Here is a 55167-nt window from a genome sequence, read left to right on the forward strand (position 1 = left end):
TGGGGCGCAGGTAGGTCTTGACGGTGGTGACGGGTTCGAGGGTGTCGGTGGTCATGGGGACTCCAGGGTTTGAAAAAGAGAGAGAAAGAAAGAGGGATTCAGAAAACGGTGCTCAGGCGGCCAGCGCCAGCTGCGGGGCGTTGGCCACGGTGGGCAGCCCGGTCTCGATCGGCAGGCTCGGGTCGCGCGACCATTCGTTCCACGAGCCGAAGTACATGCGCACGTCGGTAAAGCCCGCCTGCTTGAGCGCCAGGAAGGTGTTGGACGCGCGCGCGCCCTTGAAGCAGTACAGGTACACCGTGTCGGCCGGGCTGATGCCTGCGGTGGCGCATTCGGCGCGCACCTCGTCGGGCGACTTGAACACCGGGCCCTGGGCCGACGGCTTCATGAAGCGGTACCACTCCACCCACTTGGCGCCGGGCAGGCGGCCCTTGCGCGGCGCGAAGTCCCGGCCGTAGGGGCTGGAGCTTTCGCCGATCCACTCGTCCACGTCGCGCACGTCCAGCAGCACGGTGCCGGTGCCCAGCGCGGCCTTCACGTCGGCCTGGGTCAGCATCACGTCGGCCGGCGCCAGGTCGGTGGGGAAGATGGCGGGGGCGGGCACCACGGCGTCGGTGGAGACGGGCAGGCCTGCGGCCTTCCAGGCCGAGTAGCCGCCGTTCAAGACCTTGACCTTGGGGTAGCCCAGCCAGGTCAGCAGGTAGTAGCCCCGGCACGACTGGCCGTAGCCGCTGTTGAGTGCGTCTTCATAAAACACGGCGGTCTCGGCGCCCGAAAGGCCGATGGCGCCCAGGTGCGCGGCAAAGGTGTCTTTGAGCTCCTGCAGCCCTTCGGGCGTGGAGGTGGCGAGGTAGGTGAAGGTCTCGCGCAGGTTCACGGCGCCGGGGATGTGGCCCTGCGCATAGGTGTCGGCGTCGCGGGTGTCGATCAGCACCACGGGCTCTGCGGCTTGCAGGGCCTGCAGCTGGGTGGGCGTGATGAGAACGGTGTCGGTGGCGGAAGCGGTGGGGGTGCTCATGGAAGACCTTTCGCTGCGGTGGAGGGGCCAGGCGGGTGTGCCTGCCTCCCTTATCGCAACAGGTGTGCCAGAGCCTGCTGGGCGTTCAACTTTTGAAGAAAATCGGCCTCTGGCGCTTGTCTGCTAAGCGCTGGCAGCTATCAATTTTGATGTTCTGCCGGCCCATCCCGGCCTGCGGGTGGCGTGGCGCTGCGGGGGGGCTGAACACTGTGTCGACAAATTGTTGACACAGTGCCAGGTGGGGGTGGACGGGAGTCGAATCGCCCTCAGCGCAGGCCCGCCTTGCGCAGCCGGTAGCTGAACTGGCGCAAGGTGAGGCCCATGGCCTGGGCCGCGCGCGTCTGGTTGCCCTGGTGTTCGGCCAGGGCGGCCTCTAGCGCCTGAATGCTGTGCGATTGGGCGGGCTGGTAGTCGCGCACCAGCGGGGCGGCGGGCCTCTCCCCGGGCGCGGAAGGCGGTGGTGGCGCAGGCGCCGGCGCTGTGGCCGTCGGCAGAAAGCGCTCCAGCGCCTCGGCCGTGACCAGCGTGCCGTGGGCCAGCAGCACCAGCCGCTCAATCACATTGCCCAGCTCGCGGATGTTGCCGGGCCAGGGGTGTTGCTCCAGCCGCGCCAGGGCGTCGGGCGCCAGGTTCACGTTGCGCTGGTGCGCCTGGTTGGCCCGGCTCACAAAGTGCAGGGCCAGTGCGCGGATGTCCTCGCGCCGCTCGGCCAGCGAGGGCAGGCGGATGGGAATGACGTTCAGGCGGTAGTACAGGTCCTGGCGGAAGCGGCCGGTCTCCACGTCGGCGGCCAGGTCGCGGTGGGTGGCGGCCACCAGGCGCACGTTCACCTTCACCTCGCGCTGCCCGCCCAGGCGCACCAGCGTGCCCTCTTGCAGCGTGCGCAGCAGCTTGGACTGCAGGGCCAGGGGCAGCTCGCCGATCTCGTCCAGAAAGATGGTGCCCGTGTCGGCCTGCTCGAACCAGCCGGGCCGCGCTGCGCTGGCGCCGGTGAAGGCGCCTTTTTCGTGGCCGAAGAGTTCCGATTCGAACAGCGTCTCCGGAATGGCCGAGCAGTTGACCTTGATGAAGGGCCGGTCGCGCCGCCCGCTGGCCAGGTGCACGGCGCGCGCAAACAGCTCCTTGCCCGTGCCGGACTGGCCCAGCAGCAGCACGGTGGCCTGCGTTTGCGACACGCGCTCCAGCTCGCCCAGCGCCTGCAGCAGCGGCGGCGAGCTGCCGATCAGCCCGTAACGCGCGCTTTTGGTGTTGAGCGCATTGGCCAGCACCGCGTTGCGCGCCTCCAGTTGGCGCGTCTGGTCGGCCACCAGGGCTTCGAGCTGCAGCAGCTGCCCCACCAGCGTGGCCAGCACGCGCAGCACGGCCAGGTCGTCGTTCAGGTGGCGCTGGCGGCTGCGGATGCGGTGGCAGGCCAGCACGCCGATGGGCACGTTGTTGACCTCGATGGGCAGCGCCAGAAAGGCCACCGTCTCGGGCGGCAGGTCGCGGCGCTGCACGGCGCGCGCCAGAAAGAGCGGCTCGGCGTCGATGTCCTGCACGATCACCGGCTGCCCCGTGGCCAGCACGCGGCCGGTGATGCCCTCGCCCCACGCATAGCGCCCGCGCGCCACCTCGGCCTGCGTGAGGCCGTAGGCGTGCTGGATGGACGCCGTGCGCGGTGCCCCCGCGGAGGCGGGCTCGCCATCCACCAGCACCACGCGGCCGCGGTTCAGGCCGAGCAGCTCGCTCATCAGGTGCAGCATCTCGCGCAGCACCAGGCCCGGCGCCAGGCTGCGGCCGATGAGGCGCATCACCTCGCGCATCAGCAGCAGCTCCTGCCGGTGCCAGTCGGCAGCGGGGCTGTGCGGGGCGGGCGGGGGCGGCAGGGCGGTCATGGCAGCGGTGTTGCAAGTTCTGCGCCCGGCTGGTTTACATTCGCGGGCGTTCGATTCCTCTCTCTTTTCATCACCCCGAAAGCACGCCATGACCACCCTTGGAACCCCCCTGTCCCCCCACGCCACCAAAGTCATGCTCCTGGGCTCGGGCGAGCTGGGCAAGGAAGTGCTGATGGCGCTGCAGCGCCTGGGCGTGGAAACCATCGCCGTGGACCGCTACGACCACGCCCCCGGCCAGCAGGTGGCGCACCACGCCCGCACCATCACCATGAGCGACCCGGCGCAGCTCAAGGCGCTGATCGAGGCCGAGCGCCCGCACCTGGTGGTGCCCGAGATCGAAGCCATCGCCACGCCCATGCTGGAGGAGCTGGAGGCCGCCGGCACCGTGCGCGTGATCCCCACCGCCCGCGCCGCGCGCCTGACCATGGACCGCGAAGGCATCCGCGTGCTGGCCGCCGAGACGCTGGGGCTGCCCACTAGCCCGTACAAGTTTTGCAACTCCCTGGAGGAACTGCAGGCGGCCATCGATGGAGGGATCGGCTACCCCTGCATCGTCAAGCCCGTGATGAGCAGCTCCGGCAAGGGCCAGAGCAAGATCGACGGCCCGGCTGACGTCAAAAAGGCTTGGGACTACGCCATGGCCGGCGGCCGTGTGAGCCACGGGCGCGTGATCGCCGAGGGCTTCATCGACTTCGACTACGAAATCACCCAGCTCACCGTGCGGTCGGTGGGCGCGGACGGGCAGGTCATCACCAGCTTCTGCGACCCCATCGGCCATGTGCAGGTGAGTGGCGACTACGTGGAAAGCTGGCAGCCCCACCCCATGCACCCGGCCGCGCTGCAGAAAGCCCGCCAGATTGCCCAGGCCGTCACGGACAACCTGGGAGGCCAGGGATTGTTCGGCGTGGAGCTGTTCGTGAAGGGGCAGGACGTGTGGTTCAGCGAAGTCAGCCCGCGCCCGCACGACACCGGCCTGGTCACGCTGTGCACCCAGCACCAGAGCGAGTTCGAGCTGCATGCCCGCGCCATTCTGGGCCTGCCGGTGGACACCAGCCTGCGCAACCCGGGCGCCAGTGCCGTCATCTATGGTGGCGTGGAAGCCCAGGGCATCGTGTTCGACGGTGTGGACGAAGCCCTGCAGGTGCCCGGCACCGACCTGCGCCTGTTCGGCAAGCCCGAGAGCTTTGTGAAGCGCCGCATGGGCGTGGCGCTGGCGCGCGCGGCCGATGTGGAGGCGGCGCGCAGCAACGCCAAGCTGGCGGCCAGCAAGGTCAGGCCACGCCGGGTGTGAGGCTCAGAAATCTGAAGCCAAATCGGCCGCTAGCGCTTATCCAGCAAGCGCGGGCAGCTATTGTTTTTGGTAGGTCGGGTTAGCGCAGCGTCACCCGATGAAGCCTCAACCATCCTCGCGGATCTGCCGCCCCGTGAGCTTGAGGAACAGGTCCTCCAGGTTGGCCGGCCGGTGCAGCGTGCGCAGATGGGCGTGCTGCCCCAGCGCCTGCAGCAGCGGCTGCGCACCGTGGGTGTAGAAGAACACCGTCTCGCCGCTGACCTCCACGCGGGCGGCCAGCGTGCGCACGGCGGCGTCCTGCGCCAGCGCCACTGCCCCCGTGCCAAAGACCTCCACCACGTCGGGCTCCAGGTGCTGGGCAATCAGCTCGCGCGGGCGGCCCTCGGCGATCTTCCTGCCATGGTCCAGCACCAGCAGGCGAGAGCACAGGCGCTCGGCCTCGTCCATGAAGTGCGTGGTCAGCAGGATGGACTTGCCCTGCTGCAGCAGCAGCTGCAGCCGCTCCCACATCAGGTGGCGGGCCTGCGGGTCCAGGCCCGTGGTGGGCTCGTCCAGCAGCAAGAGGCGCGGGTTGTTGACCAGGGCGCGGGCCAGCGACAGGCGCCGCTTCATGCCGCCGGACAGTTCGCCGGGCTTGGCGTCGGCCTTGTGGGTGAGGGCCGCGAACTCCAGCAACGGCGCGACGCGCTCGTCCATCACCGCGCCCTTGAGGCCGAAATAGCGGCCGAACACGCGCAGGTTTTCGGCGCAGGTGAAGTCCGGGTCCAGGGTGTCGAACTGCGTGACCACGCCCAGCTGCGCCTTGATGGCCAGTGCGTCGCGCGGCATGTGCAAGGGCGCGGCGCCTGGCTGGGGGGTGAAGCGCACGGTCCCGCCATCCGGTGCGGCCAGCCCCAGGCACATGCGGATGGTGGTGGTCTTGCCCGCGCCGTTGGGGCCGATGACGCCCAGGCATTCGCCCGGGGCGATGGCAAACGACACATCGTCCACCACGGTGGTCTCGCCATAGCGCTTGCGCAGGTTCAGGGCTTCGAAGAGTGCGGTCATGGGCCGATTGTGTGCGAAGCGGGGTGCCCCGCAGGCCTGGCCCGCTATTGGATGATCAATTCGGCCAGAAGCGGCAGCCAGTCTGCGCAAGACGCTATGCAATGCATAGCATATCGCCGCCGCTGCACGTCAAGGCGCGGCCACCAGGCGGCCCCGCCCTTCGGTCTTGGCGTTGTACAGCGCCTCGTCGGCCCGGCCCATCAGCGCGGCCAGCGACGACTCGCCGGGCCGCAGCTGCGCCATGCCGGCGCTGTAGTCCAGCACGAAGCCCAGCTCGGCGGCACTGGCGTCCTGCAGGCGCTGGCGCAGGCGCTTGTCCAGGGCGCTGCCCACGGGCGTGGCGTTGTGCATCAGCAGCACGCCGAACTCCTCGCCCCCCAGGCGCGCGATGAGGTCGCCGGTGCGGCAGGTGTCGGTGAGCAGCCGCGCAAACAGCTGCAGGGCCCGGTCGCCCATCTCGTGGCCGTGGGTGTCGTTGATCTGCTTGAAGTGGTCCAGGTCCAGCATCAGGGCCGTCACCGGCAGGCGGTGGCGCCAGGCGTGCGACAGCAGGGTTTCGCCCTGGGCGTCAAAGCCGCGGCGGTTGAGCAGGCCGGTGAGGCCATCGGTCATGGCCAGCGCGCGCAGCTTCTGCTCGGCTTCCGCGCGCCAGGCCACCAGCACGGCCACGGTGCCCAGCACCAGGCTCACGTTGGTGACCACGGCCGCCGCCAGGTTGACGGGGTGCGGCGTGCGAAAGCTGGGGTATTGGTCGGTAAAGGCCCCCAGCAGCCCCCGCGCCAGGGTGAAAAAGGCGGAGGTGAGCAGGCACCCCAGCAGCAGCGTGCGCCAGCGGCCCTCCGACGGGGTGGCCGGGTACAGCGTGGCGCGGGCCACGGTGCACAGGATGGCGGCCAGCAGCCCGTTGGCCCAGCCCACGCGCCAGGCGTAGTGGTCGAACCCCAGCGTGTAGCCCAGCGGCATCGCGACCACCAGCACCAGCAGCGTGCGCCGCAGCGGCCGCGGGCCCAGCCACTCCTCCAGCGCGCGGTACAGGGCCCATTGCGCGGTGGCCTGGCAGACCATTGCGACGGTCGACAGCGCCTGGTCCCACAGTGAGGAGGACGCGATGATCGCCGACCAGCCCACCGCCTGCAGCAGCAGGCTGGCCTGCACGTTGCGGGCGGCGCGGCTCACGTCCCGGCCCATGATCAGCGGCAGCGCGGCCGAGATCATGAACAGGTTCGCGGCCATGACGGCCATCAGCGTGAAGAAGTCCAGGGGCATGGTCGCAGGGGCAGGGCGGCGAGGCCTTGGGGGGCAGGCAGGGCCGCTGCGTTACTGGAACGCCACTTCGGCAAAGCTGCGCAGCTTGCGGCTGTGCAGCCGCTCCACGCCGCCCTTGCGCAGGATCTCGATGGCCCGCATGCCGATGCGCAGGTGCTGGTCCACGCGCTCGCGGTAGAAGTGGTTGGCCATGCCGGGCAGCTTGATCTCGCCATGCAGGGGCTTGTCGCTCACGCACAGCAGGGTGCCGTAGGGCACGCGGAAGCGGAAGCCGTTGGCGGCGATGGTGGCGCTTTCCATGTCCAGCGCCACGGCGCGGCTCTGGCTGAAGCGGCGCTGGGGCATGTTGTCGGGCAGCAGCTCCCAATTGCGGTTGTCGGTGCTGGCCACGGTGCCGGTGCGCATGAAGCGCTTGAGGTCGGCCTCGGGCACCTGGGTCACGTCGGCCACGGCCTGCTGCAGCGCGAGCTGGATCTCGGCCAGTGCCGGGATGGGCACCCACAGCGGCAGCTCTTCGTCCAGCACATGGTCCTCGCGCACGTAGGCGTGGGCCAGCACGTAGTCGCCCAGCTGCTGGCTGTTGCGCAGGCCCGCGCAGTGGCCCAGCATCATCCAGGCGTGCGGACGCAGCACGGCGATGTGGTCGGTGATGGTCTTGGCGTTGGACGGGCCCACGCCGATGTTCACCATGCTGATGCCGCTGTGGTCCTTGCGCACCAGGTGGTAGGCCGGCATCTGGGGCAGGCGCGGCGGCGCCACGCCCAGCTCGTCGCCGGCCTCTGTCGGCAGGCCGGCGCGGCGGGTGACCACATTGCCTGGCTCGATGAAGGCGACGTACTCGCTGTCCTCGCGCGCCATCTCGGCGTGGCCCAGGCGCACGAATTCGTCGATGTAGAACTGGTAGTTGGTGAACAGCACGAAGTTCTGGAACCACTCCGGCGCCGTGCCGGTGTAGTGCCGCAGGCGGTGCAGCGAGTAGTCCACGCGCGGGGCGGTGAACAGCGACAGCGGCTGCGCATCGCCGGGCCGTGCCTGCCAGGTGCCGTTGGCAATGCCGTCGTCCATGGCGGCCAGGTCGGGCAGGTCAAACACGTCGCGCATCAGCATGCGGCGCTGCGGGCTCAGCGTGCCTTCGATGTGGTCGTGCTCCGCAAAGGAGAAATGGATGGGGATGGGGTGGGTGCTGGTGCCCACCTCCAGTTCCACGTTGTGGCTGGCGCGCAGCAGGCGGAACTGCTCCAGGTAGTAGCTGGCAAACAGGTCGGGCCGCGTGAGCGTGGTTTCGTACCGGCCCGGCCCTTCCACAAACCCGTAGGCGAGCTTGGAATCGGCGCGGGCCACGGTGGTGGTGTGCACGCGCACGAAGGGGTAGAAAGCGCGCACCGGGCTGGTGGGCGTCTCGCCGGCCACGAACCGGTGCATGGCGTCGCGCAGGTGGCCGATCTGTTGCTGGTAGATGCGCTGCACCTGGGCCAGGGCATCGGCCGGGTCGGTGTGGCGGGTGGGGGCGATGAAGTCGGGGATCAGGGGCATGGCCCCTATTGTCCACAAGCCGGCGGGGGCCGGCAGTCAGAGCCCGCCGCGCGCGGGCGCCGGCAGAGCACGCACCCAGCGCAGGATGCCGTCCGCGTCCAGCGGGCGCGAGACGGCGTGGCCCTGCACCAGGTCGCAGCCCAGGCGCGCCAGCAGCTCCATCTGGGCCGGCGTCTCCACCCCTTCGGCCACCGTGCGGATCTGCAGCGTGCGCGCCAACTGGATGATGGCCGTGACGATCGCCACGTCGTCAGCGCTGCCCGGGGTGTCCGCCACGAAGGAGCGATCGATCTTGAGCTTGTCGATGGGGTAGCGCTTGAGGTAGGCGAGCGACGAATAGCCGGTGCCGAAGTCGTCGATGGCAATGCCGATGCCCAGCGCCTTCAGGGCGTTGAGCCGCTCCAGGGCCTCGCCCGTCTGGTGCAGCAGCACCGACTCGGTCAGCTCGATCTCCAGGCAGTGCGGCGCCAGCCCGGTTTCGCTCAGCACGGCGGCGATCTCGCCGGCCACGTCGCGCTGGCGGAATTCGAGGGCTGACAGATTGACGGCCACCGGCACCTGGGGCAGCCCCTGGGCCTGCCAGGCCTTGAGCTGGCGGCAGGCCTCGCGCAGCACCCAGCGGCCAATGGGGGTGATGAGCCCGCGCGACTCCGAGAAGGTGATGAATTCGTCCGGCCCCACCAGGCCGCGCTGCGGGTGGCGCCAGCGCACCAGCGCCTCGAAACCGCGCAGCGCGCCGTCCGCCAGCCGCATCTGGGGCTGGTAGTGCAGCACGAAGGCGTTGTCGGCAATGGCCTGGCGCAGCAGCCGCTCGTGCTGCAGCACGTCGATGGCGCTGCCGTCCATGCGGGGGGCGTAGAACTGCCGGTTGCCGCGCCCGCTCTCCTTGGCATGGTGCATGGCTGCGTCCGCGCAGCGCAGCAGCGCATCGGCCTGGTCGGCGTGCTCGGGAAACAGGGCGATGCCGATGGAAGGCGACACCGTCAGCGGCAGTTCGTTCACGGTGAACACGCGCTGCAGGGAGGCGAGCAGCTGGTCGGCCACGCGGGCGGCGTCGTCCGGGCTGCGCACGTCGGTCAGCACCACCACGAACTCGTCGCCGCCCAGCCGCGCCACCACGTCGGCATCCCGCACGTCCTGGCGCAGCCGCTCGGCCACGCCGCACAGCAGCTGGTCCCCCGCGTGGTGGCCCAGCGAATCGTTCACCGTCTTGAAGTGGTCCAGGTTGATGAACAGGACGGCTGCGCCGCCGCGGCGCCGGCGGGCCAGGGCCAGCACCTGCGCGAGCTGCTCCATCAGGAAGTGGCGGTTGGGCAGCTGCGTGAGCGGGTCGTGCAGCGCAATGAAGGCCTCGCGCTGCTGCGCCTGCTTGCGCGCGGTGATGTCGCGCACCACCACGATGCGGTAGTCGGCGTGCTGCAGGGGCATGGTCTTGCCCACCACCTCCACGGGAATGGTGTGGCCGTCCTTGTGGCAGATGGTCACCTCGTAGGGGTCTTCGCGCCCGTTGCGCGTGTAGTCCAGCGCCACCGCCCGCCATTCGGGGCTGATGAAGTTGAAGATCGACAGGCCGATCACCTCCTGCAGCGCATAGCCCGTCAGGCGGGTGAGCGCCTCGTTGCCGTCGGTGATGAGGCCGTCGCGGTGGAACACGATGGCCTCGTCCGTGGCCTCGGTGAACTTGCGCATGCGCTCTTCGCTCTGGCGCACCGTGCGCTCGGCCCGCCAGCGTTCGGTGATGTCGGTGATGAGCACAAAGGCGCCCAGCTGCTCCCCACCGCCGGGGGCAAAGTGCGGGATGAGATTCACCTCGATCATGCGCAGCTCGCCGTTGGGCAGGGTCTGCTCGCGCGTGTACTTCACATGCTCGCGGCGGATGCAGCGCTCCACATGGGGCTGGATCGCCTCCCAGGCCTTGTCGCCAATGGCCTCCCGCACGGTGAGGCCCAGGATGGAGCTGGCGGTGTGGCCGTTGTAGGCCGCATAGGCCTGGTTGGCGAACTGGCAGTGCAGGCCGGGCAGGTCGTAGTACGCCATCAGCGCCGGCACGGAGTCCGCAATCAGCCGCAGCAGCGCATCGCTGGAGCCGCGGGATCCGGGGACGAGGGTTGCGGGCACGGCGTCTTGCATGGGGTGGCGCGGGGGGTGGCCTCGTTATAGCCGATCCACGGCAGGGCAGGCCAGGGAGTCTTCCTGGGGCAGGGACCCTGGACCAGACCGTCGCCGGGCGGTGGAACGCCCGGTGTGCACCGCCGCCCGGGCGGGTGCAAGGCCCGCCGTCAGCGGGCTGCAGATTCCAGGGGTGCGGCCTTGGCGGCCGGGGCCTGCAGGGCCGCGGGGCGTCCGGGTGCTCGGGCCGGGGTCGCCGCCGGGCGCCTTGCCGCCACCGGCGCCGGCCGGGTGGCCCAGGCGGCGGCCGACGGCTGAGCGTCTGCGAGCCGGAACACGGCCACTGCCTCCACCAGCTGCTGGGCCTGGCCCTTCATGCTGTCGGCCGCGGCGGCGCTTTGCTCCACCAGCGCGGCGTTCTCCTGGGTGGCGCGGTCCATCTGGGTCACGGCTTCGCCCACCTGGGCGACCCCCGCGCTCTGCTCGGCGCTGGCCGCGCTGATCTCGCCCATGATGTCCGTCACGCGCTGGATGGCGCTCACCACTTCGGTCATCGTGGCGCCCGCTTGGTCCACCAGGGCAGAACCTTGCTCCACGCGCTCCACGCTGGCGCCGATGAGGTCCTTGATCTCCTTGGCCGCCTCGGCCGACCGGCCGGCCAGGCTGCGCACCTCCGACGCCACCACGGCAAAGCCGCGGCCCTGCTCGCCGGCCCGGGCGGCTTCCACGGCGGCGTTGAGCGCCAGGATGTTGGTCTGGAAGGCGATGCCGTCGATCACGCTGATGATGTCGGCGATCTTTTTGCTGCTGTCGTTGATGCCCTTCATCGTGGCCACCACTTCGCCGACGACGTCGCCGCCCTTGACGGCCACGGCTGTCGCGCCCTGGGCCAACTGGTTGGCCTGGCGGGCGTTGTCGGCGTTCTGCCGCACGGTGGAACTGAGTTCTTCCATGGAGGCGGCGGTTTCTTCCAGGGCCGAGGCCTGCTCTTCGGTCCGCGCCGAGAGGTCGTTGTTGCCCTGGGCGATTTCCGCGCTGGCGGTGGCAATGCTGTCGGCGGAGCTGCGCACCTGGCCGATCAGCCGCGTCAGCTGCTGCTGCATCGTGCCCATGGACGCGAGCACGCTGCTGGCGGGGGCGCTCTCGGCGCCGCGCACCGGGCCGAGGTCGCCCTGGGCGATGCGCTGGGCAATACCGCCCAGCTCCACCGGTTCCGAGCCCAGGGACGCCAGCAGGCGGCGGGTGATCAGAAAGCCCAGCACGGCAGCGATCAGGACGGCCGCAGTGCTGATGGCCACCAGCAGGTTGCGCTGCGTTGCGTACTCGGCGGCCGAAGACTCGACGCTGCGCTGCGCCTGCTCCTTGCTGTAGCCGATGTAGTCGTCCACGGCCTTGAGCAGGGCGGCCAGCAGCGGGCGGCACTCGTTGTTCATCTTGTCCACCGCCTCGTCGTGCTTGCCGGACGCGGCCAGCTCGACGATCGCCACGGCCACGGGCCCGTATTGCGACTCGATCTTGTCGATGGCGGCCACCAGCGCACGGTCCCGGTCGGTCACGTCGGTGGCCTTGCCCACCTTGTCCTTGAGCGCCTGCAGGCTGGCCTGCAGCGCCTGGTGCGCCTTCACGGCCATGGCCTTGGCAGAGGCCTGGTCGGCGGGTGTCTTGACGAGCACCATGTCGCGCACGCCGATGGCGCGGCTGCCGGCGAGGTTCTGTACCTCCGAGGCCAGCCGTTCGCGCTCCGCGGCGCCGTCCACATAGCCGGCAAAGCGCACGTCTGCGCTGCCGAGCCCGCGCAGGGACAGCAGGCTGACCACCAGGACCAACACCGCCAGCGATCCGAAGGCCAGCGTCAGGAGTTGCTTGATCGTGAGGTTTTTCATGGGGGAGGGCCGGTCTGGCAAAGGGGTGGAAAAAGCCGGTGTCCGCTGCCCGGGGGCGCAGGCAAAAGCACTGGCGATGAATGTAACGTGTGTAACAAAAATCTAGTTTAGAAATATATTTGCACAAAGCAAATAAATGAGCAATCCAATTGCGTCAACACGGCCCCAGGTCGCGGCGCCGGTGTGGTTAAACTGCACGCCCCCTGGAACCCCTCTGGCCGACGCATGCTGCCCAAAACCCTGACGCTCATTGACGATGACAGGGCGTATTCCCAGGGCCTGTCGCGCTTTCTGCAGGGGCTGGGCATCGCCGTCACCACCTTCGCGGACGGCCGCGAATTTCTGGCGCACACCGACCCGTACGGCTTCGACTTCTACATTGCCGACCTGATGCTGCCGGGCATCGACGGCACGGAGCTGATCCGCGTCCTGCGCCTGCGCTCCAATGCCGGCGTGCTGGTGGTGTCGGGGCGGGCGTCCGCCGACACCTTCAAGGAGGTGGTGCGGGCCGGCGCGGACATGTACCTGACCAAGCCCGTCAAGTTCGAGCAGGTGGCCCTGGCCATCGAGGCGGTGCAGCGGCGCGTCCACCCGGCGGATCCGGTCCAGAACGCCTGGCGGCTGGACCGGCGCGCAGGCCAGCTCACGGCGCCTGACGGCGCGGTGGTCGATTTGAGCGAGACCGACCGGACCCTCATGGAGTGCTTTGCCGAGGCCGGTGGCGAGGTGGTGCCGCGCGAGACCCTGCTGCAGCGGCTGGGCCGGGCAGCGGATTTCGAGGCGTCCGGGGGGTTGAACGGCGCCGTGTTCCGCCTGCGGCGGCGCATCGAGCGGGCGACACCCGGCAACGTGCCGCTGCAGACCAAGTCGGGTGTGGGCTACGTGTTCCGCGCTCCCGTCCGGGCGCAGTGACCCACCGCGGGCTCAGGGCCCGCCATCCGTCTGACAGAGGGTCAACCGCAAGGTGACGCCGCCGGGACCGTTGCGCACCACGTCCACCGTGCCGCCGTGCAACTGCATGACCTGCCGGACGATGTAGAGCCCCACGCCGTGCCCGGCGTCCCGGACGGCACCGCGCACCCCGCGCGTGAACAGGCGGGGCAGCAGGTCGGCGGGAATGCCCGGCCCGGTGTCCTCCACGTCGATCAGCAAGGCCGGCGGGTCGTCCGAGTCTGCGATGCGCACCACCACGGACGACTCCGGGGGGCTGCACCGCAGGGCGTTGGACAACAGGTTGCGCAGCGCCAGCCGCAGCAGGCTCATGTCCATCAAGACCGTGCGGATGGATGTTTCGCGCACCCGCTGGATGCGGCCCTGCTGGGCTTCCGGCAGGTCGGCAATCACGATGCGCAGCCAGGTGTCGATGTCGGTGTCCTCCCGGTGGATGGGGTTGGGCCGCGCCAGCAGGGACGCCACTGCGATGGTGTTGTCGATGTTGCTCAGCACCTCGCCCAGCACCGCCTGGGCGTGCACCACTTCGTCGGACACCAGCGCATCGCTCGTGTCGCGCAAGGCGGCGTGGGCGCTTTGCAGTGCGGCCGAGGCGTTGTTCAGCGGCTGGCGGACCTCATGGGCCAGCACGTAGAGCATCTCCGTGCGTTCGCGCAGCAGGGCACTGACTTCCGCCGCCTGCGCCTGCAGTTCGGTGCGGTACTGCTGCTCGCGGCGCAGGGCGTCCTGGGTCTGGCGCAGTTCGGTGAACTCCGTCACCTGCACCAGGAAGCCGCGCACGGTGCCGTCCACGATGTGCGGGATGTATTCAGCCAGGCTGTTGCGCTGCACGCCCCCGGGGCCGGGAACGATCCGCTCGAACACCTGGCGTTCTCCCGCCAGGGCGGCGCGGATGTGCGGCTCGTTCTTGGCAAACAGCTCCGGGCCGAGCAGGTCGCGAAGGGAGGTGCCGATCAGGCGCTCGGGGTTCACACCGAACCACTGTTCGTAGGCCTTGTTGGCAAAGCGGCAGAGCAGGTCGTTGTCCCAATAGGCCAGCATGGAGGGCACGCGGTCGACCAGCAGCCGCACGTAGTACTGGGTGTCGGGGTCGGGGCGGTGCGTCATGGGGGCGGCTGCGGAAGACGGGGCGGCCATTGTGGCGCGGAAGCCGGCGCGGTGGGCTGGTCCCTGGCGGGTGCGGCCCGGATAATCCGCGCCATGACCACCCCTGTTCCCTCCGCCAGCGCCGGCTTCGGCGCGCTGGCTTTGTCCCCCGCCATGCAGGCCAACCTGCAGCAGCTGGGCTACACCACCATGACGCCCATCCAGGCGGCCAGCCTGCCGCCTGCACTGCTGGGCAAGGACCTGATCGCCCAGGCCAGCACCGGCAGCGGCAAGACGGCCGCGTTTGCGCTGGCCCTGCTGGCCAACCTCAATCCCCGCCGCTTCGCCGTCCAGGCGCTGGTGCTGTGCCCCACGCGCGAGCTGGCCGACCAGGTCACCACCGAGATCCGCCGCCTGGCCCGCGCCGAGGAGAACATCAAGGTTGTGACCCTGTGCGGCGGCGTGCCGCTGCGCGGCCAGATGCTCAGCTTGGAGCACGGCGCGCACATCGTGGTGGGCACGCCCGGCCGGGTGATGGACCATCTGGAGCGCGGCAACCTGACGCTGGAAGCGCTGAACACCCTGGTGCTGGACGAGGCCGACCGCATGCTCGACATGGGCTTCTTCGACGACATCGCCACCGTGGCGCGCCAGTGCCCCCCAAAGCGCCAGACGCTGCTGTTCTCGGCCACTTACCCCGAGGGCATCGCCCAGCTCAGCGCGCAGTTCATGAAGAACCCGCAGCAGATCGCCGTGCAGGCCCAGCATGCCGAGGGCAAGATCGAGCAGCGCTGGTACGAGGTGAAGAACAGCGAGCGCCTGCACGTGGTGTCGCAGTTGCTCAACCACTTCCGCCCCGACTCGTCCATCGCGTTTTGCAACACCAAGCAGCAGTGCCGCGACCTGGTGGCCGTGCTGCAGGCCCAGGGCTTCAGCGCGCTGGCGCTGTACGGCGAGCTGGAGCAGCGCGAGCGCGACCAGGTGCTGGTGCAGTTTGCCAACCGGAGCTGCTCCGTGCTGGTGGCCACTGACGTGGCCGCGCGCGGGCTGGACATCGCCAGCCTCGCTGCCGTGATCAACGTGGACGTGACGCCCGACCCCGAGGTGCACATCCACCGCATCGGCCGCACCGGCCGGGGGGATGCGGAGGGCCTGGCGCTCAACCTTGCCAGCCTGGACGAGATGGGCTCCGTGGGCAAGATCGAGCAGCTGCAGGGCCGCGAGTCGCGCTGGTTTCCGGTGGCCGAACTCACACCCACGGGCAACGGCCCGCTGGTGCCGCCCATGGTCACCCTGCAGATCATCGGCGGCCGCAAGGAGAAGATCCGTGCGGGCGACGTGCTGGGCGCCCTGACCGGCGAAATGGGCTACACCCGCGCACAGGTGGGCAAGATCAACGTCAACGATTTTTCCACCTACGTGGCCGTGGACCGCGCCATCGGCGCGCAGGCCGTGGACCGGCTCAACAACGGGCGCGTCAAGGGCAAGAGCGTGAAGGCGCGGCTGGTGACGGACTGACGCAGCGCCGGCGCCCCACCCAGGTGCCGCGGACGCTGGAGCCCCCTTTTTTCCCTTGACCCCGCCGTGGCGCCACGCCACGGGCAGCGCACGGCGGCCGGCCATTGCCGTGAGCGGCCGACCGGCGCAGGGGGATTTTTGCTTGTGCCAAGACCTATAGAGGACTATAGTTCTTGGCATGAATGCTTCTCCCAAAATCACCCGGCTTGACGCCGCCCCGGGCCTGAGCCGCTACGCCGCCCTGGCGGCGGCGCTGCGCGCGCGCGTGGTGGCGGGCGAGTGGCCGCCCGGCTCGGCCCTGCCGGCCGAAAGCCTGCTGGCCACGGAGCACCAGGTGGCGCTGGGCACCATGCGGCGGGCGCTGGAGCTGCTGGTGGCCGAAGGCTTGGTGGAGCGGGTGCACGGCCGGGGCACCTTCGTGCGCCAGGGCATCGCGGGCGCGTCCATGCTGCGGTTCTTCCGCTTTGACGGCGGCAGTGGCGAGGTGCCGCGTTCGCGCATCCTCTCCCGCCAGCGCACGGCCGCCCCCGCCGCCGTGGCCCGCCGCCTGGGCCTGGCCGCGGGCGAAATGGTGCTGCGGCTGCAGCGCCTGCGCCTGCTGGCCGATCAGCCCTGCCTGCTGGAGGACCTGTGGCTGCCGCTGGACGTGTTCGCACCGCTGGCCGAGGGCAGCACCGACACCTGGGACGACCTGCTCTACCCCCTGTTCGCCCGCCGGTGCGGCGTCCACGTCCACCGTGCGGTGGACGAGATCGGCTTTGCCTCTCTGACGGCCGCGCAGGCGCGGCACCTCGGCCTGGCGGCCGGCCATCCGGGCGTGGTGGTCCAGCGCGCCGCCTACGACCTGGGCGGGCGCTGCATCGAATGGCGCACCACCCGCGGGGATGCCAACGCCTTCCACTACACCGTGACCATCACTTGACTTGAAAACACCCACCAGGAGACAACGCATGACCTCTTTCCCCTCCACACCGCCGGGCACGGCCACCCTGTCGCGCCGCACGGCACTGGCCGCCGTGGGCGCCGCCTTGGCCGCGCCCTGGGTGCATGCGCGTGCCGCCGGCCTGGGCGGCGGACGCACCGTGACGCTGGTGGTGTCCTACCCCGCCGGCGGCGGCGCCGACCTGATGGCCCGCATCCTTGCGCCCCGCATGGCCGAGGCCCTGGGCCAGGGCGTGGTGGTGGACAACAAGCCCGGCGCCAGCGGCCAGCTGGCCGCCGCCGCGGTGGCCCGCGCCACGCCGGACGGCACCACCCTGCTGCTGGACGCGTCTTCGTTCGCGGTCAACCCTTCGCTGTACCCCAAGCTGCCTTACGACAGCAACACGGCTTTCGTGCCGCTGGCGGTGCTGGCCACGTTCCCGAACGTGCTGGTGTGCCACCCCGGGTTTGGCGCGCAGTCGGTCAAGGACGTCATCGCGCGTGCCAAGGCCAAGCCGGACGATGTGGCCTATGCCTCGTCGGGCAACGGCTCAGCGCAGCACCTGGCGGGCGCGTTGTTTGAAGACCGCGCGGGGGTGCGGCTGTCGCACATTCCCTACCGGGGCGGCGGCCCGGCCATGAACGATGTGATGGGCGGGCAGGTGCCGCTGTTCTTTGCCAACGTGGCCTCGTCGCTGGGCCACATCCAGGCGGGCAAGCTGCGGCCGCTGGCCGTGACCAGCGCGGTGCGCGCCCGGTCGCTGCCCGACGTGCCCACCATGGCCCAGGCCGGCGTGCCCGACTACGAGGTGCTGGAGTGGAACCCGGTGCTGGCCCCTGCCGGCATCGCGCCGGAGGTGCGCACCCAGCTGGTGGGCGCAATCCGCAAGGCGCTGGCCGACTCCGAAGTGCTGGGCCGCATCCGCGCGCTGGGCGGGGATGTCTTTGCAGACGCCACCCAGGCCAGCGCGGGCAAGTTCATCCAGGCGCAGCAGGCCCAGTGGGCCAAGGTCATCCGCGACCGCAAGATCACGGTGGGCTGACCGTGGAGGAACTGGCAACGCCTGGGGCGCACGGCACACCGGCACGCGGTGGGTGGGACGCGCACGTTCACGTTTTTGACGCCGCGGCACCCGTCCAGGCCGGGCACTACCGGCCCGCGCACCAGCCGCTGGAACGCATCGAGGCCGAGGCCGCCCGCCTGGGCGTGCACCACCTGGTGCTGGTGCAGCCCAGCGTCTACGGCACCGACAACCAGCTGCTGCTGCAGGCCCTGGCGCGCGAGCCCGGGCGCCACCGCGGCGTGGTCGTGGTGGATGCGGACATCACCGAAAGTGCCTTGGAGGCCCTCCACGCCGCCGGGGTGCGCGGGGTGCGGTTCAACCTGGTGTCGCCCGTGGGCAATGGCGCGCAGGCGATGCGGGCGCTGTCGCCTGCGCTGAAGGCGCTGGGCTGGCACGTGCAGTGGTACGCCGCCGCAGGTCAGATGGCGCAGATCGCCGAGCTGCACGCGGGCACGGGCCTGCCCTGCGTGCTGGACCACCTTGCGGGCCTGCACGCCGCGCTGGCGCCGGACGACGCGGCCTGGCAGGCGCTGGCGCGCCTGGCCGACCAGGGGGCCTGGGTCAAGCTCTCGGGCTGGTACCGCCTGCAGGCGCAAGCGCCGTACAGCACCCTGCTGGGCAACGTGCGCCGCGTGGCGGCGCTGGTGGGCGACCGCCTGGTGTGGGGCTCCGACTGGCCCCACACGGCGTTTGCGCCGGATGCCTTGCCCGCCTATGCGAGCGTGTGGGCGCCGGTGGTGGAGGCGCTGGGGCCGGCGCGGGCCGCCCAGGTGCTCCAGGCGGGCGCAGTGCTGTACCGCTGAGCCGGCTGCGCCCGGTCGCCGGGCACTGGTGGCGGCGCCAGGCGGGCGGGTGTGGCGAGGGCGCGGAAAAAGCCCCGCTTAAGATGGCGCTGGTGTAATCACCGGCCCGTGATTTTTCTGCCCGGCTTGCCGTACCGTCCATGTCGTCCGCACCCCCTGTCGCTTCCCATCCCTGGCTCTCTCCCCGCAACCTGCTTTGGGCCTCCGTGGCCGTGGCCGTGGTCACCATTGCGCTCAAGACGCTGGCCTGGGTGGTCACTGGCTCCGTGGGTTTGCTGTCGGACGCCATGGAATCGTTCGTGAACCTGGCCAGCGCTATGTTCGCCCTGGCCATGGTCACCGTGGCCCAGCGCCCTGCAGACGACGACCACCCCTACGGCCACCACAAGGCGGAGTATTTTTCCTCGGGCTTCGAGGGCATTCTCATCGTGGGCGTTTCGGCCGGCATCCTGTGGGCGGCCGGCCACCGGCTGGTGGACCCGCAGCCGCTGGAGCAGGTGGGCTGGGGCCTGGGCCTGTCGGTCCTCAGCTCGGCCCTCAACGGCCTGCTGGCCTGGGTGATGTTCCGCTCCGCACGCGAGCACCGTTCCATTGCGCTGGAGGCCGATGCGCGGCACCTGGTCACCGATGTGTGGACCTCGGCCGGCGTGCTGGTGGGCATTGCCGGCGCGGCCTTGACCGGCTGGCTGTGGCTGGACGCGCTGGCTGCCATCGCGGTGGCGCTGAACATTCTCAAGGAAGGGGCCGAACTGGTCTGGCGCTCCTCGCAGGGCCTCATGGACGCCGCGGTCGAGCCCGAGGTGCAGGCCGCCATCGACAGCACGCTGCAGCAGTTCGTGCAGGCCCAGCCGCCGGGGGCCGTGCGTTTTGACCATGTGTCCACCCGCCGCGCAGGGCAGCGCCAGTTTGTGGACATGCACCTGCACATGCCCGCGCACTGGACGCTGCGCCATGCCGCCGAGCTGCGCGGCCAGGTAGAGCGCGCCCTGATGGCGGCCGTGCCCGGCCTGCGCGCCACCATCGAGCTGCTGCCCACCGATGTGGAGGCGCATTTTGACGACCGCCCCGATGAAGACAAGGATGCCGTGAAGTGATCAGCGTATTGCAGCGCGTGCGCGAGGCACGCGTGGAGGTGGCCGGGCAGGCCGTGGGCGCCATTGGCGCAGGCCTGTTGGTACTGGTGTGCGCCGAGCGCGGCGACACCGAGGCCGAGGCGGACCGGCTGCTGGCCAAGGTGTTGAAGCTGCGCATCTTCAGCGACACCGCCGGCAAGATGAACCAGAGCGTGCAGGATGTGGGCGGGGGGCTGCTGGTGGTGAGCCAGTTCACCCTGGCCGCCGACACCACGGGTGGCAACCGCCCCAGCTTCACCCAGGCGGCCGCGCCTGCGGAGGGCCAGCGCCTGTACGACTACTTCGTGGCCCAGGCCCGTGCGGCCCACCCGGTGGTGGCCACCGGGCAGTTCGCTGCGGACATGCGGGTGCACCTGGTCAACGACGGGCCGGTAACCATTCCGATGCGGATGGCACCAGCGGCGCCAGCGGCGTAAAGCCCACCGGTGCGGTCCGGGCAAGCGCCTTTCCACGCGGTGTCCTGGGAATCCCAGGCGACAGGCTTGCCGGCGCAAACCCGGTAGGCTTGGCGCCCGCCGAGTTGACCCTTTCGCCCACCACCGCCGCCGCCGCCCGTGACACCGCCTTCCGCTCCGCCCGCCGAATTGCCTTCGCTCCCGCGGCCCCTGTGGGCCATGTACCTGTGCCTGCTGTCTGCCTTTGCGCTGAGCCAGGCCTACCGCACGGTGGCCAGCATCATCGCCCCCGGCCTCCAGGCGGACTTTGGCATTTCAGCAGACTCCCTGGGCGCCTTCGCGGGCTTGTTCGGCCTGTCCTTCGGGGTGGCCCAGTTGCTCATGGGGATCGGCATGGACCTGTACGGACTGCGCCGCACCGTGCTGACGGCGTTTCCGCTGGCCGCGGTGGGCGCCGCGGTGTCGGCCGCCGCCCCCAGCTACGGCTGGCTGATGCTGGGCCAGTTGCTGATCGGCGTGGGCTGCTCGCCGGCCTTTCTGGCCAGCACGGTCTTTGTGGCGCGGCACTTCCCGGCGCAGCGCTTTGCGTTTTTCTCGGGCGTGGGCATGGGGGTGGGCGGGCTGGGGCTTTTGTTCACCGGCACCCCGCTCGCCTGGATGGTGCAGCACGGGGGCTGGCGCACAGGTTTCGGCCTGCTGGCCGCGCTGTCGCTGCTGTCGTGGCTGCTGATCTTCCTGCGCGTGCGGGAGCCCGCCTTGCCCCACGTGCCCCGGGGGCCGCGCGAATCCTGGGCCCAGGCCGCAGGCCGCTTCGGCGCCCTGTTCAAGGTGCCGCACACCTGGGGCATCCTGATCCTGGGCATGTGCTGCTACGCGGCCTTCCTGTCCCTGCGCGGCCTGTGGCTCGGGCCCCTGCTGATGGGGCGCTACGGCTTTTCCCTGGTCGAAACCGGCAACGTGGCCTTGGTGCTGTCCATGCTTTCGCTGTTCATGCCCGCGCTGTTCGGGCGCATGGACCCCGGCCCGGCCCGGCGGCGGAGCTGGATCACCCGCTTTTCGCTGCTCATGGGTGGGCTGTTTCTGGTGCTGGCGTTCACGCACCATGCGGCCGCCAACGTGGTGCTTATCCTGGCCATGGGCCTGCTGTCCGGCTATGGCGTGCTGCAGTATGCCGACGTGCGCTCCTCGTACCCCGCGGAGATGACGGGGCGGGCCCTGTCGCTGTACACCATGTCGATGTTCCTGGGCGTGGCCTGGATGCAGTGGCTCACCGGCCTGCTGGCGGCCTGGGCCCAGCGCCAGGGCATCGAGCCCTACCAGGCCGTCATGGTCTGCATTGCCTGCGTGCTGGGTGCGGCCTCCGCGGCGTTCCGCTTCCTGCCGCGTTCGCCATTGCTGGAGCGCAGCGCGCGGCATTGACACGGACGGCGCGGGTGGAGGATCAGCCGCGCAGGAAGAACAACCCCGCCATCACCAGCCCGGTGGCCACGATGCCCCAGCGCAGCCACTGCGCAGGAATGCGCCGCGCCACGCGCGCACCGCCATAGCCGCCGGCCGTGGCGGCCGCCATCATCAGCAGCGCCTGGGGCCACAGCACCACGCCGCCCGCGGCATAGATGGCCACGGCAATGGCCGTGAGCAGGGCCGACACCCAGTTCTTCAGGCCGTTCATGGCGTTGAGCTGGGTCTGACCCAGCAGGCCGAACAGCGCCAGCAGCAGGATGCCCAGGCCCCCGTTGAAATAGCCGCCGTAGGCCGCCACCGCCAGCACGCCCACCGTGGCGCGGGCCGTGGACGGCTGGCCGCCGCCCGCCAGGCGCTGGCGAATCCAAGGCCCAAAGGCGAACAGCGCCGTGGCCGCCAGCAGCAGCCACGGCACGACGCGGCGGAAGGTGGCGTCCGGCGTGACCAGCAGCAGCGCCGCACCGCTGGCGCCGCCCAGCAGCGACAGTACGACGATGAGCCGCATCGACAGCCCCGGCGGCGGGGCCGTGTCTTCCCGAAAGCCCCAGGCGCCGGCCACGTAGCCGGGCAGCAGCGCCACCGTGCCGGTGGCATTGGCGACCACCGGCGGGACGCCGGTAAAGACCAGGGCGGGCAGGGTCAGGAAGCTGCCTCCGCCGGCAACGGCGTTGAGGGCGCCGGCGATGAAGGCGGCGGCAAGGAGCAAGGCGGTGTCGAACATCCGCCGATGGTAGGGGGTAGCGCCCACGCCATTGGCGACGGCGCGGGTGCAACACTTTTGCCTGTGCCGGCGTCTCTCAGCCTCTCAGGCACCGCGGCCGGTCAACAGCCTTTACGGGAGGTGCAGCCGCCGCCTGCGCAATCAGTACAGATAAACCGCGTTGGGCGCGGCGGGCTTGGTGCCATCCCTGGCGCTGCTGGTGGCCACGGCCAGGGTACTGGCATCGCCGGACAGAGCCACGCCCGCACCGAAGCGCGCCAATGCGCGTGGCTGAGGCGCCTTGATATACGCGCTGTACGCCCAGGTGGTGCCGTTGCGGCGATAGAGGTTGACAGCGCCCGCCGAGGAGGCATCCTGGTTGTTGGCGTTACCGTTGATGCCGGGGGCGTTGCTGGCGTCATACGGGTTGCTCAGGGCGAGCGTGCGGCCATCTTCCGAAAGCGACAACACGGCGCTGAACAACTCATTGATCCCAACCGTGACCGGGAATGCGGGTTGTTGCTCCCAGGCACTGGCCGTGCGGGTGAACGTCAGCAACTGAACATCAAAGTCTACAGAACGGTCCAGAACGGCCAACGTGCGGCCATCGCCCGACAGGACGAAGGGCCGGGGATCGACCTCACCGGCGCGTACGCGCCATACCGGCACGGGAGCGCTCCAGGCGTTGCCGAGCCGGGTGAGGACCGACACGTCCCTGTCCGTGCTTGCGGCGAGGACGCTGCCATCGCTCGACAGGGCCAGCACCTCCCCGAAACGGGTCGCGCCCGGGTCGGGGTTGCTGCCGGGCAGGTGCGCCTGCTCGGCCCAGGCGCCGTTGTTCCGGGCAAAGGTGTGCACGGCGCCCTTGCCGCCGCCAAAAATGGTTTGGGAAATGAAGGAGAGCCGACCGCTGGCGCTGGCGGTCCCCTGCGTGAAGTCAGCGCCTTCTTCGGGCGCTGCCACAGCCAGCAGGTTTCCGTCTGCTGACAGGGCCACACTGAAGCCAAAGTGCTGCGGAGTACAGGGGAAGGCAGACACGCCGGTAATGTCATCGAAGGTGCAGGTCTCGACTTTCACGGGCGTGTTCCGGGACTTGACGTAGGCCTGTTGGCCCCAGCTGCCACCGCTGCGGGTGAAGACGTATGCGGCCCCTGCGCCGTACGCGTCGCGGTTGGACGCATCGCCGTTGATGCCTCGCGCGTTGCTTCTTTCCTCCGGCGCACCCACGGCCAGCGTGCCGCCGTCGGCCGACAGCGCGAGGCTGGCGCCAAAGGCCCGCTTCTCTGTGGGACTGCTGCCTTCCAGCCGCGCCTGCTGGCTCCAGACACCGTCCGGCATGCTGCGGCTGAAGACGTAGACCGCGCCTGCCTCTGCCAGGCCGCCTGAACTGACCTCGCTCGGCGAACCGACAGCCAGCGTCGCCCCGTCGGCCGACAGGGCAATCGCGTTCTTGTAGTCCCCTAACCGCCTGGACGGTTCGCCAACAGGTAGCTCGAAGTGCCCTATGGCCTGGGTGAGGTCGGGGGTGACCGCGGCAGTGAGCGGGCCGCAGCCGTTCGCATCGCAGGCGCGCAGCCGATAGGTGGCATTCACGCGTTCGTGCAGCATTTGCGCGGCCAGGCTGTGCGTGTACGTGGTGCTGGTAATGGCGCCGCCAATCTGCGTTTCGGGCAGGGGACCCGCCGCGCCATCGGGGTCTTCGAACAGTTGGTATTGGGTAGCGTTGGGCGTGGGGGTCCAACTGAAGTGGTAGGCCTTGGTGCCGTAGCCCACGCTGAAGCCCGATGGCGCCGCCGTAGCGTCGGAGCCGGAGTTGCCGCCCCCGCAGGCCGCGAGAAGCAGAGGCGCTGCCAGCAGCATTGCACGATGGAAGAATGACAGCCCGGAATGTGCTCTGGGGGCGGGGCGGTGCAGGAAATGGGCCATGGAGTCGGCTCCTCGGACGAACGGGTAGGCAGCAGAGGGCGCGCCGATGGAGGGGCCTGCAGGCCTGCAACACGCGCCGGGTGGAGAATCATCACGCATCACAGCGGTGCCGCGTACCCGGGGGGCGGGAACTGTGTACCAAATGGTAAAAATTGCGTGGCCGCCCGTTTTTTTCGGAGGGCGTTCAGGAGCTTGCGTACGGGTCCGCAAACCCCAGTTCGCGCAGTATGGCGGTTTCGTAGTCTTCCATCTCCTGCGCATCGGCCTCGCTGGTTTCATGGTCCCAGCCCTGGGCGTGCAGGGTGCCGTGCACCAGCATGTGGGCGTAGTGCTCTTCCAGGCTCTTGTTCTGCTCCTGGGCCTCACGCTCGATCACCGGGGCGCACAGCACCAGGTCGGCCGTCACCACGGGCTCCTGGGTGTAGTCGAACGTGAGCACGTTGGTGGCGTAGTCCTTGTGGCGGTACTCGCGGTTGAGCTGCTGCCCTTCGTCGGCGCCGACGATGCGCACGGTGATCTCGGCATCGGTGGCCAGGGCGTGGCGGATCCAGCGGGCCACCTTGTGGCGGGGCAGTAGGGCGCGGTGGGCGGCCGCGCCGTCGAACCGGCCGAACTGCAGGGACAGAGAGACTTGGTTCAAGGGCATTTAGAGCTTTTTTGGCCTCTAGCGCTTGCTGGGTAAGCGCTAGTAGCTATAAAAATATGAGTATCGAGGCGCGGGAAGATCACTCGCGCGCGGCGGAGGTGGCGCGGCGCGGAGCGTCGTAGGCGTCCACGATGCGCGCCACCAGCGGGTGGCGCACCACGTCGGCGCTGGTGAACCGGGTGACGGCGATGCCCTTGACGCGCTTGAGCACGCGCTCGGCGTCCACCAGCCCGCTCATGGCGCCCTTGGGCAGGTCGATCTGGCTCACGTCGCCCGTCACCACGGCCTTGGCGCCGAAGCCGATGCGGGTGAGGAACATCTTCATCTGTTCGGGCGTGGTGTTCTGCGCTTCGTCGAGGATGACGAAGGCGTTGTTCAGCGTGCGCCCGCGCATGAAGGCCAGCGGCGCAATCTCCAGCGCGTTGCGCTCGAAGGCCTTTTGCACTTTGTCGTAGCCCATCAGCTCGTACAGCGCGTCGTACAGCGGGCGCAGGTAGGGGTCCACCTTTTGTGCCAGGTCGCCGGGCAGGAAGCCCAGGCGCTCGCCGGCCTCCACTGCCGGGCGGGTGAGCACGATGCGCTGCACGCTGCTGCGCTCCAACGCATCCACGGCGCAGGCCACGGCCAGGTAGGTCTTGCCCGTGCCAGCGGGGCCAATGCCGAAGGTGATGTCGTGCGTGGCGATGTTCTGCAGGTACAGGTTCTGCGTGGCCGTGCGCCCGCGCAGGTCGGCGCGGCGGGTGTTGAGCACGGGGCCGTCCTCGGGCGCGTCCACCAGCTCGGCATCGCCCGCCAGCATGAGCTGCAGCGTGTCTTCCGAAATCGGGTGGTCCGCCATCTCGTACAGCGCCTGCAGCAGCTCCATGGCCTGCGTGGCTGCGGCCTTGGGCCCGTCCACCTTGAACTGCTCGTGCCGGTGCGCGATGGACACGGCCAGCGCCGTCTCGATGGTGCGCAGGTGCACGTCGGCCGGGCCGCACAGGTGCGACAGGCGGGTGTTGTTGTGGGGGGTGAAAGTGTGGCGCTGGATCACGCGGATAATTCCGGTTGGACTGCCGCAGGGTGCGGCAAAGGACACCAATGATAGGCAAACTGACCGGCACGCTGCTGGAGAAGAACCCCCCGGAAGTGCTGCTGGACTGCCACGGCGTGGGCTACGAGGTGAATGTGCCCATGAGCACGTTCTACAACCTGCCCGCCGTGGGCGAGCGCGTGAGCCTGCTCACCCAGTTCATCGTGCGCGAGGATGCGCAGCTGCTCTACGGCTTTGGCTCCGCGCCGGAACGCCAGGCGTTCCGGGAGCTGATCAAGATCAGCGGCGTGGGGCCGCGCACCGCCCTGTCCATCCTGTCGGGCATGGGCGTGGCCGACCTGGCGCAGGCGATTTCGCTGCAGGAGGCCGGCCGCCTGGTGAAAGTGCCCGGCATCGGCAAGAAGACGGCCGAGCGGCTGCTGCTGGAGCTCAAGGGCAAACTCGGGGAGGACATGGGCGCGGTGCGTGGCGCCGCCGCCACCGACGCGCAGGCCGACATCCTGCAGGCGCTGTTGGCTTTGGGTTACAGCGACAAGGAAGCCGCCGCCGCGCTGAAGGCCCTGCCGGCCGACGTGGGGGTGAGCGATGGCATCAAGCTCGCCCTGAAGGCCCTGGCGAAATAGTGCGCGGCCGGGGTTTGTCGGGGCAATGTTTTCGTGTTCAATGGTGGTTTTGACTGGAGCGGGAGAAAAAAAGTGAAACATGGAGCAATGTGGCGGCTCGCGGCCGCGTGGGGTGCGGCACTGGCCGTGTTGGCCGGCTGCGGGGGCAGCGGTACCGAAGTGGGTGTGCAAGCCGCAGCCCCGGTCCTGAAGGTGGAAGGCTGGGCTCAGCCCGCCAGCGCGGACCAGGGGGTGTCGAATATCAAGTCGCGCAGTGCCCTGGCCGCCACGCCTGAACCGTCGCGCGTCCGCCTGGGGGCCCTGCAAGAGAGCAAGACCGCTGCGCTGGCCGAGGTCAACGGCCGGCGGCTGGTGGGCCTGTCGCGCGATGTCTCCGCCACCCAGACCCCGGCGCAGACCGCACAGCAGCTCCAGTGGAAGCCCAGCGCCAGCGGCGGCCAGGTGGCTGCGATCAGCTTCTCGGCCGAAGGCGCACAAGGCCTGCGGCTGGGCGTGGTGGCACGCATGCTGCCGCCCGGCACGGTCCTGCGCGTCTACAGCCAGGCCCATGCGGGCACCGTGTTCCAGATTTCCGGCCAGGAAGTGCTGCAGCGCATCGAGCGCAACGCACAGGCCGGCGACACCACCCTGGACGGCCGCACCTGGTGGACGCCCGACGTAGGCTCGGACGAGGTCACGCTGGAGGTGGAAGTGCCGCCCGGCGCGGCGACCGCCACGGTCGACCTCTCGGTGCCGCGCGTGTCCCACATCTTCGAGAACCTGGCGATTCCCACCCAGGGCGAGCTGTCCGCCAAGATCAACGAGTCCGAATCCTGCCAGCTGGACGCCAGCTGCTACGAGGCCTATGCCAGCCAGCGCAACGCCGTGGCCCGCATGATCTTCACCTCGGACGGCGGCACCTACGTCTGCACCGGCACGCTGCTCAACGACAGCCGCGCCTCGGGCACGCCATATTTCCTCACGGCCAACCACTGCATTTCCAAGCAGGCCGAGGCCTCTTCGCTGCAGACCGACTGGTTCTACCGCGCCCCGGTGTGCAACAGCCGCACGCTGGCGAGCACGACCACCAAGCGGGTCAACGGCGCGGCGCTGCTCTACGCGTCGGCCTCCACGGACACGTCCTTCCTGCAACTCAATGATGCACCGCCCGCCGGCGCCTACTTTGCGGGCTGGGATGCGGGCACCCAGCCCCTGGCCTCTGCCGTGGTGGGCCTGCACCACCCCAAGGGCGACCTGCTCAAGGCAAGCTTCGGTTCGGTGAGCAGCCTGACCGCCTGCGCCGCCACCAGCGGCACGCAGTTCCAGTGCAGCGGCTCTTCGGGCAACTACTACCGCGTGACCTGGAACCAGGGCTCCACCGAAGGCGGCAGCAGCGGCTCGGCCCTGTTCCGCGATGGCACATACGTGATCGGCACGCTCTACGGCGGCGGCTCCAGCTGCGCGGCCCCCTCTTCGCCGGACTTCTATGGCCGCTTCGACATCGCCTACAACAACGCGCTCAAGAACTGGCTGTCGGCTGCCACGCCGCCCACCGGCCCGACCGGCCGCGTGCCCGTCTACCGCTTCTACAACATTGCCGGGGTGGAGCACTTCTACACCAGCAACGTGGCCGAGCGGGACCTGCTGCTGAACCAGTTCGCGTCGAACTTCGTGTACGAAGGGCCGATCTTCTATGCGTACCCCAACGAAGGGACGAACCTCTTCCCCGTCTACCGCATGGTGGACCTGGTCCGCAAGATGCACCTGTACACCGCCAACCCGGCGGAGCGCGACGCCCTGCGCAACACGGTTCCCTCCGTGGCGCTGGAAGGCACCGCATGGTGGGGCCAGGCCGCGCCGGGCAATGGTGCCGTGCCGGTCTACCGCTTCTTCAATCGCAGCACGCAAACCTACTTCTACACCACCAGCGCTGCCGAGCGCAGCTACCTCAGCGCCAACCTGAGCCAGCAATACCTGGAGCAAGGCATCGGCTTCTACGTCTGGGCAGACAAGTAAGCGGAGCGGAATGACGATCCAGACCGACGACTTCGCCCCGGCCCCGGCCAAACGCGTCATCTCCGCCGTGCCCGCATCGCCCCAGGAGGAGGCGATCGAGCGCGCCCTGCGCCCCAAGCTCCTGCAGGAGTACGTGGGCCAGGCCAAGGCGCGCGAACAGCTGGAGATCTTCATCGGCGCGGCCAGAAAGCGGGGCGAGGCGCTGGACCACGTGCTCCTCTTTGGTCCACCCGGCCTGGGCAAGACCACGCTCAGCCACATCATCGCGGCCGAGCTGGGCGTCAACCTGCGCCAGACCAGCGGGCCGGTGCTTGAAAAACCCAAGGACCTGGCGGCGCTGCTGACCAACCTCGAAAAGAACGACGTTCTCTTCATCGACGAGATCCACCGCCTCTCGCCCGTGGTGGAGGAAATCCTCTACCCCGCGCTCGAGGACTACCAGATCGACATCATGATCGGCGAAGGGCCGGCGGCGCGCAGCATCAAGCTCGACCTGCAGCCCTTCACCCTGGTGGGCGCCACCACCCGCGCCGGCATGCTCACCAACCCGCTGCGCGACCGCTTCGGCATCGTCGCGCGGCTGGAGTTCTACACCGCCGAAGAGCTGGCGCGCATCGTGCAGCGCAGCGCGGGCCTGCTCAACGCCCCCATGGACGAAGACGGCGGCTTCGAGATCGCCCGCCGCTCGCGCGGCACCCCACGCATTGCCAACCGACTGCTGCGCCGCGTGCGCGACTACGCCGAAGTCAAGGGCAACGGCCGCATCACCAAGCCCATTGCCGACAAGGCCCTGGCCATGCTCGACGTGGACCCCCAGGGCTTCGACGTGATGGACCGCAAGCTGCTGGAGGCCGTGATCCACCGCTTTGACGGCGGCCCCGTGGGCCTGGACAACATCGCCGCCAGCATCGGCGAAGAGGCCGGCACCATCGAAGACGTGATCGAGCCCTACCTCATCCAGCAGGGCTTCCTGCAGCGCACCCCGCGCGGGCGCATCGCCACCCTGGCGGCCTTCCGCCACCTGGGGCTGCAGCCACCGGCACAGCGCGGCAGCCCGGACCTGTTCGGGGCCTAAGAAGCAGCGCGGCTGCACTGCCGCGCGCCGGTGCCTGCCTGCGCTGCAGGCTCCCGCAAGGCCGAAGACCGGCCGATTTATCAAATAAAGCAAACTGAATCGATGGGCCGCCCAAATCGGGCCGTGCCCTGTCAAAGTCCCAACTGGAGCGCGCGACATCGTTGGGTAGCTGTGTGCGTTGTCGTGCAGCGCTGCTGCGAGCGGCTATCACCACGCAGCACCCTAGGTGCGGCGCATCGTGCGTCCCCTCACCAGCTCAACTCCCGGCCCCACTCCCATGACTACTCCTCACCCCCTGTGGAAGCGTGTGGTGGTGTGGCTGGTGCTGGTGAGCTTTACGCAGGCCAGCGTGGCCCAGGCCGCTATCGGAGACACCTTCAAAAACAGCGAAGCGCCAGTGCAAAACCTGCTGGCGCACGCGGTACTGGGCTGCGCCACCGGGGTGGTGAAAAGCCGGGGAGAAGGCCAAGGCTGCGCGGCCGGGGCGGCCGGGGCAGTGGCCGGCGACGTGGCGGGGCAGCGGGCGCACGAAGCGGGGATGGGAGACGGGGACGCCACGCTGGTGGCCAGCGTGACAGGGGGCGTGGCAGCGGCGCTGGTGGGGGACAGGGACAAGGTCAGCGAAAGCTACGGGCTGGGGGCGAGCGCGGGGGAGAACGCGTTTACCAACAACTACCTTAAACACACTGAAATCAATGACCGCATAGCTGCGAAAAAAGCGTGTGACGCCAAGGACGAGGCGGCCTGTACAAAGTACGAAGAACTCAACCGCCTTGATGCCAAACGCCAAGAAGAACTGGGCGACTGCGTCGGCATAGCTACGGTCGCGTGCGACGCTGTCCGCGCAGAGGCGAAAACGACCGCGCAAGGGCTGGATCTCTACACCAGGGCGCTGGTGGACAAGGTTGACAAAGGAGAGATGACCTACGCGCAAGCCAAGCCCTACATGGACCAGACGCAGCGCGAGAAGCGGGACATCACCTCGCCATTGGCGGCCGATGCGTATGTGCGCTCAGGCGGCGTGGCTGATCCCGGCAACCCGGCCTGGGTAGAGTACAAGGCGCTGACGGCGACAGAGGGCAATGATGCCGCGATGGCCCTGGGCATGGGCAGCGCGGGAGGCCGCTACGAGGGGCAACGTGGGGGGAAGGCGCCCGCGGGTGTGCGTCCTGCTGAAGGGGAGGGGGCTGGGTCGCCGTCTGCTGGGGCCAATGGGGGAGTAGTAACGACAGTCATAGAGCCCAAAAATCGCCCAACAAATGGGCAATCGGGGATGGACTGCTGAGTCCATAGATGCAACCATTGCAAATCCAGCCAAAACGGTAGTTACAAAGGACACGCGGTTCGATCCAATTTCCGGAGCGCGCCTAAATGACCCTGCCACTGGCTATATTGCCAAAGATGGTTCGTATGTCGTGAGGAACGACAGGACTGGACAAGTTGTACAAGTGTCGAACAAGAATGACCCGACCTGGAAGGCACCATGGGAGAAATAATTAAACCGGTAGATATTAAGAGTTTGCCGATCGGCGACCTTGGTTTGCCAACAAAATGGTGGGGTGAAGTTGCACTATTCAGCTTGTCAGACGCTGCCTTACTGTTGGACTATTGCTCTGACAACGGTTTGGCTGTATTAGGTGTCGAGGGATTTCGGATTGAAGGTAATCATCGTATTCCTGATGTGGATGCGATTGCCGATTTCTCCGGTTTGATGAAAGTGTCGTCGACATCATTCGCTGAGCGGTCCATTGCTGCAATGAGAGAATTTTTGAAGATGCTGCCGCAAGATGGTGAGATGCTGGAGTTTGTTTTAGTTGAGTCGTCTAGCTAGGCGCTGCGCGCAGACTATCAATGTCTGCCAGCCCGGCATCAAGCCCGGCTGCGCTTAAACCGCAGAGCGACTCTGATCAGATATCCGCGCAGAGGCGAAAACAGCCGCGCAAGGGCTGGATCTCTACACCAGGGCGCTGGTTGACAAGGTTGACAAAGGAGAGTGACCTACGCGCAAGCCAAGCCCTACATGGACCAGGCGCAGCGCGAGAAGCGGGACATCACCTCGCCATTGGCGGCCGATGCGTATGTGCGCTCAGGCGGCGTGGCCGACCCCGGCAACCCGGCCTGGGTAGAGTACAAGGCGCTGACGGCGACAGAGGGCAATGATGCCGCGATGGCCCTGGGCATGGGCAGCGCGGGAGGCCGCTACGAGGGACAACGTGGGGGGAAGGCGCCCGTGGGAGCGCGTCCTGCTGAGGGGGAAGGGGCAGGGGCGTCGTCTGCTGGGGGAAATGGGGGAACGGCAGTAGCAGGCGAAATTGCAACTCCAGTGACTTCGGGCGGGACTGCGAATGTGGCGACGGTGCCAGGATTGAAGGGGCAACTAGCTACTGAAAAACCTTGCCAACATTGCGGCACAGGATGCGAGACTTGCGAAAGCGGTGAACGGTAGTGGTGTGCCAAATCCGAATTTCTCCATTGGAAGCGGTACGGCGACAGAAGCGAATAGTTTGGGGCAGATATGGGTAGGTGATGGAGCGCGGCCATTGAACGGTGTGCCCGGCGGCTTGATTAGTGCTGACGGTACGCGAGTCTTTAGGCCTCCTACTGCAAAGCCCAATGCGCCTGCCGAGTTCAATCCAACTGGCGTCCAAGCAAACTTCCAGATGCGGGACCCAAATACGGGGGCCGTGACTTCCAACGGGCACATGGTGATCAAATGAACAAACCTACTCTCAAAGGGATTGATTTCGGCGCAGAGGATCTCAACACCTACACCCCGCTAATACCAGACAATTTTTGCGTGTGGCTGACATTAGCGATTGGACCAGAGGGACTTGAAGGAAGTCATCTGTTTCAAGTTGGGGTATGCACAACTTCATGGCTTGCGCATCAGCTATCGATAAAGAGTGCATATGTTTTGCGGCACATGATTCTTTTTGAGAGCTTCGATTTTGAATTAATTAAGAAAACTGTTCGCGAAATTATTGAGACTGCTGAGCGCCCAACGTGGGAGCAGTCAGTGCCAGTACTTTCCAGATACTTTGCGTGGGAGTACGAGGACTACCAGTCGGAAAGCTAGAACGTTTGTGCCAAACGGTACCATCAATGGTAAACCGATAGATCGATAATGCGAACAATCTTTGATCGAATTTCAAAGTATGGCCTGGCTGACTGGGCCGTTGTGTTTCAGGGGGCTAGTGGTATCCCTGGTCACTCAGATCGCCTGCCACCTGATTGTGTAGAAAGCTTTGCGAACGTCGAGCTTGAAAAAGTGGCTGTGGATGATCCCTTGTTGGATGCGATTGTTAGCTTGGCCGACGATAGTGATCTGCCTGCATCCGAACTGTGCCCGCAGTTGCAAAAAATGTGTGATTCCAAGAATTTGGATATGCAACGAGCCCGGCGAATATGGCGAGCTGTTGCATTGGAGGAGGTCTTAGCGAATCTAGATTCGGACACGATTTCTGGAATGATGGAGTTGGCCGGGTTTTGGTCAAATTGGGGATGGCCTGCTGATGCTCCTGCGTCTATGCTTTCCGGCGCGAATGCCTTGCCGACGCAGGACTATCACTCTGCATCAAACTATGACCGTGTCATTCATGAAAATGAGCAATGGCTGAAAGTTGAGCTGGCTGCGTTGCGTGAAGTGCGAGGCTTCTGATACCAGGCGCGTCCCGTGCAGAGCATCAATTACAGGCCAGGCCCGGCAGGTGCAGCGGGAAACTTTGCTGCGCAAAATTAACATAATGGTCTGTTTGGCAAAGTAGCCGCAGTCGCTGCGCTCGCGCTCCGTTTGGTGCGGCTACCGCTGCGGCCGCAGGCCTTCGCGCCCTTGCGGGTTACCAAACCCCGTTATGTCTTGCGCCCCTTGCCCTGCGCGCAAGCCCAGCGCTCATGCTCTTCGTTTACCGCGAGCCGCCATGACCCGCACAACCCAAGGGAACCGTTCTCTGCCCGTGTGGAAGCGCCTGCTGGTGTGGCTGGTGCTGGTGAGCTTTACGCAGGCCAGCGTGGCCCAGGCCGCTCTCGGAGACACCTTCAAAAACAGTGAAGCGCCAGTGCAAAACCTGCTGGCGCACGCGGTACTGGGCTGCGCCACCGGGGTGGTGAAAAGCCGGGGAGACGGCCAAGGCTGCGCGGCAGCCCTCTCTCAGGTTCCTTGGGGCTTAGACAGGTTTGGTTAACGGGGGCGTGCGCCCGCTGCCTTGCGGCGTAACCGCGGGGGGCAGCGTGTCTCGCGGGACGGGTCTTGTGCCCCGCAACCACCCCTCCACCATCAACACCTGCGCCGCATAGTAGGTGGCCAGCACCCACAGTGGGGCCAGGGGCAAGGGTTGCACGAACCGGTTGATGGCCAGTAGTGAATCGCTGAGCATGAAAAACCCTGCGCCCACTGCGACCAGTCCCGCCGGGCCGTTGCGCAACACCGTTGCGCGGCCCATGGCCTGGGCGGCCATCAGCGCGATCACCAGCACATAGGCCGCCACCGGGCCCCGCAGCGCGGGCGGCAGCCCGCCGGTCCAGAGCACGGCGTACATCGTGCCGCCCAGGGCCAGCGTGCCGGCCAGCGCGCCCCGGTGCGGAAACCACGGCTGCCCGCGCTTGAACAGGGCCAGGTAGCACAGGTGCGCCACCAGAAAGCTCACCAGCCCCGGGATGAAAAATCCCTCAAACATCAAAAACACGTCGCCCGCGAGCGACCCCGCCAGCGCGGCGGCCATCCAGCGGTGGGATTTAGGGTCGGATATGCCTTTGGGGCTTGTGGAATAAGCGCTGGCAGCTACCAAAACAAGAGCAATTGCCATGGCCGCCGGCTTGAACAGCGCGTGCCACTGCGTCCACCCCAGCGCGCTGGTGGCCGTGGCCAGGGCGCCGCATTGCAGCACCAGCGCCATGCCCATGCCCAGGCGGCCTTGCATCACGGCGCCCAGCGCCCACTGGCCCGCCAGCAGCACCGCAAACCAGACGGCGTTGTGGGCCAGCGGCGCGGCGTCGGCGTGCCACAAGAAGGCCGACACGCCAGCCATCAGCAGGCCGAACTGCACCAGCGCAAACCACTGCACGGCCCGCGGCATGGGCGGGGCGTACCGCGGCTGCTGCCGCGTCTGGGCCATGTCGAAGGGCGGCTTGGGAAACCGCTGCGCCACGTCCGCGGGCCGCCAGCCCGGCGGCTGGAGCCACACCCTGAGCTTGTCCGCCCAGCGCCGCGCGTGCCAGCTGTCGTGCGCCAGGCCCGCGTACACCTGGGCGTTGGCCCACAGCGGGTCCCAACTGTTGAGCAGGCCGCGCGTGCCATACACGCAGCGGTCGTGCGGGTCCTCGTCCTTGAAGGTGCCGAACAGCCGGTCCCACACGATGAGGATGCCGCCATAGTTCTTGTCCAGGTAGGCGTCATTCACCGCGTGGTGCACACGGTGGTTGCTGGGGCTGCAGAACCAGCGGTCGAACCACGCCCAGCGCCCCTGCAGGCGCGGCACGTGCTCGGTGTGCACCCAGAACTGATAGAGCAGGTCGATGAGCCCCACCACGGCAAACACCAGCGGCGGCACACCCGCCAGCGCCATGGGCACATAGAACACCCAGCCCAGCACGGCGCCCGAACTGGTCTGGCGCAGCGCGGTGGAAAGGTTGTAGTCCTGGCTCTGGTGGTGCACCGCGTGCGCGGCCCACAGCACGGCCACCTCGTGCCCCATGCGGTGCAGCCAGTAGTAGCAGAAGTCGTAGAACAGCAGCGCCAGCAACCACCCGGGCAGGGTGGTCCAGAACGCATCGTTACGCCACAGCGCCACGTGCTCGAACAGGGCCGTGTAGATGCCGATGCGCAGCAGCCCCGTGAACACCGCGCTGGTCTGGCTGAGCATGCCCAGGCTGACGCTGCTCAGGGCGTCGGCCAGCCGGTAGGTGTTGCGCCGGCGCCGCCAGCCCACCGCCAGCTCCAGGGCCATGAGCAGTAGGAATACGGGGGTGGCGAGGACGATGATCTGGCTGGGGCTCATGGCCCCGCATTCTTGGCCCGATCAGGTCAGCGCGCCCCTGGCATCAACCCTGATGATCCGCTCCACCACGCCCCCGGTCAGTCCGCCGCGCACGCCGATCAAAAAGTCGTACAGGTTCACCGTGGGATCGCAGTGGCCGGGGATGAGCCAGAGCATGCGGCCCAGGCCGGGGAGGCGGGCCTCGGGGGCGTCGGCGTGGAGCAGGCCGTGTTCGTCGCCGCCGTTGGCGTAGCGCAGGGCGCGATCGGGCGGCAGCAGGGCCACCCGGGGCAGGCCGGAGTCGATGGCGTGGCTCTTGTGCCCGGCGTCGCACACGGCGTGCGTGTCGTGCACGGAGATCACCTGGGTTTTGATGAAGAGGGCGTGCTCGAACGCGGGCTGCGCGGGCTCGCGCTCGTTGCGGGCGTAGTCGGCGTCCATGAACAGGAAGGAGCCCGCCTGCAGTTCGCCAAACACGCCGCTGGCGGCCTCGTGCACCAGCGTGCCGGTGCCCGAGCCGGTGATGAGGGGCACGGTGAGGCCCTCTGCCTCGATGAGCTGGCGGGTGTGGTTGGCCGCGCGCACCACCTGTGCGATGGCCTCCTTGCGGCCCAGGCTGCTGGCCAGGTGCTGAGCGCGGCCGTGGTAGGCCTGCAGGCCCGCAAAGCGCAGGCGCGGGCTGCGCGCAACGGCCAGCGCCAGGGGCACGGCCGCTTCGCCGGGCGGCACGCCGCAGCGGCCCTGGCCCACGTCGATCTCCACCAGCACGTCGATGCCTGCATCGCTGCCCTGCTGGGCCATGGCCTCGGCCAGGCGCTCGATGCCCTCGGGGTGGTCCACGGCCAGGCCCAGGCGCCCGCCGCGCGCCGCCAGCTGGGCGGCCAGCCGCGCCACGCGGTGCAGCTTGGGCATGGCGATGACCTGGTTGGTGATGGTGATGTCCAGAACGCCGCCGGCAGCCAGGGCCTCGGCCTCGGACACCTTCTGCACGCACACGCCCTGGGCGCCCGCGTGCTGCAGCTGCAGGGCGAGTTCGGCGCTCTTGTGCATCTTGGCGTGGGGGCGCCAGCGCACGTGGTGCTTCTTCGCAAAGTCGGCCAGGCGCTGGATGTTGCGCTCCATGGCGTCCAGGTCCACCACGGCGGCGGGGGTGTCGATGTGGTCCACCCGTTGGCCGATGATGAACTGCAGTGTTTCAGGAATGGGCTTCATCACGGAGCGGTTGGTGGTCGTTGTGGTGGTCTTCAAGGTGCTGGGTGTCGGCCCAGCCGATCAGCGTGAGGCCGTCTTCGGTCCACAGCAGGCGGTTGATGGCGGCGTTGGCCAGCTGCCAGGTGCGCGGCGCCTGGATGTCCTGCCGCGTGGCCAGGCGGTACAGCACATCGAGTACGCCGCCGTGCGCCACCATCACCACCTGCTCGCCCACATGCCGCTGCGCCAGCGTGGCCACGGTGCGTTCGATGCGCTCGCGCAGGGCGACGAGGGATTCGCCGCCCTCGGGCGCGTAGTGCGGGTCGCGCTTGCGCCAGCGCAGGGCGTCTTCGGGCAGCTCGGCCTCGATCTCGGCGAAGGTGCGGCCCTGGAAGTGGCCGAAGCTGCGCTCGCGCAGGCCCGGCTCGGCCGTCAGCGGGGCGCCGGTGGTGCGCGCCACGGCCTGGGCGGTGGTGTGGGCGCGCTGCAGGTCGCTGGTGTAGATGGCGGCAATGGGCTCGCCGGCCAGGGCCTGTGCCACCCGGGCGGCCTGCCACAGGCCGGTGTCGTTGAGCGGAATGTCCAGGTGGCCCTGGATGCGGGTGTCCACGTTCCAGGCGGTTTCGCCGTGGCGGATGGCAACGATGCGGGTGGCGTGCATGCGGGTGTGCGAGCGTGAGCGGGAGGAGGCGGTGCAGCGGATGATCAGCGCGCCGGCGCAGCGGGCACGACCGTGCCCGGTTGGGCCGGCGTGGTGGCCGGGGCACTGCCGGGGGCAGGGGGGAGCGGCAGCCGGATCTGGCGCGGGCCCTGGGGTGGCGTGGGAAAGCCCTGCAGCGCCGCGTCGAACAGCACGCCATACACGGCTGGGTCGGCCACCCACACGTCTTCGTGCGTGGCGGAGGTTTCGTACACCACGGCCTGGGTGGCGGCGTCGCGCATCACGATGCTCACCGCCCGGCGGTACAGCGGGGTGGGGTCGTTGAAGCGCCACGCGCCATGGAAGCCCCAGCCGCGTCCGTACCAGCCGCCAAAGCCCCAGGGGCCCGGGCCGTAGGGCCCGGCAAACGGGTCGTAGCGGGGCACGGTGTCGGCCTGCACGCCGATCTGCACCAGCAGCCGGGGTGCGGCGTCGTCGCGCCGCAGGCCCGCGCGGGCCAGGGCCTGCTCGGCCAGGGCGGCGATGGGCTCGAACGAGGGCATCTGCTGCGAGGGCAGGCGCTCGACGCGGTAGGTGGCGGGGGCGGGCACGGCCGCCAGGGTGGAAAAGCTCTGCACCCGGCCGTCCACCAGGCGCTGGGTGCTGCAGCCTGCCAGACCGGCCACGGCGGCGGCGCACAGCAGCAGGGCGGGGATCCATCGGCGTGTCATGGGTGACTCCTCAAAAATGGGGTCCCGGTGTGATCCGCCCAGCCCGCCGGAGGTTCATCACGAGAGCTGCACCACCTGCACGCCGGGCAATTGCGGCTGCGGCGCGGAGAACTCTTCCTTGTCGAAGGCCTTGTCGCCGTTCTCATCCGCCACGCCGGTGGCGCGCGCGTTCTTGAAGTCGTACAGCCCGCCGTCCAGCAGGTGTGAGGGCACCACGTTCTGCAGCGCGTTGAACATGTTCTCCACGCGGCCGGGGAATTTCTTCTCCCACTCGCGCAGCATCTCGCCCACCTGCTTGCGCTGCAGGTTCTCCTGGCTGCCGCACAGGTTGCACGGGATGATGGGGAAGTCGCGGTGCGCGGCCCAGCGGGCGGTGTCCTTCTCGGGCACATAGGCCAGGGGGCGGATCACCACATGCTTGCCGTCGTCGCTCACCAGCTTGGCGGGCATGCTCTTCATCTTGCCGCCGAAGAACATGTTCAGCAGCAGCGTCTGCAGGATGTCGTCGCGGTGGTGGCCCAGGGCGATCTTGGTGCAGCCCAGCTCGTCGGCCACGCGGTACAGGATGCCCCGGCGCAGGCGGCTGCACAGGCTGCAGGTGGTCTTGCCCTCGGGGATGAGCTTCTTGACGATGCTGTAGGTGTCCTCGTTCTCGATGTGGAACGGGATGCCCTGCGCGCGCAGGTAGTCGGGCAGCACATGCTCCGGGAATCCGGGCTGCTTCTGGTCCAGGTTCACGGCCACCAGGTCGAAGTGGATGGGCGCGCGGGCCTGCAGCTTGAGCAAAATGTCCAGCAGCGTGTAGCTGTCCTTGCCGCCGGACATGCACACCATGACCTTGTCGCCTTCCTCGATCATGTTGAAGTCGACGATGGCCTTGCCGACCTCGCGGCACAGGCGTTTTTCGAGCTTGTGGGTTTCGCGCTCGATCTTGAGATCGCTGCGCCCCGCGGCCACGGCGGGTTGTTCGGCGTCGGATGTCCAGGCGGTACTCATGGCCGCGATTGTCTCATTCCGGCCGCAGTGCGCGCCTGCGCCGCGCGGCTTCACCCGGCGGTCCTGCGGGCTGTCCGCAACGGTCTGCCCGGGCTGCGGGCGCCGTCCGCCGGGTGCGGGGCACCATCAAGGCGGGCGCCGCGGCGGCCGCGCCGCTACCAGGTGCCGGCCTCTACGCGGATCGCCACCTCGCAGTCGTCAAAGATCTCCAGCTTGGCGATCTTCACGCGCACGCCCAGCACGCCGGGCAGCTGCATCAGGCGATGGGCCAGCTTGCCGATCAGGCTCTCCAGCAGGTTCACGTGCTCGGCCGTGCACTCGTCGATGATGATCTGGCGCACCTTGCGGTAGTCCAGCACGTGGCCGATGTCGTCGTCATGCGGCAGCAGGGGCTGCTGGCCCTGGTTCAGCTCGGCATCCACCTGGATGGGCTGGGGCGCGGTGCGCTCGTGGTCCAGGATGCCCAGGTTGGCGTCAAAGCGCAGCCCGGTGAGTGTGAGGATCTGGGTGCCGGAGGTGGGGGCAAAGGCGTCGTTCATCAGGGTTTCCAGCGTAAGCCGGTGCTCACATCATCGAAAAGTCGCGCTCGAACCGCATCAGGTGCTGGCCGCCATCCACCAGCACCGTGGTGCCGGTGAGCGAGCGGTTCTCCAGCGCGAAGCGCACCGTGGCGGCCACGTCCTCGGGCGTGGACGAGCGGCCCAGCGGGCTCAGGCTGTGCAGCTGCGCAAATTTCTCTTCGCTCAGCCATTCGCTGGTCAGCGTGAGGCCGGGCGCCACGCCCACCACCCGCACGCGGGGCGCCAGCGCCAGCGCCAGCTGGGTGCCGGCGGCTTCCAGGGCCGCCTTGGACAGGGTGTAGCTCAAAAAGTCGGGGTTCTGGTTCCAGAGCTTCTGGTCCAGCAGGTTCACCACCGCGCCCTGGGCGTCGGCCTCGCCGGCGGCGGCGCGATCGGCCACATGGCGGTGCAGGGCCTCGGCCAGCAGCACGGGGGCCGCCGTGTTGCTGCGCAGGTGCTTTTCGAGCGCGGCAAAACCAAAGCTGTGCGCGGTGTCGTGCTCGAACAGCGACGCGCTGTTGACCACCGCGTCCACACGGCCAAAGTGGGCCACCACGCGGGGCAGCAGTGCGCGCACGGCGGCCTCGTCCTGAAAATCTGCATCAAAATGGGCGCTAGCGCCCGCCAGTTCTGCGCAAGCAGCTACTGTTTCAATAGCATTTTGCCGAGATGTGCGGTAGTGCACCGCCACCTGCCAGCCGCCCGCGGCCAGCGCCAGCGCAATGCTGCGGCCCAGGCGCCGGGCGGCGCCCGTGACCAGGACGGTGCGGTGCGGGGAGGCGGAGGGCATGGGGCTCTGGGACAATGCGGGCCGTGACGAAAAGACCCGACAGTTTAACGACCGCCCTGCACCGGCACATTGCCCAGGCCATCGCCGACGCGGGCGGCTGGCTGGGGTTTGACCGCTTCATGGAACTGGCCCTGTACACGCCGGGCCTGGGCTACTACGCCAACGATTCCACCAAGTTCGGCGCCCTGCCCGAGTCCGGCAGCGACTTCGTGACCGCGCCCGAGCTCACGCCCCTGTTCGGCCAGACCCTGGCCGTGCAGGTGGGCGAGGCGCTGGCGCACACCGCCACCGACGAGGTGTGGGAGTTCGGCGCCGGCTCCGGCGCGCTGGCGCTGCAGCTGCTGGACGCCCTGGGCGAGCAGGTGCGCCGCTACACCATCGTCGATTTGTCGGGCAGCCTGCGCGCGCGCCAGCAGGCCAAGCTGGCGGCGCATGCGCACAAGGTGCGCTGGGTGGACGCGCTGCCGGAAAAGTTCAGCGGCGTGGTGGTGGGCAACGAGGTGCTGGACGCCATGCCCGTGCAGCTGCTGGCACGCCACGGCGGGCACGCGGAGGGTGTGTGGCACGAGCGCGGCGTGGTGGTGGCCGAGGACGGCCGCTTTGCCTGGGCCGACCGTCCCACGCCGCTGCGCCCGCCCGTCGATATCGAAGGCCCGCACGACTACCTGACCGAGATCCACGCCCAGGGCGAAGGCTTTGTGCGCATGCTGGCCGACCGCCTCACGCGCGGCGCCGCCTTGCTGCTGGACTACGGCTTTGGCGAGGACGAGTATTACCACCCGCAGCGCCACATGGGCACCGTGATGTGCCACCAGGGCCACCTGGCCGACGGCGACCCGCTGGTGGAAGTGGGCTTGAAGGACATCACCGCCCACGTCAACTTCACCGCCATCGCCCTGGCCGCACAGGAGGCGGGCCTGAACGTGCTGGGCTACACCACGCAGGCGCACTTTCTCATCAACTGCGGATTGCTCCCAAAAATGGAGCAGCTTGCGCAAGCCCAGCGGGCGACAGCGGCCAAATTGATCATGGAGCACGAGATGGGCGAGCTGTTCAAGGTGCTGGCCCTGGGCACGGGCGAGCCGTGGGAGCCCGTGGGGTTTGTGCGCGGGGATCGGTCGCACCGGCTGTAGGCGGCGATAGCGGTTTTGCTCCCTCTCCCCTTGTGGGAGAGGGTTGGGGAGAGGGGGGCTGGCTTGGGCGCACTGCTGCTCATTGCCCCCCTCTCTCCCCGGCGCTCCCCCGCGAGGGGGGAAGGGAGCTTTCGGGGCATCGACTCGACCGGCGGGAAATCAGCCGCCGGGACGCGGCAGGCCTACTTTTCAGCGCGTGCCTGCGCTGGGGCAGGGCTTACTGCCTCGGCTTCGGCCGTCAGCGTCAGCCCCTCGCTGCGGCCCTTCAGCCTTACACCCGTCAGCCCCAGCTGCCGCGTTGCCTGGCACAGCCACCACATGGCGGCTTGCCCCTCTCCCCTCGTGGGAGAGGGGTTGGGGAGAGGGGGTCGGCTTTAGCGCACTGCTGCTCACTCCCCCTCTCCCCAACCCTCCCCCGCGAGGGGGGAGGGAGCTTTCGGGGCAGCGACTCGACCGGCGGGGAAATCAGCCGCTGGGGTGCGCCAGGCCTACTTGTTAGCGCGTAGCTGCGCTGGTGCCGGGCTTACCGCGCCCGCCTCGGCCGCCAGCGTCAGCCCATCGCTGCGGTCCTTCAGCCCCACGCCCGTCAGCCCCAGCTGCCGCGCCGCCTGGCACAGCCACCACAGGCGCGCCGCCGCCCGCGCCGGCTGCAGGCCTTCGGGCCGCACGTTGGAGATGCAGTTGCGCTCGGCATCGCTGCGGCCCACCTGCGGGTGCCAGGTCAGGTAGATGCCCAGGCTGTCGGGCGAACTCAGGCCCGGCCGCTCGCCGACCAGCACCGCCACCAGGCGCGCGCCCAGCAGCGCGCCGACTTCGTCGCCCAGCGCCACGCGGGCCTGCCGGGCGATCACCACGGGGCCGAGCTGCCAGCCCGCGGGCGCCTGCTGGCGGATGGCCTCGACGAGCGGCGGTGCCTGCCGCGCCACCGCCAGGGACGAGAGGCCGTCGGCCACCACCAGCAGCAGGTCGATGGGCGCACCGCCTTCTGCTGCCACCTCCCGCAGCGCCTCGGCATCCGCATCGCACAGCCGCCGGCCCAGGTCGGGGCGCAGCAGGTAGGTGGCGCGGTCGGGCGCGGCGCTGTGCACCTGCCGCGTGGTGCCGCCCAGGGCCTGCAGCTGCGCGGCCAGCGCGTCGGCGTCCAGGGGGATGTGCACGGCATCGCGCGCCTGCGCATGGGCCATGCCAAAGCGCAGCAGCTCGGCCGTGGGGAGGGCGGCGCCTGCGCGGCCCAGCGCCAGGCGCGCCTGCGTGTGGGCGCGCAGGTCGCACCAGGGGTCGGGCGGAATGCTGTGCTGTGTGGGGCCGGAAGTCATGCGCCCAGCCTCCATTGCCGGAGTTGAGTCAGGGCGGGGTGGTGCGCGCTGGCCGGCAGCAGGCGCCCGCTGGCATCGGTGATCTGCATGCGCTCCAGCCACGCCGCAAACTCCGGCGCGCAGCGCAGGCCCAGCACCTCGCGCAGGTACAGCGCGTCGTGGAACGAGGTGCTCTGGTAGTTGAGCATGATGTCGTCCGCCCCCGGCACGCCCATGATGAAGGTCAGGCCCGCCGTGCCCAGCAGCGTCATCAGCGTGTCCATGTCGTCCGAGTCGGCCTCGGCATGGTTGGTGTAGCACACGTCGCAGCCCAGCGGCACGCCCAGCAGCTTGCCGCAGAAGTGGTCTTCCAGGCCGGCGCGGATGATCTGCTTGCCGTCGTACAAATACTCCGGCCCGATGAAGCCCACCACCGTGTTGGTGAGCAGCGGCGCAAACGCGCGCGCCACGCCATAGGCCCGTGCCTCGCAGGTCTGCTGGTCCACGCCGTGGTGCGCGTTGGCGGACAGGGCGCTGCCCTGGCCGGTCTCGAAATACATCACGTTGTCGCCGATGCCCACGCCGTCGCCAAAGTCCGTGCCGCGGCGCAGCGACAAGGCCGCCTCGCGCGCCTCGCGCAGCAGCGCCAGCGATATGCCAAAGCCCGCGTTGGCCGCCTCGGTGCCCGCGATGGACTGGAACACCAGGTCCACCGGCGCACCGTGCTCGATCATCTGCACGGTGTTGGTCACATGCGTGAGCACGCACGACTGCGTCGGAATCTGCAGCCGCTCGATCACGTCGTCCAGCATCTGCACCAGCCCCGTGAGCGCCGCGATGCTGTCCGTGGCCGGGTTCACGCCGATCACCGCGTCGCCCGCGCCGTACAGCAGGCCGTCGACCATCGACGCCGCAATGCCACGCAGATCGTCCGTGGGGTGGTTGGGCTGCAGCCGCACGGCCAGGCGGCCCGGCAGGCCGAGGGTGTTGCGAAAGCGGGTGACCACGCGGCACTTGCGCGCCACGGCGATCAGGTCCTGGTTGCGCATGAGCTTGCTCACCGCCGCCGCCATCTCGGGCGTGATGCCGGGCGCCACGGCGGCGAGCACAGCACTGTCCGTGCTGTGCGCCAGCAGCCAGTTGCGGAAGTCGCCCACGGTGAGGTGGGCGATGGGCGCAAACGCCGCGGCGTCGTGCGTGTCGAGGATGAGGCGCGTGACCTCGTCGCTCTCGTAGGGGATGAGTGCCTCGTTCAGGAAAGCCTTGAGCGGCACCTCCGCCAGTGCCATGCGCGCGGCCATGCGCTCCACGGCCGACGCGGCGGCCACGCCCGCCAGCGCGTCGCCCGAACGCAGGGGCGTGGCCTTGGCCAGCAGGTCGCGCAGGTCGGCGAACTGCCAGCGCTCGCCGCCGAAGGTGTGCTGGTAGGCCATGGTGGGGCGGTCCGTGGAATGGGGTCAGGCCACCACGGTGTGGCAGCCGGCCGCCTGCAGGGCCGCCAGCGCGGGCAGCGACCGCGCGCCCGCATCGGTGACCAGGGTGTCCACCTCGGCCAGGGGGGCGTAGGTGACGCGGCTGGCCTGCCCCACCTTGCTGTGGTCGGCCAGCACCACCAGCTGCCGGGCCTGCGCGGCCATGGCGCGGGCCACGGCGGCCTCGTGGTGCTCAAAGCTCGTGGCGCCGCTGTGCACGTTGATGCCCACCGGGGAAAGCAGGGCCACATCAGCGCGGTAGCGGTGGATTTCCGCCACGGTGGTGTCGCCGTGCGTCGCCTGCGCGGCGGGGTCGGGGCGGCCGCCGAGCAGGATGACGTCGTTGCGCGCGTTGCGTCCGGCATCGGCGCCCGCCAGCTTGAGGGCCACGTTCAGCCCGTTGGTGATGATGGTCAGCCCCGACAGGCCCGACAGCGCTTCGGCCAGCAGCGTGGTGGTGCTGCCGGCGTCCAGGAACAGCGTTTGCCCCGGCTGCAGCAGCTGCAGGGCGGCGCGCGCCATGGCGCGCTTTTCGCGGGCCCGCACGGCCTGGCGCACGGCCAGCGGGGGCTCGGGCTCCGGCCCCTGGGCCACCACGCCGCCGTGCACGCGCCGCAGCAGGCCCTGCGACTCCAGCGCCAGGATGTCGCGGCGCACAGTCTCGCGCGATACCTCCAGGTCTTGCGCGATGCGCTCGGTGCTCACGCGCGAGAGCGTGGACAGCAGCGTGCGGATGCGGAGGAAACGTTCTTCTTGCAGCATGGTGGCGATGTTAGGCGGCCCGGGCCTCCGGTGGGCGGCGCTGGGTGCCGACGTGCAGCAGCAGCGCCAGCGCACCCACCACCGCCATGATGCAGGTGGAGAAGGCCGCGGCCTGCGAGGTCAGCCCCGCCTCGTCCAGGCGCATCACCGTCACCGCCCCCAAGGGCAGCGATGGGGTGATGAGGAAGATGACCGCCGACAGCGTGACCATGGAGCGCATGAACAAGAACACCAGCACCGCCAGCAGCGTGGGCCGCAGCGCGGGCAGGTACACGTCGCGCAGCACGCGGGCGGTGCCGCCGCCCAGCACGGTGGTGGCGTCCTCCAGCGTAGCGGGCACATTGCGCATGCCGGTCATCATGGTCATGAAACCCTGCGTGTGGTAGTGGTAGTAGTTGCACAGCGCCAGCAGGATGGCCGTGCCATACAGCACGCCCCAGGGCCAGGTGGCGGTGTTGAAGGTGAACACATAGGCCAACCCCAGCACCAGCCCGGGCACGCCCACCGGCAAGGCGGACAGCGCCGTGGCCGCGCGTGCCAGCCGCCCCGGCAGGCGGCGGATGCCAAAGCACAGCACGAACAGCATCGCGGTGCCCAGGCCGGCGGCGAGGGCCGACACCCACACCGACGTCCACAGCGGCGCGTAGCCGCCTGCGATGGTGATGTCGTAGTGCTTGAGCGTCAGGTCCAGCCGGTAGGGCCACAGCCGGATGAAGCTGGCCAGCACCACCGTGAGCACCAGCGCCACGATGCTGCCGGCGATGCCCAGGCAGGCGAAGAAGAACGCGGCGTCGCGCCCGGGGCGCCGCTGGGGCGTGGGCGGCAGGGCCGATTCGGCACCCGCGCCGGCCCGCTGCGCGGCCAGGCGTTCGATGAACACCGACAGGGCTGCCGGCGCCAGCAGCAGCATGCCGACCACCGCGCCCATGCCGAACTTCATCTGCCCGCTGACCTGGTTGTAGATCTCGGTGGCCAGCACGGCAAAGTTGCCGCCGATGACCACGGCGTTGCCAAAGTCGGTGATGGTGATCGTGAACACCACAAACCCCGCGCTCAGCAGCCCGTAGCGGGCCTGCGGCAGCGTGATGTCGCAAAACTGCCGCCACGGCGTGGCGCCCAGCACCTCGGCGGCGTCGTACTGCCGGGCGTCGCCCTGGCGCAGCGCGGTGCGCACGATGAGCACGGCTTGCGGCAGTGCGTACAGCACGTCGGCAATCAGCAGGCCCCAGAACCCGTAGATCTCGGGCCGCACGCCCAGCAGCTTGCCCACGATGCCGTTGCGCCCCAGCAAGAAAATCAGCCCCAGCCCCAGCACCAGCGAGGGCGCCAGCATGGGCAGCGCCAGCGCCCCGGCCACAAAGCGGCGGCCCGGCATGCAGGTGCGCTCCAGGCCAAACGCCACCACAAAGGCCAGCACCAGCGTGACGGCCGTGGTCGCGGCGCCCAGCAGCAGGCTGTGGGCCAGGGCCCGCCACACGCCCGGGGTGTCGAGCAGCGCGGCGTAGTTGCCCCAGCCGATGCCGCCGGTGTCCTGCACCAGGCTGCGCCAGGCAATGGCCAGCATGGGCACGGCAAAGAACAGCACCAGCGCGGCCAGCGGCAGCAGCAGGCAGGCGCGCAGCAGCCAGCGCTCGCCGCCATGCATGGGCGGCAGGTGCGCGGTCGGGGTGGCGGTGCTCATGCCTCGATCCAGGCGCAGTCCTGCGCATTCACGGACACGTCCACGCCCTGGCCCACGTCCCAGGCGCTGGCGCTGCTGGACTCGGCCAGCAGGTCCAGGTCCTGCCAGCGCAGTTGCACGCGCTGGATGCTGCCCAGGAAGGTGGTGCCGGTGACGCGGCCCGCACCCTGGGCGCTGGCCTGCAGCTGCAGCCGCTCGGGGCGGATGCACAGCAGGGCGGATGCGGGCGCCATGCCTTCAGGCGCCTCGCCCAGCGCGGGCTGCAGCCGCCGCGCCTGGGCGGGCGACAGCAGGTTGCTGTGCCCCATGAAGTTGGCGACGAAACGGGTGCGGGGCGCCAGGTACAGCTCGCGCGGCGAGCCCGCCTGGGCGATGCGCCCGCCCTGCATGCAGACGATGCGGTCGGCCATCGCCAAGGCTTCCTCCTGGTCGTGCGTGACCATGATGGTGGGGATGCCCAGGCGGCGCTGCACCTCGCGCAGCTCGTGGCGCAGGTCGGCGCGCACGCGCGCGTCCAGGGCCGACAGGGGCTCGTCCAGCAGCAGCAGCGACGGGTTCACCGCCAGCGCGCGGGCAATGGCCACGCGCTGCTGCTGGCCGCCGGAGAGCTGCGCCGGGTAGCGCGCGCCGAAGTTGGCCAGCTTCACCATGTCCAGCAGCTCGGCCGTGCGCGCCCGCACCACGTCGGGCGGCGTGCGGCGGATGGCCAGGCCGTAGCCCACGTTTTGCGCCACCGTCATGTGCGGGAACAGCGAGTACGACTGGAACACGATGCCAAAGCCCCGGTCGCGCGCCGGCAGCGTGGCCAGGTCGCGGCCGCCCAGGGTGATGCGGCCGCCGTCGGCGGGCAGCAGCCCCGCGATGATGCGCAGCAGCGTGGTCTTGCCGCAGCCGCTGGGCCCCAGCAGGCACACGAACTCCGAGGCATCCACGGCCAGGTGGATGCGTTCGAGCGCGACCTGGCCGTCAAAGCTCTTGTGCAGGTCGGTGATCTGCAGGGACATGGTGCAAGGCCCTTGGGTAGTGCGGTTCAGGAATGCGGTTCAGCGGCCGATGGTCTTTTGCCAGGTGGCGAGGATCGCGTCGCGCTCCTTGGCGGACTTGGCGAAGTCCATGGGGTAGAGCACCTTGGAAAGGTCGGCCGGCAGGCCCGCCGCCGCGGCCGCCTTGGATTGCGGCACGCCCGGCACGGTGACGATTTCCTTGTACTTGGTGTAGAGCTGCGCGGCGCTGGCGGACAGCGTCCAGTCCAGAAAACGCTTGGCGTCGGCCTTGTTCTTGGCGGCGGCCATCAGGCCCGAGGCTTCCAGTTCGTAGCCGGCGCCATCGGTGGGAATCACCATCTTGACGGGGTAGCCCTCGTCCACCGACTGCATGGCCGCAAAGGCCAGCGACGTGCCGATGGCAAACTCGCCCGCCCGCGCCGCCTTGCAGGGCCGCGAGCCCGACTTGATGTACTGCGCGACGTTGCCGTCCAGGGTCTTGATGAGCTTCCAGCCCTCGTCGCTGCCGCGGGACTGGATCAGCGCCGCAATCTGCAGGTAGCCCGTGCCGGAGGACACCGGGTTGGGCATGACCACCTCGCCCTTGTAGACGGGGTTGGTGAGGTCTTTCCAGGAGGTCGGCATGGGCAGCTTCTTGGCCTTGAGCACTTCCGTGTTCACACAAAACGCCGCCATGTAGCCCGTGGTGGCGAACCACTTGCCGTCGGCTGCCTTGTCCTTGGCCGCCAGCTTGTCGGCGCCCTTGGGGGCGTAGGGCTCCAGCAGGGCGGTGATGCGCGGGTCCAGCGTGTTGGTGAGCGCCCAGCCCCAGATCACGTCGTGCTGCGGGTTGGCGGCCTCGGCCAGGATGCGCGCGCCCAGGTCGCCGGTGGACAGGCGCAGCACCTTCACATCCACGTCGGGCAGGTCTTTCTTGGCGGCGGCCAGGTAATCCTTGATCTCGTCTTCCTCCAGCGCGGTGTAGGCCGTGATGGTGCCCGCCTGGGCGGTGGTCAGCCCGCACGCCAAGGCGCCCAGCAGGGGCAGCAGACGCAGGGCGGAAGACAGGGGGGAGCGTGTGCGCATGGGGTTCTCCAGAAAACGGTTGCCAAGAATCGGTGCGGCAGCGCCGCGCGGGTTGGGAAGGATTCACCAAAACTGTGCGTTTTATTGCACTTGTGCAAGTTATTGGTTTTGCACGAAAATGCACAAGCACTAAATATGCCAACTCGCCTGGTGGCGACAGGCAACCCTTTCTTTCACCTGGACGCCCCTATGAACCCTTTGGATACCTCTGTCGCCGATCTCCAGGCCTTGGCGCACGCGCTGGCCGACGCGGCCCGCGCGCATTCGCTGCGGTACTTCCGCACGCCGCTCGACGTGCTCACCAAGTCCGACGAAAGCCCCGTCACGGTGGCCGACCGCGAGGCCGAGGCCGCCATGCGGGCGCTGCTGCAGGCCCAGGCGCCTGCGCACGGCATCCTGGGCGAGGAGCACGGCCGCGAGCGGCTGGACGCGGACTATGTGTGGGTGATCGACCCCATCGATGGCACCAAGAGCTTCATCACCGGCTCCCCGCTGTGGGGCACGCTGGTGGCGTTGCTGCACCAGGGCCGCCCGGTGCTGGGCCTGATGGACCTGCCCGTGCTGGGCGAGCGCTGGACGGCCGTCGCGGGCCAAGCGGCGCAGTGCAACGGCCGGCCCATGCGCGCCAGTGGGTGCGCGCAGCTTTCGCAGGCCCGCGTGTACACCACCTCGCCGGATGCCTTTGGCGCGCAGGACTGGCAGCGCTTTGACCGGCTGAGCCGCCAGTGCGCGCTGCGCCGTTTCGGTGGCGACTGCTATGCCTACGCGCAGCTCGCGGGCGGGCATGTGGACCTGGTGGTGGAAGCAGGGCTGCAGCCGTACGACTATCTGTCGCTGGTCTGCTTGGTGGAGGGGGCTGGTGGGCGCATCACCGATTGGCAAGGGCGCGCGCTCACCGTCGCATCCGACGGCCGGGTGGTTGCCGCCGCCACGCCCGGGCTGCACGCACAGGCGCTGGCACAGCTGCAGGGGTGAACCTGCGCGGGGCCATGGGTGCCGGAGCGCCGCCCGGCCCCTACACTGCGGGCATGCTGCGCTGGTTCATCGTCGTCTTCCTGGCCCTGGTGCTCATCAGCGGGCTCTCGCCCCTGCTGCGCAAGCTGGGCTTTGGCCGCCTGCCGGGCGACTTCCGGTTTCGCTGGCTGGGGCGGGACTGGGACGTGCCGTTGGCGTCCACGCTGCTGCTGAGCTTTGGCGTGAGCCTGCTGGCTAAGTGGTTGTGACGCGGCGGCTCAACCCCGGGGCTTAAAGAGCCTTACTCCCGCGAACTTTCCAGCGCCGCCAAAAACGACTTGCGCCACCAGTGCACATCGTGCTGGCGGATGCGCTCCATCAGCTTCCGGTGCCGCGCCTGCCGCTCGGCCAGGGGCATTTGCAGCGCCTGCTGGATGCTGTTGGCCATGCCTGCGGTGTCATAGGGGTTCACCAGCAGGGCTTCCTTGAGCTGCTCGGCCGCCCCGGCAAAGCGCGACAGCACCAGCACGCCGGGGTCGTCCGGGTCCTGCGCCACCACGTATTCCTTGGCCACCAGGTTCATGCCGTCGCGCAGCGGCGTGACCAGCCCCACGGCCGCGGCGCGGCACAGCCCGGGCACGCGCTTGCGGGCCACCATGCGGTGGATGTAGCGCACGGGCATCCAGTCCAGCTCGCCGTAGTCGCCGTTCACCGAGCCGCACAGGCCTTCCAGCTCTTGCCGCAGGTCGGCATAGGCGTGCACGTCATCGCGGCTGGGCGAGGCAATCATGATCATCGTGGCGCTGCCCCGGTTCTCGGGGTAGCGGTCCAGCAGCTCGCGGAAGGCGCGCACACGGTGCGGAATGCCCTTGGAGTAGTCCAGCCGGTCAATGCCCAGCAGCAGCCGGCGGCGCGAGTATTCAGCGCGCATGCCATGAAAGGTGTCCATGGCTTCGCTGGCCTCGGTGAGGCGGGTGAACTCGTCCACGTCGATCCCGATGGGAAACGACTGCACCACCACCGTGGCACCGAAGGCCCGCACGCGCTTGTTCTCCAGCTCCTCGGCGCTGCCTTCGTTGCGCACATAGCGGGTGAAGTGCGACACGTCGGACTCGCTTTGCAGGCCCACCAGGTCGTAGGCGAAGAGCGAGCGCATCAGCCACTCGTGTTGCGGAATGGCCGCCATGATGAGCGGCGGCGGCATGGGGATGTGCAGGAAGAAGCCGATGCGGTGCTTGCACCCCATGGCACGCAGTTCGGCGGCCAGCGGAATCAGGTGGTAGTCGTGCACCCAGAGGATGTCGTCGTCCCGCAGCAGGGGCAGCAGCTTGCGGGCAAACATCTGGTTCACCCGCCGGTAGCCCGCGACATAGCTGGCGTGGAAGTCCGCCAGGTCCAGCCGGTAGTGGAACACCGGCCACAGCACGCTGTTGCTGTAGCCGTGGTAGTAGGTGTCGTGGTCCTCGCGGCACAGGTCCACGGTGGCCAGCGTCACGGGGCCGGCCTGGCGCACGTGCAGCTCGCTCTCGCCGGGCGTGCCGTCCTCCACCACCGTGCCGCTCCAGCCAAACCACAGGCCGCCGGTCTGGTTCAGCGCTTCGCCCAGGGCCACGGCCAGGCCGCCCGCGGCGGGCTTTCGGGGGTCCGCCAGGCGGTTCGAGATCACGACAAGTCTGCTCATCGTCCGATCATCCGGGCGCTCCCGCCGGGCGCGCTGTCGGACACCGCCGCGAAGCGGTGTGTCCCAATGGCGCTTCAGCGGCTCCGCAGTGCCGGGGTCAGGGACCTGTCAGCGGCCGGGCGCCAGCGGCGCCGGGCTGCCCCACTGCGTGCGCGCCGCCGAGAGCCACCCACGCAGGGCGGCGGGCGTCATGCAGCGGTGCTGCGCCATGGTGGGGCCTTCGCCCACCTTGATGCCCCAGCCGCCCAGCGCCTGCACGGCGGCAAAGCCCGCCTCGTCCGTCACGTCGTCCCCCACGAACACGGGCATGCGGCCCGCAAAGGGCGGCTGGGTCATGAAGTCCAGGATCGCCTGGCCCTTGTGTACGCCGCGGGGCTTGGCCTCCAGCACGCACTTGCCGCGCAGCAGCTCCACACCGTCCAGGTGGCGCACCACGCTGGCCAGCGCGTCGTGGCACAGGGCCTCCAGGTGCGGGGCCAGGCGGTAGTGCAGCGCCACGCTGGCGCGCTTGCGCTCCACCAGCAGGCCGGGGTATTGCGCGGCCAGACCCTCGGCCATGCGCAGCACGGGTTCCAGGTCGGGCGGCGTGACGGCGGGCACGGCGGTGTCGCCCAGGCGGTACTGTGCGCCGTGCTCGCTGGCCAGCGGCAGGCGCAGCGGGGCAAGAAACCCGTCGATGTCGGCTTCGGGCCGGCCCGTCACGATGGCGAGCGCGCCGCCCAGCTGGTCGTGCAGCGCGGCCAGGGTGGGCACCAGGCCGGACGCGATGCGCACGGCGTCCGGACGCGGCGCCAGTTCGGTGAGCGTGCCGTCAAAGTCAAGGAAAAGCGCGTGGGCGGGGGTCAAGAGGGGGAGCAGCCGCATGCGCGGACCTTAGCAGAGCCTGCGGGCGCGGCAGGTAAGAAAAAGTGAGATCGCCACGGCGGCGGCGCCCTACGTGCCGGCCCAGCCGCCCTTGAAACATGGCGCGCACACCGCATTTGCAGGGCATCCGATCCATCCGCCCCGCGCGCACCATGTCCGAAGCCCTGCACATCGTCTGCCCCCGTTGCCACACCACCAACCGGGTGCAAAGCGCCGACCTCGCCAAGGCGCCGGACTGCGGCCAGTGCCACCGCCCCTTGTTCACCGGCGCGCCGGTGGAGCTGGACGCCGCCGCCTTCGACAAGCAGGTGGGCCGCAGCCACCTCCCCGTGCTGGTGGACTTCTGGGCGCCCTGGTGCGGGCCCTGCCGCCAGATGGCGCCGGCTTTTGCGCAGGCTGCGCGGGAGCTGGAACCGCACGTGCGCCTCGCCAAGCTCAACACCGAAGAGCACCAGGCCGTGGCGGCGCGCCATGCGATCCGCAGCATTCCCACCATGGTGCTGTTCCGGCAGGGGCGCGAAGTGGCGCGCATCTCGGGCGCCTTGGGCGCTACGGACATCGTGCGCTGGGTGCGCACGGCGCTGCGCTGAGGATCAGCGGATCCCCAGCACGCGGTCCAGCGACACGGCGCCCGCGCCGCGCCCCACCAGGTACAGCATCAGCCCCGCCCACGACAGGTGCGTGGGCCAGGCGTCGGGGTACACAAACACCTGGATCACCAGCGTCATCCCCAGCAGCCCCAAGGCCGACAGGCGCGTGAACAGGCCCAGCACCAACAACACGGCAAACCCATGTTCGGCCACCGTGGCCAGCTGCGCCGCCAGCTCCGGCGGCAGCCAGGGCAGTTGGTACTCCTCACGGAACAGCGCGTAGGCACTGTCGGAAATGGTGAACCAGCCTTCGACCTTGGTGCGCGCCGACTGCCAGAAGATGGCCCCGATGGCCACGCGGTTCACCAGTGCCAGCAGGCTGTGGGGCGTGAGCCAGGCGGCAGCGCGGGCCAGCCGCGCCAGCCACCCGCGAGGGCCTGTGGCGGGAGCGATGGGCAGGGGGTGGGGCGCGGAGGAGGGGGGCGTGTTCATGGTCATGTCTCTGCGGTCGAGGTGGTGCGGCCGGGGTGGGGCGCAGCCAGGGCACCGGCGTCCAGCAAGGTGCCCAGCAGTTGCCCGAAATCGGTGCCGGGGTCGGCCGTCAGCGCGCGGGTGGCGGCGGCCTCCAGGGGCTCGCCGGCCGCGCAGGCATCCAGCAGCACACAGCCTGCCAGCGGGAGCGCGCACCAGGCCACCGCAGCCCGGGGGCGGGTGAGCAGGCCGCCGTCGCCCGCCCAGGGCAGGGAATCGCCCCATGGCAGGCCTTCGCGGTGGTGTTGCCAAAGGCGGTAGGCGGGGTGCTCGGCGCACCACGCCCAGCGGGCCGCAGGGTGGGGGCACAGTTGCAGCGTGGCGAGTGCGCCCGCGTCTTGCCGGGCCCAGCCGGCACGGTCCAGCGGGGGCGCATCGGCGGCCAGGTGGCATTCGGTCCAGCACCGGTCCAGGCGTGCCACGGCACCCAGGTAGGGCAGGTCGGCCGCGGGGGGGAACTGGGTCAGAAAGTCGCCGAACCCGTCGCCATAGTCCACCAGCATGCCATCGCGGGGTGGCAGGGTGCGGGCATACACGGCGGCCGCGGCGCGGAACCAGGTTTCGCCCACCAGCTGGCACACCGTGGGGTAGCTGGCCTGCAGCGCATCGATGCAGCCCTTGAGCACCGTGTTGCGGTACACGGCGAAGCCGGGCTGCGCCTGCAGCGCGGCCAGCCACGGGGCCGACGGTGCCGGCTCGGCCGCCCACACGGCGGCGGCAAAGCCGTCCTGGAAGTCGCTCAGCCGCATGCGGCCTCCTCACGCTGCGCCAGCGTGAGCGCGCCATGCGCCTGGTCGCGCTCGCGCAGCAGCTCGGCAAAGGCTGGCAGGTGGTCGTCGCGCTCGATCAGCGTGGGCACGGGGCCTGTGCGTGCGATCACCTGCGCGTACAGCGCCCACACGGCGGGATCCACGGGTGCGTCGTGGCTGTCGATGAGCAGCGCATCGCCCAGCGCCGGGTCGGCATGGTGGCCCGCCAGGTGGATCTCGGCCACGGCGTGCAGGGGAAAGGCCTGGAGGTAGTGGTGGGCACTGAAGCCCAGGTTGTGCGCGCTGAGGTACACGTTGTTCACGTCCAGCAGCAGGGCGCAGCCGGTGCGGCGCGCCAGCTCGGCGAGGAATTCGGTCTCGGCCCAGTCGTGGCCGTCGATGTGCAGGTAGTGCGTGGGGTTTTCGATGGCAATGCGCCGCTGCAGTGCGTCTTGCGTGCGGCCGATGTTGGCCGCGATGCGGTGCAGCGCCGCCTGCGTGCGCGGGAAGGGCAACAGGTCGGGCAGGTAGTGCCCGCGCCAGGTGGACCAGGCCAGGTGCTCGGACACGATGGCTGGCTCCACCCGCCGGGCCAGCGCGGCCAGGCGGGCCAGGTGCGCCGCATCGGGCGGTGCGTCTGCCGCCAGCGACAGCGACACGCCGTGCAGCGCCACCGGGTGGCACGCGCGGATGGCGTCCAGCCAGGCCACGCGCGGCCCGCCCTCGGCGAAGTAGTTCTCCGGGTGCACTTCCCACCACAGGCCGGGGGCCGTGCAGTCCAGGGCCTCGGCGTAATGCTGGGGCTTGAGGCCCAGACCGGCGGTGAGGAGCGCCATGGCGTCCATGCCTCTCGATCAGGACTTCATGGGCGCGAGCGAGCCCATGCCCTTGGGCGTCTTGAGGGTGGTGCAGGTGCCCGCGGGTACGAACTTCCACGCGTTGCCCTGGTAGTCCATCTTGGACGTGCCCGCGCAGGTGGTGCCCGGGCCGGCGGCGCAGTCGTTCTTGCCGGCCATCGACACGCCGTAGCACTTCTCCATGGCGGGCTTGGCGGCGTCGGCCGGCTGGCTTTGGGCAAAGGCTGCGCTGGTGGCCAGGGCGGACAGGGCCAGGGCGCCGAGGCTGAGGGTGCGGATCGTCGTCATGTAGGTT

Annotated in this window: 54 protein-coding genes (1 of these 54 only partly in view); 22 read left to right on the plus strand and 32 right to left on the minus strand. The window is 69.1% G+C overall.

Features of this window, described 5'->3' with window-relative positions; genetic code table 11:
• The 3 genes from LWW96_RS00480 to LWW96_RS00490 all read right to left on the minus strand — a co-directional run.
• Positions 1 to 55: the start of an OsmC family protein gene (locus tag LWW96_RS00480; protein ID WP_291483620.1), read on the minus strand. The gene continues 503 nt to the left of window position 1, outside the view; only the first 55 of its 558 coding nucleotides appear in the window; its start codon is at positions 53 to 55; its stop codon lies beyond the left edge, outside the window.
• A 57-nt stretch (positions 56 to 112) separates the two neighbouring features.
• Positions 113 to 1018 carry a sulfurtransferase gene (locus LWW96_RS00485; RefSeq protein ID WP_291483622.1) on the minus strand — a complete coding sequence of 302 codons (906 nt, stop codon included), beginning with the start codon at positions 1016 to 1018 and terminating at the stop codon, positions 113 to 115.
• A gap of 266 nt (positions 1019 to 1284) precedes the next feature.
• A complete protein-coding gene (locus LWW96_RS00490; RefSeq protein WP_291483624.1) occupies positions 1285 to 2892 on the minus strand; it encodes a sigma 54-interacting transcriptional regulator in 1608 nt (535 codons plus the stop codon).
• An 88-nt stretch (positions 2893 to 2980) separates the two neighbouring features.
• Here LWW96_RS00490 and purT point away from each other — a divergent pair, with 88 nt between their 5' ends.
• Complete coding sequence (gene purT, locus LWW96_RS00495; protein ID WP_291483626.1) at positions 2981 to 4183, plus strand: formate-dependent phosphoribosylglycinamide formyltransferase; 1203 nt, start codon at positions 2981 to 2983, stop codon at positions 4181 to 4183.
• Positions 4184 to 4288: 105 nt separating this feature from the next.
• Here purT and LWW96_RS00500 read toward each other — a convergent pair whose 3' ends face one another.
• The 5 genes from LWW96_RS00500 to LWW96_RS00520 form a co-directional block, all read right to left on the minus strand.
• Complete coding sequence (locus LWW96_RS00500; protein ID WP_291483628.1) at positions 4289 to 5230, minus strand: ATP-binding cassette domain-containing protein; 942 nt, start codon at positions 5228 to 5230, stop codon at positions 4289 to 4291.
• A gap of 129 nt (positions 5231 to 5359) precedes the next feature.
• A complete protein-coding gene (locus LWW96_RS00505; RefSeq protein ID WP_291483630.1) occupies positions 5360 to 6496 on the minus strand; it encodes a GGDEF domain-containing protein in 1137 nt (378 codons plus the stop codon).
• A gap of 51 nt (positions 6497 to 6547) precedes the next feature.
• Complete coding sequence (locus LWW96_RS00510) at positions 6548 to 8029, minus strand: AMP nucleosidase (RefSeq protein WP_291483632.1); 1482 nt, start codon at positions 8027 to 8029, stop codon at positions 6548 to 6550.
• A gap of 36 nt (positions 8030 to 8065) precedes the next feature.
• The gene (locus LWW96_RS00515; RefSeq protein WP_291483634.1) at positions 8066 to 10159 is read right to left on the minus strand and encodes a GGDEF and EAL domain-containing protein; all 2094 of its coding nucleotides are present in this window, start codon (positions 10157 to 10159) and stop codon (positions 8066 to 8068) included.
• 149 nt (positions 10160 to 10308) lie between these two features.
• The gene (locus tag LWW96_RS00520; RefSeq protein WP_291483636.1) at positions 10309 to 12021 is read right to left on the minus strand and encodes a methyl-accepting chemotaxis protein; all 1713 of its coding nucleotides are present in this window, start codon (positions 12019 to 12021) and stop codon (positions 10309 to 10311) included.
• Between the two features lie 225 nt (positions 12022 to 12246).
• Between LWW96_RS00520 and LWW96_RS00525 the strand changes: the two genes are divergently transcribed.
• On the plus strand, positions 12247 to 12933 hold the full coding sequence (locus tag LWW96_RS00525; protein WP_291483638.1) for a response regulator transcription factor: 687 nt from the start codon (positions 12247 to 12249) through the stop codon (positions 12931 to 12933).
• A 12-nt stretch (positions 12934 to 12945) separates the two neighbouring features.
• On the opposite strand, the gene LWW96_RS00530 is transcribed toward LWW96_RS00525, so the two are convergent.
• Positions 12946 to 14079 carry a PAS domain-containing sensor histidine kinase gene (locus tag LWW96_RS00530; RefSeq protein ID WP_291483640.1) on the minus strand — a complete coding sequence of 378 codons (1134 nt, stop codon included), beginning with the start codon at positions 14077 to 14079 and terminating at the stop codon, positions 12946 to 12948.
• Between the two features lie 93 nt (positions 14080 to 14172).
• Between LWW96_RS00530 and dbpA the strand changes: the two genes are divergently transcribed.
• The 7 genes from dbpA to LWW96_RS00565 all read left to right on the plus strand — a co-directional run bounded on the left by dbpA (position 14173) and on the right by LWW96_RS00565 (position 21311).
• The gene (gene dbpA / locus LWW96_RS00535) at positions 14173 to 15576 is read left to right on the plus strand and encodes an ATP-dependent RNA helicase DbpA (protein WP_291483642.1); all 1404 of its coding nucleotides are present in this window, start codon (positions 14173 to 14175) and stop codon (positions 15574 to 15576) included.
• 178 nt (positions 15577 to 15754) lie between these two features.
• Positions 15755 to 16498 (plus strand): GntR family transcriptional regulator, encoded by a 744-nt coding sequence (locus LWW96_RS00540; protein ID WP_291483644.1) that lies wholly within the window; start codon positions 15755 to 15757, stop codon positions 16496 to 16498.
• Between the two features lie 28 nt (positions 16499 to 16526).
• Positions 16527 to 17540 carry a tripartite tricarboxylate transporter substrate binding protein gene (locus LWW96_RS00545; protein ID WP_291483646.1) on the plus strand — a complete coding sequence of 338 codons (1014 nt, stop codon included), beginning with the start codon at positions 16527 to 16529 and terminating at the stop codon, positions 17538 to 17540.
• A gap of 2 nt (positions 17541 to 17542) precedes the next feature.
• On the plus strand, positions 17543 to 18364 hold the full coding sequence (locus tag LWW96_RS00550) for an amidohydrolase family protein (protein ID WP_291483648.1): 822 nt from the start codon (positions 17543 to 17545) through the stop codon (positions 18362 to 18364).
• A gap of 140 nt (positions 18365 to 18504) precedes the next feature.
• Positions 18505 to 19458, plus strand: a complete 954-nt coding sequence (locus LWW96_RS00555; protein WP_291483650.1) for a cation diffusion facilitator family transporter — start codon at positions 18505 to 18507, stop codon at positions 19456 to 19458.
• Entirely contained in the window at positions 19455 to 19913 is a 459-nt protein-coding gene (dtd, locus tag LWW96_RS00560; protein WP_291483652.1) for a D-aminoacyl-tRNA deacylase, read from the plus strand. Before LWW96_RS00555 ends, dtd begins: the two co-directional genes overlap by 4 nt.
• A gap of 198 nt (positions 19914 to 20111) precedes the next feature.
• On the plus strand, positions 20112 to 21311 hold the full coding sequence (locus LWW96_RS00565) for an MFS transporter (RefSeq protein WP_291483750.1): 1200 nt from the start codon (positions 20112 to 20114) through the stop codon (positions 21309 to 21311).
• A gap of 22 nt (positions 21312 to 21333) precedes the next feature.
• Here LWW96_RS00565 and LWW96_RS00570 read toward each other — a convergent pair whose 3' ends face one another.
• The 4 genes from LWW96_RS00570 to LWW96_RS00585 all read right to left on the minus strand — a co-directional run bounded on the left by LWW96_RS00570 (position 21334) and on the right by LWW96_RS00585 (position 25661).
• Positions 21334 to 22077 carry a sulfite exporter TauE/SafE family protein gene (locus tag LWW96_RS00570; protein ID WP_291483654.1) on the minus strand — a complete coding sequence of 248 codons (744 nt, stop codon included), beginning with the start codon at positions 22075 to 22077 and terminating at the stop codon, positions 21334 to 21336.
• Positions 22078 to 22218: 141 nt separating this feature from the next.
• The gene (locus LWW96_RS00575) at positions 22219 to 23982 is read right to left on the minus strand and encodes a hypothetical protein (RefSeq protein WP_291483656.1); all 1764 of its coding nucleotides are present in this window, start codon (positions 23980 to 23982) and stop codon (positions 22219 to 22221) included.
• Between the two features lie 184 nt (positions 23983 to 24166).
• The gene (gene ybeY, locus LWW96_RS00580) at positions 24167 to 24628 is read right to left on the minus strand and encodes an rRNA maturation RNase YbeY (protein WP_291483658.1); all 462 of its coding nucleotides are present in this window, start codon (positions 24626 to 24628) and stop codon (positions 24167 to 24169) included.
• A 79-nt stretch (positions 24629 to 24707) separates the two neighbouring features.
• Complete coding sequence (locus tag LWW96_RS00585; protein WP_291483660.1) at positions 24708 to 25661, minus strand: PhoH family protein; 954 nt, start codon at positions 25659 to 25661, stop codon at positions 24708 to 24710.
• Between the two features lie 47 nt (positions 25662 to 25708).
• Here LWW96_RS00585 and ruvA point away from each other — a divergent pair, with 47 nt between their 5' ends.
• From ruvA to LWW96_RS00630, 9 genes are all read left to right on the plus strand, one after another.
• The gene (gene ruvA / locus LWW96_RS00590; protein ID WP_291483662.1) at positions 25709 to 26284 is read left to right on the plus strand and encodes a Holliday junction branch migration protein RuvA; all 576 of its coding nucleotides are present in this window, start codon (positions 25709 to 25711) and stop codon (positions 26282 to 26284) included.
• Positions 26285 to 26356: 72 nt separating this feature from the next.
• Positions 26357 to 28279, plus strand: coding sequence for a trypsin-like peptidase domain-containing protein (locus tag LWW96_RS00595; RefSeq protein WP_366117922.1), 1923 nt, complete (start codon positions 26357 to 26359; stop codon positions 28277 to 28279).
• Positions 28280 to 28289: 10 nt separating this feature from the next.
• A complete protein-coding gene (gene ruvB / locus LWW96_RS00600) occupies positions 28290 to 29354 on the plus strand; it encodes a Holliday junction branch migration DNA helicase RuvB (protein WP_291483664.1) in 1065 nt (354 codons plus the stop codon).
• 277 nt (positions 29355 to 29631) lie between these two features.
• A complete protein-coding gene (locus LWW96_RS00605) occupies positions 29632 to 30639 on the plus strand; it encodes a DUF6862 domain-containing protein (RefSeq protein WP_291483667.1) in 1008 nt (335 codons plus the stop codon).
• Positions 30614 to 30850 (plus strand): colicin E5-related ribonuclease, encoded by a 237-nt coding sequence (locus LWW96_RS00610; RefSeq protein WP_291483669.1) that lies wholly within the window; start codon positions 30614 to 30616, stop codon positions 30848 to 30850. Before LWW96_RS00605 ends, LWW96_RS00610 begins: the two co-directional genes overlap by 26 nt.
• Positions 30838 to 31185 (plus strand): hypothetical protein, encoded by a 348-nt coding sequence (locus LWW96_RS00615; RefSeq protein WP_291483671.1) that lies wholly within the window; start codon positions 30838 to 30840, stop codon positions 31183 to 31185. Before LWW96_RS00610 ends, LWW96_RS00615 begins: the two co-directional genes overlap by 13 nt.
• A gap of 882 nt (positions 31186 to 32067) precedes the next feature.
• Positions 32068 to 32430, plus strand: coding sequence for an immunity 8 family protein (locus LWW96_RS00620; RefSeq protein ID WP_291483673.1), 363 nt, complete (start codon positions 32068 to 32070; stop codon positions 32428 to 32430).
• Positions 32431 to 32478: 48 nt separating this feature from the next.
• Positions 32479 to 33012 (plus strand): DUF2247 family protein, encoded by a 534-nt coding sequence (locus tag LWW96_RS00625; protein ID WP_291483675.1) that lies wholly within the window; start codon positions 32479 to 32481, stop codon positions 33010 to 33012.
• A 259-nt stretch (positions 33013 to 33271) separates the two neighbouring features.
• A complete protein-coding gene (locus LWW96_RS00630; RefSeq protein ID WP_291483676.1) occupies positions 33272 to 33535 on the plus strand; it encodes a hypothetical protein in 264 nt (87 codons plus the stop codon).
• Here the strand turns inward: LWW96_RS00630 and LWW96_RS00635 are convergent.
• From LWW96_RS00635 to LWW96_RS00665, 7 genes are all read right to left on the minus strand, one after another.
• Positions 33518 to 35347 (minus strand): lysoplasmalogenase family protein, encoded by a 1830-nt coding sequence (locus LWW96_RS00635; RefSeq protein WP_291483678.1) that lies wholly within the window; start codon positions 35345 to 35347, stop codon positions 33518 to 33520. The two genes, LWW96_RS00630 and LWW96_RS00635, sit on opposite strands and share 18 nt — an antisense overlap.
• Before the next feature lie 21 nt (positions 35348 to 35368).
• Entirely contained in the window at positions 35369 to 36538 is a 1170-nt protein-coding gene (locus LWW96_RS00640) for a DSD1 family PLP-dependent enzyme (protein WP_291483754.1), read from the minus strand.
• Positions 36522 to 37178, minus strand: coding sequence for a histidine phosphatase family protein (locus LWW96_RS00645; RefSeq protein ID WP_291483680.1), 657 nt, complete (start codon positions 37176 to 37178; stop codon positions 36522 to 36524). The genes LWW96_RS00640 and LWW96_RS00645 overlap by 17 nt, the downstream gene beginning before the upstream one ends.
• 44 nt (positions 37179 to 37222) lie before the next feature.
• Entirely contained in the window at positions 37223 to 37888 is a 666-nt protein-coding gene (locus LWW96_RS00650; protein WP_291483683.1) for a DUF4136 domain-containing protein, read from the minus strand.
• 57 nt (positions 37889 to 37945) lie between these two features.
• On the minus strand, positions 37946 to 38884 hold the full coding sequence (gene ttcA, locus LWW96_RS00655) for a tRNA 2-thiocytidine(32) synthetase TtcA (RefSeq protein WP_291483685.1): 939 nt from the start codon (positions 38882 to 38884) through the stop codon (positions 37946 to 37948).
• Between the two features lie 155 nt (positions 38885 to 39039).
• Entirely contained in the window at positions 39040 to 39423 is a 384-nt protein-coding gene (locus tag LWW96_RS00660) for a dihydroneopterin aldolase (protein WP_291483687.1), read from the minus strand.
• A gap of 25 nt (positions 39424 to 39448) precedes the next feature.
• Positions 39449 to 40234 (minus strand): SDR family oxidoreductase, encoded by a 786-nt coding sequence (locus tag LWW96_RS00665; protein WP_291483688.1) that lies wholly within the window; start codon positions 40232 to 40234, stop codon positions 39449 to 39451.
• A 14-nt stretch (positions 40235 to 40248) separates the two neighbouring features.
• On the opposite strand from LWW96_RS00665, the gene LWW96_RS00670 reads away from it, so the two are divergent.
• Positions 40249 to 41367 (plus strand): SAM-dependent methyltransferase, encoded by a 1119-nt coding sequence (locus tag LWW96_RS00670; protein WP_291483690.1) that lies wholly within the window; start codon positions 40249 to 40251, stop codon positions 41365 to 41367.
• Positions 41368 to 41855: 488 nt separating this feature from the next.
• On the opposite strand, the gene eutC is transcribed toward LWW96_RS00670, so the two are convergent.
• From eutC to LWW96_RS00700, 6 genes are read right to left on the minus strand one after another with little or no spacing between them, the layout of a single operon-like run.
• The gene (eutC, locus tag LWW96_RS00675) at positions 41856 to 42683 is read right to left on the minus strand and encodes an ethanolamine ammonia-lyase subunit EutC (protein WP_291483692.1); all 828 of its coding nucleotides are present in this window, start codon (positions 42681 to 42683) and stop codon (positions 41856 to 41858) included.
• A complete protein-coding gene (locus LWW96_RS00680; protein WP_291483694.1) occupies positions 42680 to 44095 on the minus strand; it encodes an ethanolamine ammonia-lyase subunit EutB in 1416 nt (471 codons plus the stop codon). Before LWW96_RS00680 ends, eutC begins: the two co-directional genes overlap by 4 nt.
• Before the next feature lie 24 nt (positions 44096 to 44119).
• Positions 44120 to 44896, minus strand: coding sequence for a DeoR/GlpR family DNA-binding transcription regulator (locus tag LWW96_RS00685; RefSeq protein ID WP_291483696.1), 777 nt, complete (start codon positions 44894 to 44896; stop codon positions 44120 to 44122).
• 10 nt (positions 44897 to 44906) lie between these two features.
• Positions 44907 to 46577, minus strand: coding sequence for an ABC transporter permease subunit (locus LWW96_RS00690; protein ID WP_291483698.1), 1671 nt, complete (start codon positions 46575 to 46577; stop codon positions 44907 to 44909).
• A complete protein-coding gene (locus tag LWW96_RS00695) occupies positions 46574 to 47581 on the minus strand; it encodes an ABC transporter ATP-binding protein (protein ID WP_291483699.1) in 1008 nt (335 codons plus the stop codon). The genes LWW96_RS00690 and LWW96_RS00695 overlap by 4 nt, the downstream gene beginning before the upstream one ends.
• Positions 47582 to 47620: 39 nt before the next feature.
• Entirely contained in the window at positions 47621 to 48646 is a 1026-nt protein-coding gene (locus LWW96_RS00700; protein ID WP_291483700.1) for an ABC transporter substrate-binding protein, read from the minus strand.
• Positions 48647 to 48844: 198 nt separating this feature from the next.
• Between LWW96_RS00700 and hisN the strand changes: the two genes are divergently transcribed.
• Complete coding sequence (hisN, locus tag LWW96_RS00705; protein WP_291483756.1) at positions 48845 to 49621, plus strand: histidinol-phosphatase; 777 nt, start codon at positions 48845 to 48847, stop codon at positions 49619 to 49621.
• Positions 49622 to 49674: 53 nt separating this feature from the next.
• Positions 49675 to 49869 (plus strand): DUF2905 domain-containing protein, encoded by a 195-nt coding sequence (locus LWW96_RS00710; protein WP_291483701.1) that lies wholly within the window; start codon positions 49675 to 49677, stop codon positions 49867 to 49869.
• 32 nt (positions 49870 to 49901) lie between these two features.
• Here the strand turns inward: LWW96_RS00710 and otsA are convergent, their stop codons facing one another.
• Both otsA and otsB read right to left on the minus strand, forming a co-directional pair.
• Positions 49902 to 51281 carry an alpha,alpha-trehalose-phosphate synthase (UDP-forming) gene (gene otsA / locus LWW96_RS00715; RefSeq protein WP_291483702.1) on the minus strand — a complete coding sequence of 460 codons (1380 nt, stop codon included), beginning with the start codon at positions 51279 to 51281 and terminating at the stop codon, positions 49902 to 49904.
• A gap of 108 nt (positions 51282 to 51389) precedes the next feature.
• Positions 51390 to 52145 (minus strand): trehalose-phosphatase, encoded by a 756-nt coding sequence (gene otsB, locus LWW96_RS00720; protein WP_291483704.1) that lies wholly within the window; start codon positions 52143 to 52145, stop codon positions 51390 to 51392.
• Between the two features lie 152 nt (positions 52146 to 52297).
• Between otsB and trxC the strand changes: the two genes are divergently transcribed.
• Positions 52298 to 52735: a thioredoxin TrxC gene (gene trxC / locus LWW96_RS00725; RefSeq protein ID WP_291483706.1), complete on the plus strand. Its 438-nt coding sequence runs from the start codon at positions 52298 to 52300 to the stop codon at positions 52733 to 52735.
• A 3-nt stretch (positions 52736 to 52738) separates the two neighbouring features.
• Here the strand turns inward: trxC and LWW96_RS00730 are convergent, their stop codons facing one another.
• The 4 genes from LWW96_RS00730 to LWW96_RS00745 are packed head-to-tail and all read right to left on the minus strand — an operon-like array spanning position 52739 to position 55160.
• Complete coding sequence (locus tag LWW96_RS00730) at positions 52739 to 53233, minus strand: DoxX family protein (protein ID WP_291483708.1); 495 nt, start codon at positions 53231 to 53233, stop codon at positions 52739 to 52741.
• Positions 53230 to 54015 carry a DNA-binding domain-containing protein gene (locus tag LWW96_RS00735; protein ID WP_291483710.1) on the minus strand — a complete coding sequence of 262 codons (786 nt, stop codon included), beginning with the start codon at positions 54013 to 54015 and terminating at the stop codon, positions 53230 to 53232. Before LWW96_RS00735 ends, LWW96_RS00730 begins: the two co-directional genes overlap by 4 nt.
• A complete protein-coding gene (locus LWW96_RS00740) occupies positions 54006 to 54851 on the minus strand; it encodes a DUF692 domain-containing protein (RefSeq protein WP_291483712.1) in 846 nt (281 codons plus the stop codon). Before LWW96_RS00740 ends, LWW96_RS00735 begins: the two co-directional genes overlap by 10 nt.
• 18 nt (positions 54852 to 54869) lie before the next feature.
• Entirely contained in the window at positions 54870 to 55160 is a 291-nt protein-coding gene (locus tag LWW96_RS00745) for a DUF2282 domain-containing protein (RefSeq protein WP_291483714.1), read from the minus strand.
• Positions 55161 to 55167 lie beyond the last annotated feature (7 nt).

The sequence above is a fragment of the Acidovorax sp. genome, assembly GCF_021287135.1.
Taxonomy (GTDB): Bacteria; Pseudomonadota; Gammaproteobacteria; order Burkholderiales; family Burkholderiaceae_C; genus Acidovorax.

Coding starts and splice junctions, on each gene's coding strand:
- LWW96_RS00520 (WP_291483636.1), bottom strand. CDS start 12,021: ATGAAAAACCTCACGATCAAGCAACTCCTGACGCTGGCCTTCGGATCG.
- LWW96_RS00555 (WP_291483650.1), top strand. CDS start 18,505: ATGTCGTCCGCACCCCCTGTCGCTTCCCATCCCTGGCTCTCTCCCCGC.
- LWW96_RS00540 (WP_291483644.1), top strand. CDS start 15,755: ATGAATGCTTCTCCCAAAATCACCCGGCTTGACGCCGCCCCGGGCCTG.
- LWW96_RS00545 (WP_291483646.1), top strand. CDS start 16,527: ATGACCTCTTTCCCCTCCACACCGCCGGGCACGGCCACCCTGTCGCGC.
- eutC (WP_291483692.1), bottom strand. CDS start 42,683: ATGACTTCCGGCCCCACACAGCACAGCATTCCGCCCGACCCCTGGTGC.
- LWW96_RS00565 (WP_291483750.1), top strand. CDS start 20,112: ATGTACCTGTGCCTGCTGTCTGCCTTTGCGCTGAGCCAGGCCTACCGC.
- ruvA (WP_291483662.1), top strand. CDS start 25,709: ATGATAGGCAAACTGACCGGCACGCTGCTGGAGAAGAACCCCCCGGAA.
- LWW96_RS00620 (WP_291483673.1), top strand. CDS start 32,068: ATGAACAAACCTACTCTCAAAGGGATTGATTTCGGCGCAGAGGATCTC.
- LWW96_RS00640 (WP_291483754.1), bottom strand. CDS start 36,538: ATGAAGCCCATTCCTGAAACACTGCAGTTCATCATCGGCCAACGGGTG.
- LWW96_RS00745 (WP_291483714.1), bottom strand. CDS start 55,160: ATGACGACGATCCGCACCCTCAGCCTCGGCGCCCTGGCCCTGTCCGCC.
- LWW96_RS00605 (WP_291483667.1), top strand. CDS start 29,632: ATGACTACTCCTCACCCCCTGTGGAAGCGTGTGGTGGTGTGGCTGGTG.
- LWW96_RS00735 (WP_291483710.1), bottom strand. CDS start 54,015: ATGCGGCTGAGCGACTTCCAGGACGGCTTTGCCGCCGCCGTGTGGGCG.
- purT (WP_291483626.1), top strand. CDS start 2,981: ATGACCACCCTTGGAACCCCCCTGTCCCCCCACGCCACCAAAGTCATG.
- LWW96_RS00625 (WP_291483675.1), top strand. CDS start 32,479: ATGCGAACAATCTTTGATCGAATTTCAAAGTATGGCCTGGCTGACTGG.
- LWW96_RS00690 (WP_291483698.1), bottom strand. CDS start 46,577: ATGAGCACCGCCACCCCGACCGCGCACCTGCCGCCCATGCATGGCGGC.
- LWW96_RS00695 (WP_291483699.1), bottom strand. CDS start 47,581: ATGTCCCTGCAGATCACCGACCTGCACAAGAGCTTTGACGGCCAGGTC.
- dbpA (WP_291483642.1), top strand. CDS start 14,173: ATGACCACCCCTGTTCCCTCCGCCAGCGCCGGCTTCGGCGCGCTGGCT.
- LWW96_RS00530 (WP_291483640.1), bottom strand. CDS start 14,079: ATGACGCACCGCCCCGACCCCGACACCCAGTACTACGTGCGGCTGCTG.
- otsA (WP_291483702.1), bottom strand. CDS start 51,281: ATGAGCAGACTTGTCGTGATCTCGAACCGCCTGGCGGACCCCCGAAAG.
- otsB (WP_291483704.1), bottom strand. CDS start 52,145: ATGCGGCTGCTCCCCCTCTTGACCCCCGCCCACGCGCTTTTCCTTGAC.
- LWW96_RS00645 (WP_291483680.1), bottom strand. CDS start 37,178: ATGCACGCCACCCGCATCGTTGCCATCCGCCACGGCGAAACCGCCTGG.
- LWW96_RS00525 (WP_291483638.1), top strand. CDS start 12,247: ATGCTGCCCAAAACCCTGACGCTCATTGACGATGACAGGGCGTATTCC.
- LWW96_RS00740 (WP_291483712.1), bottom strand. CDS start 54,851: ATGGCGCTCCTCACCGCCGGTCTGGGCCTCAAGCCCCAGCATTACGCC.
- LWW96_RS00700 (WP_291483700.1), bottom strand. CDS start 48,646: ATGCGCACACGCTCCCCCCTGTCTTCCGCCCTGCGTCTGCTGCCCCTG.
- ruvB (WP_291483664.1), top strand. CDS start 28,290: ATGACGATCCAGACCGACGACTTCGCCCCGGCCCCGGCCAAACGCGTC.
- LWW96_RS00610 (WP_291483669.1), top strand. CDS start 30,614: ATGGGCAATCGGGGATGGACTGCTGAGTCCATAGATGCAACCATTGCA.
- LWW96_RS00710 (WP_291483701.1), top strand. CDS start 49,675: ATGCTGCGCTGGTTCATCGTCGTCTTCCTGGCCCTGGTGCTCATCAGC.
- ttcA (WP_291483685.1), bottom strand. CDS start 38,884: ATGAGTACCGCCTGGACATCCGACGCCGAACAACCCGCCGTGGCCGCG.
- LWW96_RS00505 (WP_291483630.1), bottom strand. CDS start 6,496: ATGCCCCTGGACTTCTTCACGCTGATGGCCGTCATGGCCGCGAACCTG.
- LWW96_RS00515 (WP_291483634.1), bottom strand. CDS start 10,159: ATGCAAGACGCCGTGCCCGCAACCCTCGTCCCCGGATCCCGCGGCTCC.
- LWW96_RS00510 (WP_291483632.1), bottom strand. CDS start 8,029: ATGCCCCTGATCCCCGACTTCATCGCCCCCACCCGCCACACCGACCCG.
- LWW96_RS00500 (WP_291483628.1), bottom strand. CDS start 5,230: ATGACCGCACTCTTCGAAGCCCTGAACCTGCGCAAGCGCTATGGCGAG.
- LWW96_RS00650 (WP_291483683.1), bottom strand. CDS start 37,888: ATGACACGCCGATGGATCCCCGCCCTGCTGCTGTGCGCCGCCGCCGTG.
- LWW96_RS00685 (WP_291483696.1), bottom strand. CDS start 44,896: ATGCTGCAAGAAGAACGTTTCCTCCGCATCCGCACGCTGCTGTCCACG.
- LWW96_RS00730 (WP_291483708.1), bottom strand. CDS start 53,233: ATGACCATGAACACGCCCCCCTCCTCCGCGCCCCACCCCCTGCCCATC.
- trxC (WP_291483706.1), top strand. CDS start 52,298: ATGTCCGAAGCCCTGCACATCGTCTGCCCCCGTTGCCACACCACCAAC.
- LWW96_RS00680 (WP_291483694.1), bottom strand. CDS start 44,095: ATGGCCTACCAGCACACCTTCGGCGGCGAGCGCTGGCAGTTCGCCGAC.
- LWW96_RS00635 (WP_291483678.1), bottom strand. CDS start 35,347: ATGAGCCCCAGCCAGATCATCGTCCTCGCCACCCCCGTATTCCTACTG.
- LWW96_RS00665 (WP_291483688.1), bottom strand. CDS start 40,234: ATGCCCTCCGCCTCCCCGCACCGCACCGTCCTGGTCACGGGCGCCGCC.
- ybeY (WP_291483658.1), bottom strand. CDS start 24,628: ATGCCCTTGAACCAAGTCTCTCTGTCCCTGCAGTTCGGCCGGTTCGAC.
- LWW96_RS00615 (WP_291483671.1), top strand. CDS start 30,838: ATGGGAGAAATAATTAAACCGGTAGATATTAAGAGTTTGCCGATCGGC.
- LWW96_RS00575 (WP_291483656.1), bottom strand. CDS start 23,982: ATGGCCCATTTCCTGCACCGCCCCGCCCCCAGAGCACATTCCGGGCTG.
- LWW96_RS00630 (WP_291483676.1), top strand. CDS start 33,272: ATGACCCGCACAACCCAAGGGAACCGTTCTCTGCCCGTGTGGAAGCGC.
- LWW96_RS00660 (WP_291483687.1), bottom strand. CDS start 39,423: ATGAACGACGCCTTTGCCCCCACCTCCGGCACCCAGATCCTCACACTC.
- LWW96_RS00490 (WP_291483624.1), bottom strand. CDS start 2,892: ATGACCGCCCTGCCGCCCCCGCCCGCCCCGCACAGCCCCGCTGCCGAC.
- LWW96_RS00670 (WP_291483690.1), top strand. CDS start 40,249: ATGCGGGCCGTGACGAAAAGACCCGACAGTTTAACGACCGCCCTGCAC.
- LWW96_RS00485 (WP_291483622.1), bottom strand. CDS start 1,018: ATGAGCACCCCCACCGCTTCCGCCACCGACACCGTTCTCATCACGCCC.
- LWW96_RS00570 (WP_291483654.1), bottom strand. CDS start 22,077: ATGTTCGACACCGCCTTGCTCCTTGCCGCCGCCTTCATCGCCGGCGCC.